Raw genomic sequence first — 55,711 nt, forward strand, 5'->3', positions numbered from 1 at the left:
GATGCCGACTCGTATGGGGATCCCCCGCTCAACTGCCTTGATGATGTTGCTCCGGGTGTGCCGGTGCGTCGGCCGCCTGGTGAGAGCGTTGTGTTCCTCGGCCTGGTCCGAGTAGTACGAGGTAGCCAGATTGGAGGCGGGGTGAGAGAAAATCTCCCACATCTCGCTTGTGACGTGTACCAGGTTGGTGAACGTCTCGACCAGCATTCCGGAGCTCAGGGCCCGACGGGTCAGGAACGCGTAGTCCGGGTGTGTCGTCGGTTCACCGCCGAAGAACTGCACCTTGGTAGTGCCGGCTGCGGCAGCCTGGTCGATGATTCCCATCCACTGCTCACGGGTCATGCTGCCGTGATCGCCATCTGGGCCACTGCCGTTGAAACAGTGGGTACAAGACAGCTGACACTTGCGAGTGAGGTCGAGAGACAGGAATTCAATTCCAGACGCCTCTTTGGGTGTTGCTTCCAGCAGTTGAGCAGTCATCAGTTGCTCTCCTTTGGCTGTCCCACCCCGGTTGGGCAGGAAGTTGAGGCCCCACCCCTCCACTGAGATCTACCGGGATCGATCAGAGGAAGGGCGGGGCGTTGCCCCGCCTGCACCAGTACCTGAAGCCGATCAACATCAGGCCTAGGGGCGGGGGCTCTAGTTCCTGCCCCCCGCTCCTCTGGGGAGAGCTTGACCGGGCCCTGGGGGATCCGGCGGGGGCAGGAAGCTCTTGTGCCTGTCAGGCGCTGAAGGCCTCCACGGGACGACATCCCTGCATGGGGCCAGTCATGATGTGTCTCAGGGGGACATGAGGGCGGTAGAGGAAGAGTTCCGGGGCGCCTGCGTGATGCCTAGGGTGTCTCGCCACGTGGACGATCCGGCGCCAATGGTCCTCCAGCAGGACCCAGTTTTCGGCTCTCACCTTGTCTGGGTATATCTCCGTGATCTCTCCAGAGACCTTCGTCACCCCTGGGGGGAGGGTCTTCCCCATCCAGGTTTCGCGACCATCGCCACGGATCAGGCACACCTGATTCCCGTCCTCGCTTACTGCCAGGTACCGCCCTCCCGAGGGCAGTGTGACCAGGTCCCCGACATTCATCGTCTTTACCTTTCCGAATCCGCACTGCCGCAATGAAGAGGATGAGGAGCCCGGGGGCTGCGGTGAGGAGGATCAACAGGCGCACGGTCATACGCCCTTGGCCTCCGGGGGCTGGCACCGAATGCACCAGGAGGGGCACTTGGGTGGATGGCTCCCTGGGGGCCAGTAGATGACTCCGGGACTCCGCTGCACTCCGCCCGCCTTGGTGACCCAGTCGCCGGCTGCGGGCTTCCTCAGGTCGATCACGTTCTCTCCCCCTCATGGGGGTGGTTGAGAATCTCGCGGTTGCACTCGTAGGCCCCGCGTTCGTCGGCCTCTTGCGCAGCAGCTTCCCGTTGGTCCGCCAGGGCGCTACAGACTCCGCAGTCAGGCCAGGGTTCCGGGCTGTGCTGCTCGACCGGCAGGGAGTCGGCAACTTCACCGACGAGCAGCAGGCCCCCGTGGGCTTGCTGTTCCTTCGCCAGGAACCGAAGGTCTGCCAGTGCCTTGCTGCCCATGCGCCTGTCCCTCTCCGTAGTGCTTCCGCTACCGGGGAGGTTCAGCGTGGACCATAGATGGGAACCCTTCAACTAATCAGATTCGAAGGAAGAGTTGGGCCCGACATGGTGAACCGCAAGGAGCTGGACCCGGAAGGATCGCCGCAGGCGGCCTACGGTGCACGTATCCGCCGCCTCCGCGAAGATCGCGGGTGGAGCCAAGACGAGCTAGCCGAACGTTCGGCATATTCCAGCCAGCATATTTCGGCTGTCGAAACTGGACGCAAACCGCCAACTCTGCGTTTCTCCGAACGGATTGACGTGGCCTTAGGTGTCACCGGTACAACCGACTCGTTCGAGCGCGAATGGCAGGACATTCGACACAGCAGCCTGCTTGAGGGCTTCCCCGAGTACGTTGCCTACGAGGCGCAAGCTGTTGAGATACGGCTCTTTGAGACTGGCGTTGTCCCTGGCCTCCTTCAGACTCCCGAGTACGCTCGGGTGCTGGCTGACAGCGCCATGCGACGGGGCGCGATCGCCCCAGACCAGGCAGACAAGCGGGTTTCATTCCTGGTGGAACGACAAGCCGCACTCGTGCGGGCGCATCCCCCCACCATGCTGGTGGTGATGGATGAAAGCTGCTTGCGTCGAAGGGTCGGTGGACCTGCGGTCATGCGAGCCCAGTTGGACCGGCTGTCGGAGTTCGCTAGCCTTCCGACCACTGTGCTTCAGGTTGCCCCGTTCGACATGGGGGAGCGTCGTCCGTTCAACCTCCCGATGAACCTACTGACGCTACCGACCCTCTCTGTACTTGCGTACGCGGAATCTCAGATGCGGGGACACCTTGAGCGGGAAACCTCTGCCGTCCTAGCCCTGTTGGCGGCATACCATCAACTACAAGCTGAATCGCTGTCCCAAGCAGAGTCGATGGCGATGATCCAAGAGGTACGAAAGGGCACCCCGTGACGACCACGACCGAGTCCCCCCGCTGGCTCAAGTCCTCATACAGCGACAACGGTGGCAACTGCGTCGAGGTTGCTGCCAACCTTGCTGTCTCGGGCTTGGTCCCCGTTCGTGACAGCAAGACTCCTGACGGGCCGATCCTGGCCCCCTCCTGCGCCTCTTGGGTGGCGTTCGTAGGAGCAGTGCAAGCAGACAGCCTCTAGGACGGCTGAGGCCCCCCTGAAGACGCGAGGAAGCCCCCTGGACGCCGATCCAGGGGGCTTCTGCTGTTCTTCAGACCTGTTTCCGCTGGTCAGATGCCTACCGTCAGAGTGAACGGATAACCCACGCTGGAGAACGCTCCCGAAGGGCCCCATGCCGAAGGGCATGAAGATGCCCAAGGGCCGCTGACCCTCCTCCCCCGTTCCTTCGACGCAGAGAAGGCCCCGGAACCGACTGGTTCCGGGGCCTTCTTGCTGTCCGCTCCGTGCTGTCCTGGCTGTGGTACGCCGCCGTGCTGTCCTGCCGTGGTACGCCGCCGTGCTGTCCCGCCCGGCCGCCGGTACGCCGCCGGGCTACATCCGCACCTGTACGGCGCGGGCCAGCCGGTCGTGCAGGCCGCGCCCGTCGCGGTCCCAGATCAGCGCCGGGATCGCCAGGCAGAGCAGCACACTGCGCACCACGACCCACCCGAGGCCGAGCCGGCCGCCCCGCTCGGAGACGACCCGCACGCCGAACAGGCGCTTGCCCGGGGTGCAGCCGATGGTGCCGACGGTGAGGATGCTCAGCACCAGGAAGATGCCCAGCGCCCAGTTGCCCGCCGCCTGCGAGTCGCCGCGCGCGAAGAGCCCGTACGCGATGAGCAGGCACAGCCCCCAGTCGACGAAGAGTGCGCCGAAGCGGCGGCCCAGCGGGGCGACCGAACCCGGTCCCTCCGGGGGCAGACCGAGGCGCTTGCCCCGGTGTCCGAAGTCGGCGCCCATCTCCTCGGCGGCCGCGCGCGGCCCGGAGAGCCACGATCCGATTGCTTGCCTGTTGTCCACCCGTCCAAGGTACTGCGACCCCTTTCGTAACGGTCCGGGCGGGGGCGCATCCGCAGCGCGGACGCAAGCGGAACGACATCCTCCGACAAGTCCGGCATCACCGACTGGTTAACTTGGGCGAAACAAATGGGTCATGCTGGAGAAATCCCGTCTGCCTATGGTCGACGCCAGCGTGTGCCACCGCACTGGCCCGCATGAAGACCCGCAGAGATAGCGGCAACCCCGCCCGGCCCCGGGCGGGAGTAGGAGGAGCTGGATGTTCGGGAACGCCGACGAAGCCAAGAAGTTCATCGCGGACAACGACGTCAAGTTCGTGGACGTCAGGTTCTGCGACCTGCCGGGCGTGATGCAGCACTTCACGATCCCCGCGGCGGCCTTCGACCCGGACGAGGAGCTCGCGTTCGACGGTTCGTCGATCCGCGGCTTCCAGGCCATCCACGAGTCCGACATGGCGCTGCGCGCCGACCTGTCGACCGCGCGGATCGACCCCTTCCGCCGCGACAAGACGCTGAACATCAACTTCTTCATCCACGACCCGATCACGGGCGAGCAGTACAGCCGTGACCCGCGCAACATCGCCAAGAAGGCCGAGGCCTACCTCGCCTCCACCGGCTTCGCGGACACCGCGTACTTCGGCCCCGAGGCGGAGTTCTACGTCTTCGACAACGTCCGTTTCCAGACGTCGGCGAACGAGAGCTTCTACCACATCGACTCCGAGGCCGGCGCCTGGAACACCGGTTCCACCGAGAACAACCGCGGCTACAAGGTCAAGTACAAGGGCGGCTACTTCCCGACCCCGCCGGTCGACCACTTCGCCGACCTGCGTGCCGAGATCTCCCTGGAGCTGGACAAGAACGGCCTCCAGGTCGAGCGTCAGCACCACGAGGTGGGCACGGCCGGCCAGGCCGAGATCAACTACAAGTTCAACACGCTGCTCGCCGCCGCGGACGACCTGATGCTCTTCAAGTACGTCGTGAAGAACGTCGCCTGGCGCAACGGCAAGACCGCGACCTTCATGCCCAAGCCGATCTTCGGTGACAACGGCTCCGGCATGCACGTCCACCAGTCGCTGTGGCAGAACGGCATCCCGCTCTTCTACGACGAGCAGGGTTACGCCGGTCTCTCGGACATGGCCCGCTACTACATCGGCGGCATCCTCAAGCACGCCCCGTCGCTGCTGGCCTTCACCAACCCGACGGTGAACTCCTACCACCGCCTGGTCCCCGGCTTCGAGGCCCCGGTCAACATGGTGTACTCGCAGCGCAACCGCTCCGCCGCGATGCGCATCCCGATCACCGGCTCGAACCCGAAGGCCAAGCGCGTCGAGTTCCGCGCCCCGGACCCGTCCTCCAACCCGTACCTGGCGTTCTCGGCCCTCCTGATGGCCGGCCTGGACGGCGTCAAGAACAAGATCGAGCCGCCGGAGCCGATCGACAAGGACCTCTACGAGCTGGCTCCCGAGGAGCACGCCAACGTCCAGCAGGTCCCGACCTCGCTGCCGGCCGTCCTGGAAGCCCTTGAGGCCGACCACGAGTACCTTCTCGCCGGCGGTGTCTTCACCCCCGACCTGATCGAGACGTGGATCGACTACAAGCGCACCCAGGAGATCGCCCCGATCCAGCTGCGCCCGCACCCGCACGAGTTCGAGCTGTACTTTGATCTGTAAAGATCAACAGGGCTTCTAGCTCCGCGTTTATGCTGCGGACCCCTCGCCAGTCCGCGAGGGGTCCGCAGCTTTTTTGATCTTGCCCTTCATGGCGGAGCCGATGACGGCTCTCGTCGTCTCCTCGGTGTCCGGCCAGAGGTGACCGTATGTGTCCAACGTCGTCTTCGCGGACGCGTGCCGGAGGCGGTGCTGCACCACCTTCACGTCCGCCCCCTCGCTGATGAGCAACGAGGCGTAGTAGTGCCGCAGATCATGGAAGCGAAAGCCCTCGGGCAGACCGGGGATGACCTTCCTCGCGGCTCGTATCTGCCGCTCGATGGCCCACGTACTTACCCGGTCGCCGCCCTCATGAGCAAAGACCGTGCCCGGCTGCCCCTCCGCCGGTCGCGGCAGCACCGCCAGCAGCTCGTCGGGGATGGGCACGGCGGTACGGCTCATCTCCGTCTTCAGTGGCTCCGCCGGGTACTGCACGGCAGGCCGGATCTCCTTCTCGGCAAAGGCAATGTCCGCTCGGCGCAGGCCGCAGACCTCCCCCACCCGTAGACCCGCGAAGGCGCCGAGGAGTACGGCCAGGCGGTAACGCTCGTCGAATGCCTCGTACAGCTGCCACACCTGCTCAGTCGTGGCGACGTAGGGCCGCGGCTTGCCCGCGCTAGCAGCGTTCTTGCGATTGCAGGGATTCGACGTGACGATCTTGTCCTCAATCGCGTCAGCCATGACCTGCGAGAGGCGATTTCGTAGGGCCTTGATGTACGACTGCTGCAAGCCTTCCTTCTTGAGTCTGGCTAGCCACGCCTTTACCGCACTCGGCTGGATCGACGCGATAGGGAGCGGGCCGAATTCCTTGCGGATGCGTCCAAGGTGCACCTTGGCTTGGCGCACCGTCGAGGCTCTGTTCACGGCGTAGCCCTCGATCCACTTGTCGCACCACTCGTCGACCGTGATCTTCCGCGACTTCGGGTCGACGTACTGGCCGGTGACCAGACTCGCCGTCTCCTCGTCGAGCCACCTCTGCGCGTCGACCTTCCGCGTGAAGTGGCGAGCATGCTCACGGCCGGCGGCGTCACGGTATCGAGCCCGCCATTTCCCGTTAGGCCTCTTCTTGATGCTGGCCACTCACTCCCCCTGCGAATCCCGTAGTCGGTCTGCGATCTCGGTGCACTCGCGCACCTGAGCATCCACCTGATCGATCAGATCAGAATGAGCCCGAGACGCTTCTTCAAGTTCCCTGTCGATGTGCTGCCTGGTCCGCTGCAACTCCAAGACGCGCTGGTTAGACGCATCAAGGAGCCCCCTTAGTTCGTTGAGACGGATCGTCGCGGTGGCCATTTCGAAGTCGTCGATCGGAACAGTCATAAGGTCGCTAACCGTCACACCGAAGATGCTCGCCAGCCCCTGCACTTCATTTACGCGGATGGGGCGGTCAGCTGCTTCGGTCTTGGCCACGGTCGTTTGCCGCCACTGATAGCCCTTGGTGGCCATGCGGGTCGCTAGCTCTTGCTGGGACCAGCCGCGGGTCACGCGCAGGCTTTTCACGCGTCGGCCTACTACCTGTTCAGCGCTGCCGATGGCTTCTGCCAGGGACTGCGGAGCGCCTTCCGTTGACTGCGTTTGATCCTTCATGGGGATAGACGTTAGTGCTTGGTGGGGTTGACCACAACAGCACCATGCTGCAATCCTGCGGGGGATAGCGCTCAATCCCCACGGAGGATCAAGCGATGCATAAACACACCCTGCCCAGCGGTGATTCGCCGCAGTACCTCACGACGGCTGAAGTGGCCGAACGGTACCGAACGGCTCCTAGCACTGTCCGCTACTGGCGCCACGTCGGGTACATCCCGGGCGGCTTCAAGCGTGGGCGGCGAGTCCTGTACGACCCCGCCGCGCTCGACCGCTGGGACGCGGAGCAGACCGGAGGCGCCGCAGCATGACCCAGAACACGACGAATCCCGAGCAGCTGGTATCTGCTCGGGATTCGGAAGACCTCACGGCGGGCGGGTCTGTACCCACCTTGCCACAAGGAGACCCGCCCCGAGCAGTAGGGCGACTCGACACCTACCGATCGCGCTCCGCGAAGTGGCACCGACAGGTCAAGGTCGACCGGTGCCCCGGATGCGGACACCCGCACCTGCACCGGGCACCCCTCCCGCTCGTCCGGTCCGTCCTCAAGAACGCGCCCTGCGGCACCGTGTACGTCGTCGTACTGCGCGTACCGGCGGTGGTCGCATGACCATGCTCGACTCGGCGCTGTTCCTGACCTCCCGTGGATTCGAGCTGTTCCCGGCCGACCACCCGGGCAACGAGAAGTGCGTCGGCGTCGGCCGCGGACATGAACCGGAGACGTGCACCGACCGGGGCAAGCACCCCGCCGTCGCCTTCACCCGGAACCACTCGACCGACCCCGCCAAACTGCAGCGTTGGTTCGACGGGCCGTTGCGGAACATCGGAATCGCGGTCGGAGCCTGCCGTCCTCGACTCCGACCGGCACGGTGCCGTAGAGGATGCCGCCGCTGCTCTCGGCCACGTCTGGGCGACGACCATGCGCGTCCTGACGGCCAAGGGCTACCACGACTATCTGTGGGCGCCGGCGTCGCTCAAGCTGGGTAACGGCCTCGGACAGCTGCGAGGCAAGTTCGACGGCGACGTCCGGGCGGGCAACGCCTACGTGATCGCCCCCGGCTCGGTGCACGCCACCGGGGCCCTGTACGAACTCGTCGACCAGGACCAGCCGCCCGCCTCCGCCCCCGCCTGGCTCCTCAACGCTCTGACGGGTGCTGTTCCCCGTCCGCGCCCTCAGAACGTCGAGCGTGCACAGACTGGTCGGGGGAAGAACCTGGTCGGCCTGGTGCGGTTCGTCTTGGAATCCCAGTCGGGAGAGCGCAACAGCCGTTTGTTCTGGGCGTCTTGCCGGGCCTTCGAGGCGGGTACGGCCGCTGACTCCAACGTCGCCTCCGCCCTCCTCGACGCCGCCGTGCACACCGGACTGTCTGACGCGGAAGCCCGCCAGACGATCACGTCTGCCTACCGATCGAGGGCCGTCCGATGACCGACGAAACCACCGCCGACCAGGCGCGCAAGATCCTGGAACAGAACGGCATCGAAGAACCCGAGGGCAAGGGCCGCGGCCCTTCTCAGGCATCCCAGCTCGTCGCCCTGGCACGCGAGAAGTACGAGCTGTTCATGTCCGAGGACGGACGCCCCTACGGCGTGAAGACGGGGGGTGCGAACACCGTCTACGCCCTGCGCGGCAAGGCCGGTCTGCGCTCCCATCTGGCCCGGATGTACACCGACGCGCACGGCGGTTCCGTGCCCTCTCAGTCCGCCCTCGCGGATGCCATGACGGTCCTGGAAGGTGTCGCCGCCGATGCTGAACCGCGGCAGCTGCACATCCGGGTTGCGCGGCACGAGGAGCGCATCGTCGTCGACCTGGCGACCCCCGAGGGGCGGTGTGTGTCCATCGGCCCGGACGGCTGGTGCAGGGAGCCAACGGCCCCAGTCCTCTTCCGGCGCTCGGGGGCGATGAAGCCACTGCCCGAACCGATCAGTGACGGCGACGGTCTTGCCAAGCTGCAAGACCTCGTGAACACCGACGACGAGGGCTTTCACCTGCTGGTCGCGTGGCTGATCGCCTGCTTCATCCCGGACCTGCCCCACCCCATCCTGACGTTCCGGGGTGAGCAGGGCACGGGCAAGTCCTACGCGGCGAAGATGGTCATCGGGCTTATCGACCCCTCCGGGGCGCCCAAGCGGACAGCCCCGCGCGACATCAAGGCATGGGCGACACAGGCGTTCAACTCCTGGGCGCTATGCCTCGACAACGTCTCGATCATCGCCGATTGGCTGTCTGACGCACTGTGCCGTGCCGTGACCGGTGACGGCATCGTCGACCGCGCCCTGTACACCGACGACGACGTCGTTGTGCTGGAGTTCCGGCGCGTGCTCGCAATGACGACGATCGACGCCGGCGCGCTCGCCGGGGACCTGGCCGAACGCCTGGTGACGATCGAACTGCACACCATCCCCGACGCCAAGCGGCGCGAGGAGAGCGAGATGGACGCGGCCTACGCGGACGCGCACGCGTCCATCCTGGCCTCACTGTTCGACCTGCTCGCCAAGGTACTTAAAGCGCTGCCGGACGTCGTTCTGACCGAGCGCCCGCGCATGGCGGACTTCGCCCGCGTGCTCGCCGCGGTCGACCAGGTGCAGGGCTGGAAGACGATGGAGTCCTACAAGGCCAGCGCCCGCGATGCGGTGGCCGACGTCCTCGACGGAGAGCCGTTCGCGCAAGCCGTTGTCGCGCTCGTCGACCGGGCCGGGGCCGAAGGGCTGACGCTCACGACACAGCAGATCCTCGACCAGGTCGACACCCCGGACAAGCTGCCGAAGAAGTGGCCGAAGGACTCCACGCGCGCGGGCGGCCAGTTGAAGCGGCTCGCCCCCGCCCTGCGGACGATCGGCATCGAGGTCGACGACTCCCAGCGGGGCCCTGCACCGAAGCGTCAGCGGCTGTACAAGCTGAACGCCACAGCAGAGAGAAGGTCCGCCACAGCGTCCACAGCGTCCACCCCCGACGAAAACCGGGGTCTGACCAGCGGAAACGGGGTGGACGCTGGCATGGACGCTGTAGCGTCCACCCCCACCCCCGGCATGGACGCTGTGGACGCTGGCATGGACGCTGCACTCTTCGCAGCGTCCACCCCGCAGAGCACCCCTGAACTGCAACGACACGGCGGCATGGACGCTGGGGACGCTATGGACGCTGTAGTGCACCCCCTCTCTGCTCCCGTGACCGCACGGCCGCAGACCCCGTGCAGCAGCTGCGGCCGGAACCAGTGGAACGCCGAAGGGTCCCCGCTGTGCGGCCGGTGCAGGGAGGTCGCGTGAACGTCGACGACATCGTCCGCGAACGGATATCCGCAGCGCGCCGCCGCATCGAGCAGCGCAAGCAGCTGCGCGCCCAGCTCGTCGAGCGGCGCCGTCACGGCCTGGCCGCCCGGTACCGGGCCAAGCTCACACGGCAGGCCGGACGGCCCGGTGAACCCGTACAGCCAGCCGAGAGCCCTACGGCCCCGGTCGGACAAGACCCCGGACGAGAGGGGACGCCCCCCGAGCGAAAGCCCGTAATCCCCAGACCCGTAACCGGGTACAGCGTCAGCACTTTCCCGGTGCTGGCACCCCCCGGGGTGCGGGAGTCACCCCCCACCCGACCAGCTACTCAGGAGACAACGTGACTACTTCCCCCTTCACCACCGTCATCGAAGCCCAGGTCCCCCCGGTGGCCACGGCCGGCGCCGATGACGACACCGTCACCGCCCAAGCCCCCTACGCGGCCACCGTGACCCGCGTCGAGTACGTCCCCGAGACGGCGATCACCGGGGCCGACACCAACACCCGAACCCTCTCCCTCGTCAACAAGGGCCAGGCGGGAAGCGGCAGCACGACCGTCGCGATGCTCGCTCTGACGAACGGGGTGACCGCCGCCGCGAACAACGAGAAGACCATCCCCCTCTCGGGCACACCCGCGAACCTCGTACTCGCCGCAGGCGACACCTTGCAGTGGCGATCCGTCCACATCGGGAACGGCATCACCGACCCCGGTGGGCTTGTCCGCATCCACCTCAACCGCACCTACGCCTGAAGGAGACGACCATGCCCAGCGCCCTCAGCAACATGATGAACGAGCTCATGCGCGACCAGCACCGGCCCACCACACCACCCTCCGGGCAAGGCAAAGCCGACGAGATCCGCAGCTACTACAAGCAGGGCCTGCAGCAGCTGCGCGGCACCCGCAACATGCACCCCGAAGCCCGACGCGTCGAGATCGCCAGGCTGTACGCCACCACTCAGGCCGCACTCAAGAAGGTCCAGCAGGACCAACTCAAGGCCGACCGCGAGACGTTCGCCAAGCTCGACCGCCAGCTGTGGGGATACGACGACGTGCGCGCCAACGCCTACAGCAGCGCCGAGCGCGCAGCCGTAGACGGCACCGTGCGCGACGCGCAGGACAGGGCGGCCAAGCTGAAGAAGCCCGACGAGGCAGCACGCGCCCTCTCTGCCGCCGAACAGGGCGGTGACAAGGTGCTCGTCCGTGCCATCGCCAAGCGTGCCCACGACATGAGCTGGGACCACATCGTCGACGGCTACCTGAGCACGCGGCCCACCGAAGCTGAGCGCTACCAGCAGGCAGGCGAGATCTATGCCAGGCAGCACACACCCAACGGTGTCATGGCCCACCAGTTCAGTGGTGCGCTGAGCAAGCCTGACGAGCTTCACGACCTGAGCGACGACGACGTACACGCGATGGTCAACCCGACCGACGACGCAGCCTGACGGCTCACAGATCCGGCGTCAACGTCACCCGTCGCGGGCCATGGTCCGGCCGACCGAAGACGGGAGCCATGGGCGGGGAGCGAGTCCAGACCTCGCAGCGATCCGCCCAGCGCCGACCAGCCCGAGCCGAGCCCACCAGCGGCCGGCTCGGGCTGGAGCACCACCCCCCCCCGGGTGGGGGCGGACCCGTGGGCGGGCGCCCGGGAGACCGTCCGGGGGGCAGAGCGAGCGCACGGCCAATCGAACGATCTCCGCGTAGCGATCAAGAGAGGTGAAGCCATGGCCATACCGGGCCGAAAGCCGAAGCCGTACATGACGGCCGTGCGCGAGGGGACGTTCCGCGCCGACCGCAACAAGGAAGGGGTCCGCTTCCCGCCCGTCGATCCGGTCGAGCCCCGGTGGGCGGACATCCTGCCCGGCCCCGACCCCGAGGTGGCGCGCGCGAGGAAGACGGCCGCCGAGTTGTGGGGGCGCCTGGTCCCGGTGCTGACGTACTCCGCCGGCCTCGTCGACACCCAGCGGGAGACGGTCACGGACTACTGCGTCACGTGGGCGTGGATCACGATGGGCAACCGTGCGTTGGCCCGTGAAGGTGTGGTCATCGAGGGCGACCGCGGGAAGGTCCGCAACCCCTGGTGCACGGTCCTTTCCCAACAGCGGCAGCACTTCCGGTCGCTGACAGGCGAGTTGGGTCTGACGCCGGCCTCGGCGCAGCGGATCGCAGCCCCGCAGCCGGACGACGATGATGACGACATATTCGACTGAGCGCACGCCAGGGCTTCAGGGGCGCTATCCGCCAGCGCGCAGCGCGAATGCCTGCAGAGTCTCTTGTGCGGATCGGGCAGGGTTGCCTTCATCGTGTTCCTGCGCCAGGTCCGTGTAGGCCGCGCAGAAGGCACCCAGAAGACGGCCGAGTTGCGGCGCTTGAGCGTCCACTGTCGCTTGCACGACCTCAGCGGGAGTCGCATCCGAGGCGACCGTAACGCTGGTGTCGTCCAGCCCCGCGATCAACGAGGCCAACTGAGTCTCAAGGCTGTCGCCTTCTAGGTCTGCGGTCAGGCAGGTGGTCAGAATCCCGATGACGCGTTGCTGCATTTCCTTCTCGTCCATGCCCTGCATCCTTTCGCCTGAAGGGACCGTGCGCTGGAAAACCCTCAGAACACGGCCGAAGCCCCCGACCGTCGGCATGGTCGGGGGCTTTGGTGTGCCCGCCCCCGGTAACGCCGGGGTACGAGGGCGGGCACGTCCCCGGGGCCGCCCGTCGAGGGCCACCTGTGGGGCGACTTCGGGGAGCTCACCGCCGCCGTGCGCGGCCTCTGGGTGCGGCCTGTGACACAAGGCACTTCTCGTGCCAGTACACCGTTGTGGCCGCGGCCGACCCAGCGTCGACGTCGTACTGCCGGTACAACTCGCCGTCGAGGATGGGCTGCTGGCACTTGCTGCACCACTTCACGACGTCGACCACTCCTTGCACTTAGTGCACGCCCACGCTTCACAGTCGAGGACGTGCGCCCCCGATTGGCCGCGGGCATATCCGACGTGATGGGCGCCGGCCTCTTCAGTCAGCGTCCGCTGACACCACACGCACGACCACGCCTTGTACTGACTGTGGGTCAGCCTGCTCACGGGTGGGATGGGCCTCCCGGTCGTGACAGCGTCCGCGTCGGCCTTCGAATGCATAAGGCACGCTCGGGGGAACCAGCGGCCATGCCCGTCGGGCCGGTCTCGAACCCCGAGGTCGGCGGCGGTCCGCGCGGTGAGGGCGACCCCGCACAGGATGCAGTCCGCGCCGCGCACCTGCCGGTCAGACAGGGCTCCGAAGACCCTCAGATGGTCCCTATGCAACGGTGGTCTGTACGTTTTGGTGGCCATGGCCAGGACGGTAGGAGCCGCAATTGCAGGGCCGCGCGACGATTGCGCGGGATTGCGAGAGGGCGTGTTCCAGTTGCGGCGCGTTCCTCACGCGTGATCGAGAGAACCCCGCGCTCGCCCGATCAGGTGCTGTGCTGCGGCACCGTAGACGGCCGATTCGGCGAGCCATTCCCACGCCCGCTCGTACAACGCGATCGTCTCCGTGTCCTCAAGCCACATCTCGTTGCCGATCGTCTCGACGATGACGAGGCGCTGATCGTAGATCCAGAATCCGTGTGCGGGGGTGCGGCGGAGATCGGCGTGCAGGGGGATGATGCCGAGTTCCACGGTGTCCAGCCCAACGAGGCTGAGGAGCCGGTCGAGTTGGCCGGCGTGGACGTCTCGGGGGCAGATGCGCATATGGAGTGCGCTCTCCCAGACGAGGAAGCGGAAGAGGCGCCCCGGCTCGTACAGGGCCTCCTGGCGGCGGATGCGGGCGCGGACGGCGGCTTCGGTGTCGTTGGTGACCTGCCGGAAGGAAGCGTTCGCCTGGAAGACGTGCCGGGCGTAGTCGGCGGTCTGGAACAAGCCGGGGATGCGGGCGATCTCAAGCCCGCGGATCGTCTGGGTGGCGGCGGTCTCGGCGATGGCGAGTTCCTGACGGGCCCGGTGTCCGCCGGCCAGCTGACGCCGCCACGAACGGTATTGGGTCTCCATGCCAGTGAGTCGGCCCTTGAGTTCGCCCGCGCATCCGGGGTTGCCGACCGCTGCGGCCCACGCGGTCAGATCAGCGACGGTGGGGGTCTGCTTGCCGTTCTCCAGCCGGGACACCTTGGAGCGCTGCCAGCCGAGACGTTCGGCCACGCCCTTCCCGTCAAGGCCGGCCTCGGTGCGCAGCTCACGCAGCCGCGCACCGAGGGCGACCCGGGAGGACTGAAAATCGGTACTCACATGCTGGAACGTACCCGTGCCTGGAACTCCGCGGTACGGGTGGCGTGGTGCCATGCGGCGTCCCGGACCTGGCAGGCGGCCAGCACTTCGGCAGGGTCGCGGCTGACGATCACGCCAAGGGTGGTGTCGCTCTCGTCGAAGACGAACCGCATCAGCGTTGTCGAGTCGAACAGCCAGAAATCCCAGTCGGGCAAGCCGAGTTGTTCGGCCGTGGCCCGGGGCAGATTGCGGATGTCTTCCCCAGCGGCCACGTTCCCGAGTCCGGACGCGAGGAGGAACCGCTGTCCCTGGGTGGGCGGGTCGTCGACGAGGCGGACCCGCTCGAACCGCTTGCCCTGCCCGGTCTGCTCGCGGACATTCGCCCGCCAGGTGTTGTCTGCGTCGTCCGTGATGTCCTCCCCGGTGAGGAACCGGGCCCACTTCTCGCTCTTGCGGTCGGAGGCGTACCCGCGGCGGGTCTCCAGCCGCCAGGCCGTGTGCTTGAACTCCCGGAACAGGTGCGAGACGGAGGCGAACGGCACAACCTCACCGGCCGGCGCACTGGGCGAGAACCGGGTGAGGAGTTCCCGCGGGACGAGGACGAACGTCTCGGACTCCTTCACGTCGCGCAGCTTCGCCAGGTGCTCGGGGTCGGTGACCCTGTCGCCCTGGACGAGGATGTCGCCCGTCTCTTCGACCTCGTACAGGGTGGGGCAGTCGCCATCGTCGGACGTCGTGCCTATGAACCTGAGGGGCATTACCGGCTCCGTTCTCGCTGTCGAGGAGTCCTCAGCATGCGGTGGATTGAACGCGGGTGAAGGTCGATTGCGAGGGATTGCGGCGGACGCAGAACGGCGGCCAGTTGCCCGCAACGGTCATCGCCAGCCAGCACGAAAGCCCCACCCCCATGCTTCGGGGACGGGGCTTTCGCGTGGGGTCGGAGGGGTGCCGTAGCCCCCTCTAGGAGGGTCTACACCGCAGGCCAGGGGCCTCTACCGGGGGGATCTACGTCCGTAGAGGGACCCCGCTAGGACAGGGGTACCGATCCGGTACCCCTCTCGGGCCTATTCGGTGGGCGAGGTAGAGGGAGGGGCCTCTACCGTCCGTGCGGCCAACAGCAGTTCCTCCGGTACGGCGGCCTCAAGGTCGGCCCGCCGGTACCCGGCCAGGTTCTTGCCCTTGATGTTGATCTGCTTCGTGGTGCGCTTCACGCCGGCCGCGTCGAGTTCGGCACCGAGCTTGTCGAAGTCCCAGTCGCCGTAGCGGTCCTCGTCGAGGTTGACCAGGCGGGCGAGGAGGTCGACGGAGTGGATCCGGTCGGAGTGCCGCATCACGTCGAGGGCGTCGGACAGAACAGGCGGAATGACGACTCCCGCCGCACCGGCCGCCGCGGTGACGTCACCGGCGGCGTCACCGCTGATCTGCTTGACCGCCTCGCGCAGCTTCCTGCCCTTGAGGCACAGCGAGTTGAACTCTGCGGTGGTCAGCAGATCGTTCTTGACGGTGGCGTGCGAGGCGGGCCCGGTGACCAGGACAGTCACACCCTTGTGGTCCTCGGACAGCAGGGAGGCGTCCGCGCCCATGGCTGCCTTGCCCGACCCCAGGACCATGTCCGAGCTCGTCTTGTCGGTGACCTGGGTGCAGCACCGAATGGTGATGATCTCCCGCAGCTTCGTGGGCACGCTCTTGGCGTCGGGCCGCTGGGAGGCGTAGTTGCTGATGAACCCGGCAGCCGGCCCGCGGCGGGCGATGCGCGCCAGGTCGTCGACGATCTGCTCCCGCACCTTGTCGTCGACCGCGAGGAACGCCTCTTGCAGCTCGTCGATGGTCACGAAGATGAACGGCAGCCGGTACTTCTCGACGATCGCCGGAGTCAGCTTGCCCTCCGGGCAGATGGACGTGGGCAGACCGCGCAGCAGGGCGAAGCGCCGTTCCATCTCGGCGAGGAGTTCGGCAAGGAACGCCTTGAAGGCTTCGATCGCGTCGTCTTCCGCGCCGAGGACGAGCCGGTGGGCGACGTGCCGCATGCCCATCCAGTCCTGGCCGCCCTTGAAGTCGGCGACGTAGTGCCGCACCCACGGGTCGAGGAGACCGGCCGCCGTCATCAGGCGCTGGGTGAACGTCTTGCCGCGCCGGGGCAGCCCGCCGAAGAACATCGACTGCCAGATGACCGGAACGGTGATCCGGTTGCCGCGCGCGTCCTGCCCGAACGGCACCGCATCCCAGATGGAGAACCGGTCCATCGTCGCGAGCGGCGACGGGATGGGGTCCGACAGGTACGGGTCATCGTCGGCCACCCACATCGACACCCGCCCCGCATTGCCGCCCTTGGACGCCCGGACGCGGGACATGATGACCTGAATCTCATCCACCCCGAGTTCCTGCGCGATGACCTCCCTTTTCGCCAGCACGTCGGAGGCGGTCTTGCCGCCGCCGCGGGGCATGTCGAAGATGACCGCCCATCCGCGCCCGTCACGGACCGGGCCCATCGTGCAGACCACCTTGGGTCCGTCGTCGTCGCCCTTGCCCGCCTTCAGGAGGCCGGCGGCCCGCAACGCGTCGTTGAGCTGCTGCGCCGACATGTCCACCTTCAGCGGCGGCGCCCCCTGGTCGAGGAGATGGGTCTCCTTCCCTCGCCCCAGGTAGGCGAGCGGGGCAACGACGGCCGCGGACATGCCTGCCTGCACCACCGGGTCGGCGAGCATCAGACCGGTTGCTGCGGCGGCGACACCGACAGCTGCCGCACCGAACCGCCACCGCCGGGACTCGGTACGGGCAGCGTGCGCGGCCTGCAGACGCACGGCCAGCTCGACATCCTCGGGCCTGGCCTTGCACTGCGCGCGCAACGCCTTCACGGCCGCCGTGTGGTCCTGCGCGGACAGGGTGGGCCACAGCCCGAGCGTGGCCCGGTAGAACCCGCGGGCGGCCAACAGGACTGTCTTCACGAGGTACTTGGGGACCCGGATGCTGTGGAAGCGGGCATGCCACCAGGTAAGGCGGGCGAACGCCTTCACCGTGCCGACGATGGACTTCGTGGACCTGGCCCACACCGGGAGGACGGGCATGTCCGGGACGGCCAGCCAGTCGGCCAGGGGGTTGTCCGGGCGGTCGACGGCTTCGGTCACCTTGCGGGTGTCCGCAGGGTGATCCGGCTCGGGTGCAGGCTGCACCGGCACCTTCAACAGATCGATCTTGATGCTGGGATGCCCGTTGACCGGGCCCGCCAGGGTCTCCGTCATGATGGTCTCTCTCCTGGATTTCGTTTCGGATTTCGTTACGCCGGGAGCACGGGGCGGCCGGTCATCCTTGGTCGGGTACGGCCGCCCCGTGGCACAGCTACTTGCTCTTCTCGGCCCGCTTGCGGGCGCCGTCGAGGATCCGGTCGACCTTGCGCTGAAGGTCGGCCTGGTGGACGTCGGGACCGGCAATCTCCCGCTTGCACATGCGGGCGATGTAGTACGCGACCCTGGCCTTCTCGCCGGCCGTCAGGGGCGGGTCAGCCGATGCCTGGTAACTCACGCAGTACTCCTTCAGATCTTGCGGAGTTCATGGGCGTGGCACAGGACGGGGGCGATCAGCCAGCTGATGCGGTCGACGGTCCAGCGGCCGTTCGTGAGCGGGCCGGGCGGGACCTCGTCGAGAATCCGGCCGGTCTTCCCGGCGGCCCGGGGGTCGTCCTCGCAAGAGGTGATCAGGACCTTGTCGCCCGCCCGCAGGTGCCCGCTACTTGGCATCGGTGGTCACCGCCTTGCCGGTCTCGGTGATCGCGGCGGCGACGGCCAACTGCGCCCACACGGCCGCCTGCTCCACGTACACGCCCGGCAGATCTGAACGGTGGCGACTGGTCAGCAGGTCTTCGGCTTTGGCGCGGTATTCCTCACTGGTCACGGTGTTCTCCCTCGGGTACAGGTCCGGTCTGTCCGGCCCCACCGCACCCCCGCAGGCGTATCAATCTGAGACACCTGACGGAGGACGGAGGGACCGTCAGTCACGGCCCTTCTGGATGTCCTGCCAGACCGACCGCAGGACGAGGAGGCAGACGGTCAGGGCAACCGCGGAGATAGCCACCGCCACGGCGGACAGGGCCAGGGCGACCATGAACACCGAGCCGCCGACACCGACCGCCAGCCACTTGCCTGCACTGCCCGACGACTTCGGGGCGGGCGCCTGGTGCTGGCAGGTCGGCGGCTGCACAGCCCTGGCCGCCTCCATGGCGGCGAGCATCATGGCGAACTGCTCCGACTGGCGTGCAGCTGCGACCGCTTCGGCGGAAGCCTTGCTGATGTCGTCGCTCATGACCGCACCCCCTCCAGTCGATGGGCCTCAAGGTCCACGCGGATCGCTTCCTGTACCTGCTTCGCGCGTACCTGGCCGACCCCGAGCCGTTCCTTGATGGCACGGATCGACGGGACCTCACCGGTCAGTAGGTCGTCTTTGAAATGCTGTACAGCCAAGGCAGCGCCGTACTCGGTCAAGGGGCCGGGCTCGTTCTCGGGTACGCGTACCTCACCCTCCTGCGGCATGTACTCCGCGTGTACCTCGTGGGGGCGGGACTCGCGCGCGGCGGACACGGGAACCGGTTCCGTCGACTCCTCCGACGGAACCCCCGCGGCGACGATTGGCAGCAGGCGTACCCCGGCGGGTGCAGCCTCAGGTACGGCGGGTACGGCCGCCTCGATGGCCGGGTGCGCGGGTACGGGCGGGGTGTCCACGACGGCGGGCACCCTCTCGACGGTGCTCTCCGACAGAGGTCCCCGCGGGACCTCAGTGGTGATCTTCGCGGCGCCGGGTACATGGTCCGCCGTCCGCTGCAGGCCGTGTACCCGCCACAGCACCAACGGGGCGATGGCCGACACGGCAACCACCAGCCACGGCGAGACGACGAGCGCCCCGCCGTCGACGAGGTGGGCCGCAGCGTTCGTAGCGACCATGAGCAGCACCGGCCAGAACACCTCACGGCCCGTCTTCATGGCACGGATCGCATAGGAGTCGATTGCGATCGGCAGGCCGGCCGCGACGATCTGGTTGTACCCGGACGACACCGCGAGGGACCACTCACCGTGGGCGGTAATCCCGATGCAGGCGAGCATGGCCGCCCACCCGAGAACGTCGTTCCGTTCCTCCGTCATCGGCCTACCTCCGGAAGTGCCTCACGCACGGCACGGTGCGCGAGAAGGTTCACGCCGTGCCGGTCGCCGAGACGGTTCGCCGAGATCAGTTCCGCGAGGATCACCGGCAGGTACAAGCAGGGCCGGGGCGAGCGGGACGCCGCACGAATGGCGGCGTCCTCGGTCGGCCGGCGCACCAGGGCGGTACTCACCGGATCACCCCGTTCGACTTGTCGACCAGGGCGGCCAGCTGCGGCATGACGTCCATCGCGAACCGCCACACCGACTCCGCCACGAACCGCAGACCCGACCCGTCGAACTCGTGCCACTCGCCATCCACGTACACGGCCGCCATCGTCCGGCGCTCCGACGGGGAGAACGGGCGCTGCACCAACGCCATCGCCAACGCGGTCACGTCGCCGTGACAGGCGGTCGGAACCCACGCCCGGAACTCGTCGCCCTGGTGCTCGATGTCCTCCCGGTACGCCTCCGACGCGTGCTTCCCCCGGCACCAGGACGGTTCCGGGATCGTCACCGGGCCGTGGTCGACCGTGTGCACCGTGACGGTGCGGACGGCGCTCACTTGCGGCCCATGTACTCGGCGCGCACGGCGACGAGCTGGGCGTGCGCAACCTTCAGCGACTCGACCCGCTCCGCAAGGGTGCGGATGACCGTCGCCAGACCGTCGGGGTCCAGGTTCTCGACCCAGTGGTCGTCGATGAACTCGATGTCCACGTGCGGCAGGCGCTCGCTCAGCTTCCGGTCCCACGGCCGCACGTTCAACGTGATGCCAAGCACCCGGAACTCCTCGGGCTTGCCGTCGGTGTTGATCGGCAGCCACATCTCCGGGCCGGCCGCCTGGCACCAGATGTCCTGACGGAACGTGGGCGAGGCAACGTCCGACGCATGGTTGAGGGTGCAGCCCACCATGCAGGTGAACGTCATCTGCTCGTCGGTGTCGCGGTCGGTGAACGTCCACGTCCTCGGGGCGGCCGGCGGCGCCATCGGCAGCGGCGCCCCCTGCCGACCGGAGGCGACGAGCTGGGCGACGAGCGGGAACTGTGCGTCGACCGAGCGGCGTACAGCCTGCTCCTCGTCGGACGGCTTGACCGGGTTGGATACGGTGTTGCTCATGGTTCGACTCCCTGGTTCAGAGGGGTTCGGGCCTAGGCCTCGTTCCGGTGTTCCACCACCGGGCGGGGCCGTCCTCATACCTGAGGTGGCGATGCCCACCGTAGGGAACATCGTGTTCCATTGTCAATGGCTACCTACCTAGCAGTTGTAGTGCCATCTAGGTAACGTGATGTTCCATGAATGCGAATGGAACACTATGTGTCATGGATAAGCGATCACTGGGGCAGCTGGCCGACCGATTCAGGGCATCGGAAGCCCGGACCGAGATCCTGAGGCAAGAGCTAGCCGCAGCGATTCGACAGGCAAACGCCGACGGAGTGCCACAGAAGGACGTGTGCGAGGCGACCGGCTACACGCGTCAGCAGGTCCGCCGGATCGTCAAGGCGGCTACGGACGGCGACGAGTGACCAGTCCGCACACAGTCCGCAGCACCATCAATCACACCCGTCAGCACTCGACGCGTACCAACGTAAGAAACGCCAGGTCAGCGCAATGCACCCTCTCCATCACAGGTGGGAGAGAGGATGTCTAAGTTCGAGCTGTACTTCGACCTCTAGGCCGGACCCGCTCGTCGTCCGGAGCCCCGTCACCGCCCTTGTGGGCGGTGGCGGGGCTCCGTCGTGCGGTGGTCCCGGTGTCACGCCGTCGGGCCCCGCGCCCCCGAGAAGTGCCGGGCTCCGGGGGCCGCCATCGCCACGGCCGGGGCCAGGAAGCAGAGGGCGGCGCAGGCGGCGAGGACCGGGGTGGGGCCGAAGGTGGTGATCGCGGGGGCGATCAGGGCGAGGCCGAGGGGGGCCAGGCCGTAGGAGAGCAGGAAGTCGAGGGAGGAGACGCGGGCGAGTTTGTCGGGGGCGACCTCGCGCTGGGTGGCGGTGAACCAGGGGACGTTGAAGAGCTCGATGCCGATGCCGGCCAGGACGTACGCCGCGATGATCACGGCGGGGTGCACGGGCAGCATCAGGGCGAGCGGCGCGAGTCCGTAACAGGCAAGGCCGATGAGGGCGGTGCGGCCCTGGAGGCGGGGGCGCCAGCGGGCCATGAGCAGCGCGCCGCCGAGGGCGCCGAGGGTGTACGCGGTCATGGCGGCGGCCAGTACCCACTCGGTGCCGTACCGGTCGCGGCTGATCAGCGGGAGGGCGACGCCGGTCGCGGAGTAGCCGGTGGCGATGACGGTGGTGAGGGCGCCCAGCCCGGCCAGGAACCAGGGGTGGCGGCGGGCCTCGCGCAGCCCTTCGGCGAACTCGGCGCGCAGGGAGGACCGTTGGGGGGTCGGCTCCGGACGGTGGGTGCCCGTTCGGAAGCCCCGGTGGGTGCCCTTGCCCGGGAGCAGTGCGGCGGCCAGCCAGAGCAGGCCGATGCCCAGGAGCAGGGTCGCGGTGTCGAGGACGACGGCGAGCAGGGCGGTCAGGGCGGGGCCGGTGAGGGTGGTGACGCGTACGGCCAGGGTGGTCGCGGCGTTGGCCTGCTGGCGTTGTGAGGGCGCGACGATTTCGGCCGTGAGGGCCTGGAACGCGGGGCGGCAGGCGCCCTGCCCGGCTCCGGCCAGCGCCGCCGCGAACGCCATCAGCGAAAGTGAGCGCCCGAGTCCGAGGGCCAGCAGGGGTGCGGCGGCCGCAGCGGCGAGACCGGCCACCAGGACGACGCCGCGCCGCGAGTGGCGGTCGGCGAGGACGCCGCCGACCGCCACGGCTATCAGGAATCCGACGGTACGGGTGGCCAGCAGCAGCCCGAGGGCGGGTGCGGTGAGGGTGCGGTCCAGGACCGCGAGGCCGAGGACGAAGGGCAGGGCCCACGTCGCCAGACCGGACGCGGTGGTGCCGGTCCAGAGCCGCAGAAAGCCCGGGTCCCGCAGGACAGGGCGGGCGGGGGTGGCTTTCGTTGTCGGGTCGTCCATGGGGTTGTCTGCGGCTTCGTCGGGGTGAGCGGTCGTCACGGGGTGTGAACTCCAGAGGTTTCTTCGCCTCCCACATTGCTTGCACCGCAAGCGAGTTGGAGGGAGCGGCCGGGTCTCGGACAGGCGGGCAAGGCACCGGGGGGCTAGCTTATTGAAAATGATTACCGTTACAGTAGCGCTCGTTCCGGCCCACGTCAGCACCTGAACGCGGCCCGAATTTCCTGCTTCCATTTCCCCGGGAGGACACATGTCCCGTTCTGTCCGGGTCGGCGCCGTCGCGCTGGCCCTCTCGTTCACCGTCGTCGGCTGTGCCGAGGGCCCGGAGAAGGCGCGGCCCGCCGCAGCGCCGGGAAAGGCCGGGGGCGCGGGGGTGGAAATCAGGAGTTGCGGGCGGCAGTTGTCGTTCCCGCAGCCCCCCCAGCGCGCCGTCACACTCGATCAGTCCGCGACGGAGGTGCTGCTGGAGCTGGGGCTTCAGGAGCGGATGGCGGGCACGTCCAACCTCAAGACGAAGATCGCGCCGGAGTACCGCCAGGCGTACACGAAGGTTCCGGTGCTCAGCCCGAAGCTGCTCGGTGGCGAGCAACTGCGCGCCGCCGCACCGGACCTGGTGGTCGCCGGGTTCAACGACCACTTCACCAAGGACCGCACCGGCACCAGGGAGGAGCTGGCGGAACTCGGGCTGCCGTCGTACCTGAGCGCGGTGGACTGCCCGAAGCAGAACGCGGCGGGCAAGTCCCCCTTCGATCTCCTGCTGGACGACTACCGGAGTCTCGGCAAGGTCTTCGGTGTCGAGGAGCGGGCGGCCAGGCTGGTGAGCGAGCAGCGGGCCACGCTCGACAGGGCGGCGAAGGAGGCGGCCGGGGTACGGGGCGCTCCGCGCGTGGTGTGGGTGTACTCGGTGGCCGGGGACGCCCCGTATGTCGCCGGAAGAACCGCGATGGCCAGCGAGATGAGCCGGATCGTCGGGGCGAAGAACGTCTTCGACGACCTGGACGAGGACTGGCCCTCGGTCAGCTGGGAGGAGATCGCCGAGCGGAAGCCGGACTTCGTCGTGGTCGGCGACCTCTCCGAGCGCGGCAAGCCGGGCGACAGCGCCGCCGACAAGCTGGCGGCGATACGCGGCAACCCGGTGATGGCCCAGCTGGAGGCGGTCGCCGAGAACCGTTTCGTCACCATCCCGGGCACGGAGATGGACCCGTCGGTGCGGACCGTGAACGCACTGCCCAGGCTCACCGACGGGATGAAGGACCTCGGCTATGCCAAGCGTTAGCGGGGCCGTCGAGGCTGATGGGGTGAGAGTTGCTGAGGGGGTGAGTGGGGCTGGAAAGGTGAGTGGGGCGGAAGAGGCGGCCCTGCTGGATCCCTCCGTGCCGCTGAGGCCCGTGGCCGGCCCGGACGGCACGGTGCCGGTGCCCGTCCGTCGACGTTCCGCCCGCACCGTCGGGCTGTTCCTCGCCGTCTGTGCGGTGCTGTTGGTGTCGGTCGTCGTGTCGGTGCGGATCGGGTCCACGCCCGTCGGCTACGGCGATGTGGTGCGCAGCGTCGCCTCGCGGCTGGGGATCGGGGTGGGCGGGGCGCCGGTGCCCAGACTGCTGGACTCGCTGGTCTGGGAGTTGCGGGTGCCTCGGGTGCTGCTGGCCGCGCTGGTCGGGGCGGCGCTCTCGGTGTGCGGGGCGGTGTTGCAGGCCGTGACCCGTAACGCGCTCGCCGATCCGTATCTGCTGGGGGTGTCCTCCGGGGCGTCGACCGGGGCGGTGGTGGTGGTCGTGCTCGGGTTCGGGGCGCAGACGCTCGGGGTGACCGGTGGGGCCTTCGTGGGGGCGCTGCTGTCGTTCGGGCTGCTGATGCTGCTGCTCAGGCGCAGTGGGCTGGACTCGGTGCGAATCGTGCTGACGGGGGTGGTGGTGGCGCAGCTGTTCACCGCGCTGACCTCGCTGGTGCTGATGGCGTCCGGTGACGCCGATGTGATCCGGGCGATCACCCAGTGGCTGCTGGGGTCGATGGCTTCGGCGCGGTGGGACGCGGTGCTGGTGTGTGCGGTGGTGGCGGCCGTCGGGTTCGCGGCGGTGTGGGTGAACTCCGCGGCGCTGGACGGGTTTTCGTTCGGTGCGGACACGGCGGCCTCGCTCGGTGTCGATGTGCGCGGGACGCGGTGGGTGCTGCTGGTGGTGACGTCGTTGATGGCGGCGGTCGCAGTGGCGGCGGTCGGGGCGATCGGCTTCGTGGGACTGATCGTGCCGCACGGGGTGCGGTTCCTTGTGGGGCCGCTGCACCGGGTGCTGCTGCCGTTCTCGGCAGTGGCGGGGGCGGTGTTCCTGGTGTGGACGGATGCCCTGGCCCGGGTGGCGTTCGCACCGCAGGAGGTGCCGGTGGGGGTGTTCACGGCACTGCTCGGGGTGCCGCTGTTCCTGCTGGTGCTGCGCAGGAGGGGGGAGCTGTGAGGATCGCGGCCGAGGGGCTGACCTGGTCGGTGGGCGGCAAGGAGGTGGTGCGCGGGGTGTCGCTGGCGGTCGCGCCGGGCGAGACGGTCGGTCTGGTCGGGCCCAACGGCTCGGGGAAGTCTTCCCTGCTGCGGTGTCTGGCAGGGCTGCGGACACCGGACCGGGGTGCGGTGTCGTACGACGGTGAGGACGTACGGGGGTGGAGCGCGCGGCGCCTGGCGCGGCGGGTCGCCTTCGTGGAGCAGGCCGTCGGCCTGGAGAGCGAACTGCGGGTCGCGGAGGTCGTCGGGCTGGGCCGGACCCCGTTCCGCAGCCGGTGGGGCGCGGCGAGCGCCACCGACCGTGCGGTGGTGGCCGCCGCCCTGGCGCGGGTGGGACTCACCGAGCTGGCCGGCCGGGAGTGGAAGGCGCTTTCCGGTGGCGAGCGGCAGCGCGCCCACATCGGGCGGGCCCTGGCCCAGCGGCCGCAGGCCCTCCTCCTCGACGAACCCACCAACCACCTCGATGTGAAGCATCAGTTGGAGCTGATGGAGCTGCTCGGCGAGAGGGGCCGGACGGTGCTGGTGGCGCTGCACGATCTGTCGCTGGCCGCCAGGTACTGCGACCGGCTGCTGCTGATGCGGGGCGGGTGCCTGGTCGCGGCCGGAACGCCCGCCGAGGTACTGACGGCGCCGCTGCTCGCGGAGGTCTTCGAGGTGGACGCCGAGATCGGCGTCGATCCGCTCGGCCGCTTCGCGGTCGCCTACCGGGGTGCCGTCGCTGGAAATTCCGTAACGAGACAGGACGAGAGGGAGAGGACAGCAGCATGGACGTGAGCACGATCAGGGGAAACGGGACGACGGACGGGCTCCTGGCGGAGGTACTGGCCGCTCAGCACGGGCCGCTGCCCGAGGAGTTGACCGCGACCAGCGTGTTCTGGGCGCATCACGGGACCCGGCTGGCGGGCGGCACCACCACCTACCTCAATCAGTACGTGCTGATACGGGTCGGCTCGGCCTTCGGGGCCTGCGCCTTCGAGGCCGGGGAGCTGGACGCGGGGGTGTGCGGGGCACTGTCGGGCAGTTCGCTGGGAGCACTGCTGCGCGACCCGGCGAGGCCGGTGCGGGTGGCGGCGCTGGACGCGTATCTGGCGGCGGTGCGCCCGCACCGGGAGGCGGACGCGGAGGCGGTGACCCTGCCGGCCGGGCCGCCGGAGGTGCGGGCGGTGGCCAGGGACGCGGCGATCGCGGGGCTGCTCGACCTGCCCGAGGGGGCCGGGGTCGCGTTGATCGGGGTGGTGAATCCACTGGTGGCGGCGATCCGGGAACGCGGCGGGGTGCCGCTGCTGTGCGACCTCAACCTCCGTACGACGCAGTGGGGCGACCCGGTCAGCACCGATATGAACGAGGTGCTGGAGGCGGCGGACGCGGTGGTAGCCACCGGGATGACGCTGAGCAACGGGTCCTTCGACACGATCCTGGCGCGCTGCCGCGAGCGGGGCGTGCCACTGGTGGTGTACGCGCAGACCGGCAGTGCGGTGGCGCGGGCGTTCCTGGGGGCGGGGGTGAGCGCGGTGTCGGCGGAGCCGTTCCCGTTCTCGCAGTTCAGCGCGGATCCGACCGTGCTGTACCGGTATCGGGCCGCTGCGGTGGCGGGTGCCGCGTGAGGGCCGCCGCCGTCGCTTCCTCCTGCGGGTCCTCGGGTTCCTCCCGTACGCCCGTGGACTCTTCCCGTACGCCCGAGGGCTCCGCCCACACGCCCCCGGGCCCGCGCATCGGCGCCGGGCACGCGGCCTGCCATCACGGCGAGATCCTCCAGGGTGTCTTCCGGGACGCCACCGGGCGGGCCTGCGCGGGGCTGGTGACGCTGCCGGTGTACGACGGGCCCGGCAGCCGGGCGGTCTTCGTGCCGCGTCCCGGGGGTGCGCCAGGGGTGGTGACGGTGTGCCCGGCCGACCGGACGAAGGCGCGGCGGGCGGCGGAGCTGGCGGTCGAGGAGTGTGCGCGAAGGACTCATGTCCCGCTGAGCGGCGGAGAGTTGACGCTGGGCGGGAATCTTCCCGTCGGGCTGGGGATGGGCTCCTCCAGCAGTGACGTGCTCGCCGCACTGCGGGCGGTCGCGGATGCCTTTGGGGTGCACCTGAGTCCCGGGACCCTCGCCTCTCTCGCGGTACTGGCCGAGGGGGCGTCCGATCCGCTGATGCTGGACGGGCGGCCGGTGCTGTTCGCCCAGCGGGAGGGGCGGGTGCTGGAGGTGTTCGGCGGGGCGCTGCCGCCGGTGGTCGTGGTCGGCTGCACCCTGGGCGGCGGCAGGCCGGTGGACACCTTGGCGCTGGCGGACTCGGCGCCGGCGGGCGCCGACCGCACCACCGGCGCCGAACTCGGTGAGTACGCCCGGCTGCGCGGCCTGTTGCGGCGGGCGGTGCGGGAGGCCGATCCCGTACTGCTCGGTCAGGTGGCCACCGGGAGCGCCCGGCTCGGCCAACGACGTCTGCCGCAACCGGAGTTCTCCGCACTGGTGGAGGTGGCCGGGCGGGTCGGCGCCGTCGGTGTGCAGGTCGCGCACAGCGGCAATGTGGCCGGACTGCTCCTCGACCCGGCGGGCGGCGGACTGCCGCGCCGGGTGCGGAGTTGCGTACGTGCCCTGGAGGCGCTGGGCCTTCCGGCCGGCCGGGTCTTCACCACCTACGGGCCCACCGCTCCCCCGGCGGCACCACCGTCCGGCGCGGGACGCGCGCTCCGCTCCCGTAACGAACCCTTCCCCTGCCCTGTCACCTCCCCTCAGCGAGGAGCTCTTCCATGGATACGCACATAGCGGACTCGATCGGCCGTCCCGATCTGGTGCGGCTCGACGACGGGCTGCTCTGTCTGCGCTTCGAGACGATGAAGGTGGTCTCCGCGCTGGCCGCCGTACGCCACCTGCTCGACACCGGGGCGGTGCGGCGCGGGGACACCCTGGTGGACAGCTCCAGCGGCATCTACGCCTATGCGCTGGCGCTGGCCTGTCACAGGTACCGGATGCGCTGTGTGATCGTCGGGTCGACCACCGTGGACCGTACGCTCCGGACCCAACTGGCGGTACTGGGCGCCAGGTTGGAGCAGATGGACCCCTGCGACGACCTCAAGCTCGATCAGAGCCGGCGGGTGGCCAGGGTCGGCGAGATCCTGGCCGCGCACCCCGGGTACCACTGGATGCGGCAGTACCACGACGACATCCACTACCTCGGCTACCGCGCGGTCGCCGACCTCGTCCGGCGCGAGACGGATGTGTCGCGGCTGACGTTGGTGGGCGGGGTGGGGTCGGGGGCGTCCACGGGGGCGCTGGCCAGGTATCTGCGGGACAGAGCGCCGCATTCCGGGGCGGGCCGCGGGGTGGAGCTGGTCGGTGTGCAGCCGTACGGCAGTGTCACCTTCGGCAGTGAGCGGGTCGCCGATCCGGAGATCATCATCGCCGGGATCGGCAGCTCCATCCCGTTCGCGAACGTGGACCACACGGGGTACGACACCGTGCACTGGATGTCCTTCGGCACGGCCCTGTCGGGCAGCGTCGACCTGCTGCGGCGGCACGCGGTGTTCGCCGGGCTCTCCACCGGGGCCGGATATCTCGCCGCGCGCTGGGAACGGGAGCTCGCGCAGGACCGGACCGTGCTGTTCCTGGCGGCCGACACCGGGCACCGGTACGCGGATTCGGTCTTCGCACGGCACGAGGAGGCCACGGCGGTCGGCGACCTGAAACCGACGGACGTGGCGTCGACGGACGAGCTGGCACTGCCGTGGTCACGGATGCGGTGGGGGCGGCAGGCGGCGCACGCGGCGGCCGTGGCCTGAGCCGGAGGGGCATGCCAAGGGGCGAGAAGGGCGGCGGAAGGGGGGGGGGGGGGGGGGGGGGGGGGGGGGGGGGGGGGGGGGGGGGGGGGGGGGGCGGGCCCGGCCGCCCCCCCCCCCGCCCCCCCCCCCCCCACCCCCCCCCCCCCCCCCCCCCCCCCCCCCCCGCTGCACCCGCTCAGCACCGCACCTTCGGGCCCCTCAGCCCATCTCGTCCCGGATCAGCTCGCGGACCAGTCGGCACGTCGTGTTGGACGGCGGGTGGATGCCCACCCGCTCGGCCGTGTCGCGGATCTTGCGGTTGGTCGCCTTCTCGGGGACGTACACCCCGGTGTCCATCAGGGCTATCGCCAGGCGCATGGCCTTGAGACGGCGGTTGTGGGAGATGTACCACTCACGCGGCCGGCCGGCCGGGAGGGGCTTCTTGCGGAGGGGCTTGCGGTCGGCCCCCGTCGGCCTGCTCGACTTCCTGGGCTTTCCGGGCAGGGCATTGGTCATGAGTACGGCAGCGGCCACGGGCATCCTCCTGATGCGGTCGACAACCCTCTCGAACTACCTCCATTTTACTGCCCACCACTGACAATCGCCGCTGGCCAGACGGCATTTGGGGCGGGCTGGGAGGCGGTGTGGGAGGTGGGCCGGGAGGTGGCGCGAGGGGCGGGGTGGGAGGTGTGGCGCGAGGTACCCCCGGATACCGTTGGGGCATGGAGATCTGGATCAACCCCGCGTGTTCGAAGTGCCGTTCCGCAGTGCGACTGCTCGACGCGGAGGGGGCCGAGTACACGGTGCGGCGCTACCTCGACGACGTACCCGACGAGGAGGAGATCCGGGCGGTGCTCGGGCGGCTGGGCCTGGAGCCGTGGGACGTCACCCGCACCGGGGAGGCCGAGGCGAAGGAGCTGGGGCTGAAGGAGTGGGCGCGGGACGCGGATGCGCGGGAGCGGTGGATCTCGGCGCTCGCCGCGCATCCGAAACTGATCCAGCGGCCGATCATCACGGCGGACGACGGTACGGCGGTGGTGGGACGCACCGAGGAGGCGGTGCGGGACGCGCTGGGGCGCTGATCGGATCGGGGGCGCCGGCCGGCTGGGGGCGCTGATCCGCCACTTACGGAGTGCCCAGGAACTCCCTTACATGCAGGGCCAGTTCGGCCGGTTGGGCGAACGGCATGCTGTGGTGCGTCGCCTGCGGGAGTACGGCGATCCGGGGCGCCGGGAGGAGTGCGGCGGCGCGCGCGGCGACCTTCGCGGAGTCGTGGCTGCGGCTGCGGCCGGCCATGACGACGAGGGTGCGGGGGCGCAGGGTGCGCAGCTCCGCGGGGACGGGGCTCGGTGCGGTGACGGGCGGCTTGCCCTTGAACTCCGCGTTGGCCAGCTGGAGTTGGAGCCAGGCCGGGTCGAGCGGAACGCCCTGGGTCTCCCAGGTGAGGAACGTGGTGATCCGGTCGGCCCGGGGGCGCAGCAGCATGGGCAGGGCACGGGCCAGGTACCCCTTGGAGAGGCCCGCGAAGCACTGGGTGGGGTCGAGCAGGATCAGGTGACTCAGGCGGTCCGGGGCGCGCAGGGCGTACTGGAGGGCGGTCCAGGCGCCGTAGGAGTGGCCTGCCAGGACGGCGGGGCGGTCGGGGCGGGCGCCGACGGCGTCGAGGAGTGCGTCCAGCCAGATCCGCTGGTCGTCGAGGGTGCGCAGCGGACGGTCCGGGTCCGGCACGCTCATCCCGGACTCGCCGACCGGGTCGATGGCGTGCACCCGGTGGGTGCGGGCGAGGTCGGCCACATTGGCGTACCAACTCCCGGAGGTGGCGCCGCCGCCGGGGAGCAGGAGGAGGGGCGGGGCATCGGCCGGGCCGCAACTGTTGAGGCGGGTGGGGCCGAAGGGGGTGGGGATGGTGCTGGGCTCGGCGGTGAATCCTGCGGGCCAGGTGGCGAGGAGGGCGTCGTAGGCGGCGAGGAAGGCGGGCGGGGGGACGGTGGTGGCGGCGTCGGTCATGCGGTCCGCTCCTTCGGGGCTGCCGACGGGGCCTCGTCCGCCGGAGCTGCGGACGGGGCGTTGCCGGCCCTGGCCGCAGACAGGGCGGTGTCGGCCTCCGCCAGGATTTCCGTGACGCGCAGGCCGAAGCGGGCGTCGCAGGGGTGCGGGGTGCCGGTGCGTACGGCTTCCAGGAGGGCGTCGATCGCCGTACCGAAGGAGTCGACGCCCGCACCCCACTGGCTGGGCAGCGAGTGCACACCGGCCGCGCCGCGCAGTTCGATGCCGACACCGGAGGCCTCCGGCGGGGCGGTCAGGCTGAGGGTGGCGGTGCTGGAGGCGCCGGAGGTGTGGCGCAGGGCGAGGTGCACGGTGTCGCCGGGGCCGTCCGCAGCCGTCAGTGCGGTGACGTCGCCGAACACGGGGAGGAGCACGGAGAGGGCGTGCGGGCCCACGTCCCACAGGGCGCCCTTCTCGCCGCGCCACGGGGAGGCCGAGTACGGGCTGCCCGTACCGGGGGCGAAGACCGACCCCAGCCAGTCGGCGCGGCCGGTGAACCAGCCCTTGGTGGCGGCCTGTTCGTCGATCCAGCCGGTGGTGCCGGCGGCGAAGCGCAGGGTGAAGAACACCACGGACGCCACCCCGGCGGCATCCGCCGCGTCCGCGACCCGGCGGGCACCCTCGGGGGTCGTCGCCACGGGCTTGTCCAGCAGGAGATGGCGGCCGGCCTGCGCGGCGCGGACGGCGAGCGGGGCCTGGATGTCCGGGGGCAGCGCGATCGCGACGGCGTCGCAGTCGGCGAGGAGGGCGTCCACGTCGTCGTATGCGGTGGTGCCGTGCGCCTCGGCGAGGGCGGCGGCGGCCTCGGGACGCCGGCCCCACACGCCGACGAAGTCGACACCGGGGTGGGCGGCGAGGGCGGGGGCATGGGTGCGGTCGGCCCAGGGGCCGGTACCCAGAAGGGCGATGCGGGTGGAGGAGGAGGTGGAGGTCATACGGGTCAGTCTGCCCGGTGCGGGGGCAGGGGGCGTGGGTGCCGCCCGGGTGAGTGGGTGCGACGCACGTCACGTGACCCGTGGGGGCAGGTAACACGGGGTTCACATACGGGCAACGGCCGGGAAATCGCCGGTTGCCAGGCTGCCGACCATCACCGCAGCAGCACGGGGCGCCGTACACCCCGCCACCGCCGCACCGATGGCACCGCACCCCGCAGCCGCGCAACCCGTAGAGGATGGCACCCCGTGACGTTCAAGGCCGAGTACATCTGGATCGACGGCACCGAGCCGACCGCCAAGCTCCGCTCGAAGACCAAGATCCTCGGCGACGGCGCCGCACTGCCGGTCTGGGGCTTCGACGGATCCAGCACCAACCAGGCCCAGGGCCACGCCTCCGACCTCGTACTGAACCCGGTGTTCTCCTGCCCGGACCCGATCCGCGGCGGCGACGACATCCTCGTCATGTGCGAGGTGCTGAACATCGACATGACGCCGCACTCCTCCAACACCCGCGCCGAACTGCGCCCGCTGGCCGAGCAGTTCGCCGGCCAGGAGCCGATCTTCGGCATCGAGCAGGAGTACACCTTCTTCGAGGGCGAGCGCCCGCTCGGCTTCCCGGTGGGCGGCTTCCCGGCCGCGCAGGGCGGCTACTACTGCGGTGTCGGCGCGGACGAGATCTTCGGCCGCGAGATCGTCGAGAAGCACCTCGACCACTGTCTGACCGCCGGTCTCGGCATCTCCGGCATCAACGCCGAGGTCATGCCGGGACAGTGGGAGTTCCAGGTGGGCCCGCTGGCCCCGCTGGAGGTCTCCGACCAGCTGTGGATCGCCCGCTGGCTGCTCTACCGCACCGCCGAGGACTTCGGCGTCTCCGCGACGCTGGACCCCAAGCCGGTGAAGGGCGACTGGAACGGTGCGGGCGCGCACACCAACTTCTCCACCAAGGCGATGCGCGAGGGGTACGACGCGATCATCACCGCCTGCGAGTCGCTGGGCGAGGGCTCCCGCCCGATGGACCACGTCAAGAACTACGGCGCGGGCATCGACGACCGCCTCACCGGTCTGCACGAGACCGCCCCGTGGAACGAGTACAGCTACGGCGTCTCCGACCGCGGCGCCTCGGTCCGCATCCCCTGGCAGGTCGGCAAGGACAAGAAGGGCTACATCGAGGACCGTCGCCCCAACGCCAACGTCGACCCGTACGTCGTCACCCGGCTGATGGTCGAGACCTGCTGCACCGCGCTGGAGAAGGCCGGACAGGTCTGAGGGCAGTAGCCCGGCCGTCAGTCGGTCACCGGGGCGGGGGGGGGGGGGGGGGGGGGGGGGGGGGGGCGGGGCGGGGGGGGGCGGGCGGGCGGGGGGGGGCGGGGGGCGCGCCCCCCCCCCCCCCGCCCGCGCCCCGCCCCCGCCCCCCCGCCCCCCCCCCCCCCCCCCCCCCCCCCCCCCCCCCCCCCCCCCCCCCCCCGGTGGTGGTCCGTACACGGGGAGACCGGGCTGACGCCGCTGGACCGGCGCGGGCGGCTCACGGAGTGAGGAAGCGGTCCCGCGCACGGGGCGCACGGGGGCGCACAGCCGCACGGGCCTCCTCCCTGACCCGTACGTCTGGTCTAATAGGCCCATGACCGGCTTCCAGAACTCCACCGCTACGGGTCGCTTCGACCTGGAGCCGTTCTGGCCTTCCCGTCAGCATCACGACTTCGACCGGGTCTGTTGTCGCGCGACGAACGCGCGGACCCTCTAAAGCCGTTCTCCCGGACTCCCGCCGATCCCCCCTCGGATCGGCCGGTCCCCGTGACGAGACGGTCTTCGGTCCTCGCGCATTCCGCAGGAAGCAGTACGCCGCCATGTGGCTCTCCGTGGCGGCTTCCTCCGCGCGAAAGCTGACCCGCCATGACGAACGCCCGTAACGTCCGCCCCCGCACCTTCCCCGCCTCCTCGGCCGCGACCGCCGCCCAGCGACGGGCAGTTCACGAACCACTGCGTCCCGGGGCCCACCGGCTGCGGGCCGTCGACCGCGACGAGGTCCTGCCGCTGCCCGCCCCGGCGGCGCTGCGTCCGGCGTACGACGTCGCCGACTACCTGCCGCCGGGCGCCACTTGGCTGCCCGCCCCGCAGCACACGCTGCCCGCGCTGCCGGGCCGGCCGCCGATGGTGGGCTACCTGGTGCTCGTACCGGCGGACCAGCAGCAGGCCGCCCCGCAGCACACTCCCCAGCACGCCCCGCAGCCCGTGCTCGTGCCCGAGGGGCTGCCTGACGGGGCCGAGGGGCTTGAGGGGGCCGGGGCATCCGCGCAGGCACCCGCCGAGACCCCGCAGGGGCCGGTGCGGATCGACTCCTCGCGGCGGATCGTCGAGGTCGAAGGGCGGGCGCTGGACCTGACGTATCTGGAGTTCGAACTGCTCGCGCACCTGGTCGCGCACCCCCACCGGGTGCACACCCGCGACCAGCTGGTGACCACGGTCTGGGGTTACGGGCACGTCGGCGACGGCCGCACCGTCGATGTGCACATCGCCAGGCTGCGCCGCAAGCTCGGGGCGGACCACCGGCACAGCATCCGCACGGTGCGCAGGGTCGGGTACAAGTACACCCCCTGACCCGGGGCGCCGCCGGGGTGCGGGGCTCCCGCGGGGGCGGTGGTGCCAGGTACACCTCCGCTTCGGGTGCGGGGCCCCGTGCTCCGGCCGCACCCGCCGGGTGAGACTGTGCGTGGGCCCGGTGCACGGGCCACGGACGGAGAGGGACCACCCACCATGAACGCCACGCGGATACGCGCCTCGCTCCAGGCGGGAGTACGTGGACTCGGGCTGTCGATCATCTCGGTCGTGGTCTCCTGTTTCCTGTTCTCCCTCACCCTCGTCTCGCTGGTGCTGGTCGTGATCGGGCTGGGCGTTTTCACCACTCCGCACCTCCTGGGCCTGGTCCGGCGGTGGGCCGATCGCCGGCGGCTGCTGGCCGGGACCTGGTCCGACGTACGGATAGCCGTGCCCTACCGGCCGCTGCCGGCGGACGTGCGCGGGGGGATCACCGGGCAGGTGGAGCGGACCACGCTGATGCTGAAGGACCCGGCGACCTGGCGGGACGTGCAGTGGCTGTTCGTGGACATGACGGCGGGGATGCTCACCGCGCTGCTCCCGGCGCTGTTCCTCTTCTACCCGGTGGAGGGCGTGGCGGTGGCGGCCGGGCTGTGGCGGGCCCTCGCCGACGGCGGTGGCACCTACTGGTACACCTTCGTCCCGGTCAGCGGCCCGGGAACCGCCCTGCTGGTGCTTCCTGTCGCCGCCGTCATCCTCTTCTTCGGGCTGCGCTACAACCCGGTCCTCCTCGGGCTGCACTTCCGCCTCGCCAAGTACTTCCTCGCCCCCACCGCCGAGGCCACCCTCGCCCAGCGCGTGGAGAAGCTGACAGAGACCCGGCACGACGCCCTGGACACCTCAGCCGCCGAGCTCCGTCGCATCGAGCGTGACCTGCACGACGGGGCGCAGGCCCGGCTGGTCGCCATGGGAATGAACCTCGGGACCATCGAGGCGCTCGTCGAGAAGGACCCCGCGCAGGCGAAGAAACTCCTGGCGATGGCCCGTGAGTCGTCCGCCGAGGCGCTGACCGAACTGCGTGACCTGGTGCGCGGCATCCACCCGCCGGTGCTGGCCGAGCGCGGTCTCGGCGACGCGGTGCGGGCCCTCGCGCTGCGGCTGCCGGTCGCCACCGAGGTGGAGGTGGACCTGCCGGGCCGGGCCGAGGCGCCGGTGGAGTCGGCGGCGTACTTCGCGGTGAGCGAGGTACTGACGAACGCGGTCAAGCACGCCCGGGCCGACCGGATCTGGGTCGACATCCACCACGCCGAGAAGATGATCCGCATCTCGGTCACCGACAACGGCCGGGGCGGGGCCACCGTCGGCGGAGGCTCCGGGCTGAGCGGGGTCGAACGGCGACTCGGTACATTCGACGGTGTTCTGGCCGTCAGCAGTCCCGCAGGCGGTCCCACCATGGTGACCATGGAGATTCCTTGCGCGTCCTTCTAGCCGAAGACCTCTTTCTGCTCCGCGACGGCCTGGTCAGGATGCTCGAAGCGTTCGACTTCGAGGTCCTGGCCGCTGTCGAGACCGGGCCCGAACTCACCAAGGCCTTCGCGGAGTTGGAGCCGGACGTCGCCGTCGTCGACGTCCGGCTCCCGCCGTCGCACACCGACGAGGGGTTGCAGTGCGCGCTGGCCGCCCGCCGCGCCAGACCCGGCCTGCCCGTGCTCGTACTGTCGCAGCACGTCGAGCAGCTGTACGCGCGGGAGCTGCTCGCGGACGGCAACGGCGGCATCGGGTACCTCCTGAAGGACCGGGTGTTCGACGCGGAGCAGTTCATCGACGCGGTACGGCGGGTGGCGGGCGGCGGCACCGCGATGGACCCGCAGGTCATCCAGCAGCTGCTGTCGCGCCGGGCGCAGGACAAGCCGATAGGCCAGCTCACCCCGCGCGAGAAGGAGGTGATGGAGCTGATGGCCCAGGGGCGCTCCAACGCCGCCATCGCCGCCCAGCTCTTCGTCACCGAGCGGGCGGTGGCCAAGCACACCTCCAACATCTTCGCCAAGCTGGACCTGCCGGTCTCCGACGACGACAACCGGCGGGTCCTCGCGGTGCTGGCCTATCTGGACCGGTGAGGACTGTTCGGCCGATCTTGTCCGGGGTGTGACCTCCCCCTCGTTTTCCGGTTCGCCGAGTCGAGTCCCCTGACGGGGGCAGAAGCGTCGCGTCGTGGCTTTCCGCTGTCCGGCCCTGCTCCGGGAGGACCGGACCGCGGAAGCCACGACAATCGGCCAACGCGTGCATAACCTGTGTGCGTCGCGGCGAATGTGGCCGGAACCGGTGTGCAGAGAGAGGGACCCCCTACGTGCGTGAGCGGTGGATGCCGGCCCCGGTGGCCGTGGCCGGGGCACTGGCGCTGATGGTGCTGACCACCGGGTGCGGCGGCCCGGTGGCCTCCGCGCCGAGGCTGGAGCCCGGGGTGTCGCCGACCCCGCAGAAGACCGCGGCGGTGCTGGACTACCCGCCGTTCATCGGGGTGCTGACCGAGGGCGACGATCACTGGTGTTCGGCCAGCGTCGTGGACAGCCCGAAGGGGAACATCGTCGCCACCGCCGCGCACTGCGTGCACCAGCCGGAGGGGCAGCCGAGGCGCGACACCTCCTTCGCCCCCGGCTTCTCCGGTGAGGGCAAGGGCAAGCAGCCGTACGGCGCCTGGCGGGTCAAGTCGGTCCAGGTCGACGAGCGGTGGCAGGAGCAGGAGGACGACCCCTACGACTTCGCCTTCCTGACGCTGGAGCCCGACGCCGAGGGCCGCAACGTCCAGGACGTGGTGGGGGCCGCCGGACTCGACTGGGCGTCCGGCCCCTCGCGGCAGGTCACCGTGGTCGGCTACCCGGAACCGGATCACAACCCGGACAACCGCCCGGTCACCTGCACCACCGACAGCGAGCCGGACCCGGAGCTGCCCGGCATGATGCAGATGCGGTGCGCGGGGTTCTGGAACGGGACCAGCGGCAGCCCCTGGCTCACCGGCTACCGGGGTCCCGACCGGCCGGGGAAGATGATCGGCGTGCTGAGCGGCGGCGACACCGACTCCGAGTCGACGGCCGCGCTCTTCGGGGCCCCGGCCCGGGCGCTTTATCAGCGGGCGCTGAAGGCATGAGAGTGAATTCCGGAATTCCTCGGTAAGTTGGTGGCTTCCCACGAAATCGTGGGGCCGATGGGGTGCGGTTGAACGCGCCGCTCTTCCGGTCCGTATGGGACTTCGCCCGGAAGAAAGCGAAGGATCCCCATGGGACACAAGCGTTCGAAATTGGCGAACAGGACGATCGCCGCCACCGCCGCACTGGTTCTCGGCGGGGGCGGGATGGTCGCACTGAATGTGCATGCCTCGGCCTCCGAGGAACCGTCCGCATTACCGGCGACCGGACCGCGTATGGCCACCATCGACTGTCCCGACGCGTCGAATTCCCTCCCGGAGATTCCGCGGGGCGCGCGGCAGGACGTCGACCGCGAACTGGCGGCGATGGACAGTCAGATCACCGAGGCGTACCGGAAGTTCGCGGAGTCGAAGGAACGGGGCGGGGATCAGGCGGCGCAGGCGGCGGTCCTCGGCCCGCTGAAGGACGAGCGGGCCGGCTCCCTCGGCCGGATCGGCGACGCCGTGGAACAGCAGCCCGAGGCGGACCGTCCACAGGGCCTCGACTCGCTGGCACCGTGCACGATGCGGGCGGAGGAGGGCGGGGTGCAGGGCGGCGGTCAGCGGAGTGACGCCGGGAACAGCGGCCAGGGCGGCGGGGAGGACGGCCAGGGCGATGACCAGGGCGCGGGCCAGGGCGGCACCGAGCCAGACACCCCGGCAGGAAACGGCCCCGAGCGGTCCGACTTCGTCGACATCCGCTCCGTACGTCCCAACGTCACCCAGGTCCGCAACCGCCGGACCGCCTCGCGCGGCACCTTCACCACAGCCTGCGGGCGGAACGAAAACGGCAAATTCAATCCGGACAATGTCATCGTCGCGCCGGGTGTGAGCAATGGCGCCCACCATATGCACGATTACGTCGGCAATCAGGCCACCGATGCCTTCTCCAGCGACGACGTCCTCGCTTCGGGCCGGACGACCTGCCGCAATCCCGGTGACAAGTCGACGTACTACTGGCCGGTCCTGCGCCTCCAGAACGGAAAGGACGAGGCGGATTCCGGTGCGGACGGCGGCGGAAAGGACGGGAACACCGGCGAGATCCAGACCCCGTCCCAGGTCACCCTCAATTTCGTGGGGAATCCGACCGGCCGGGTCGTCGCCATGCCGCGCTTTCTGCGGATCATCACCGGGGACGCGAAAGCGTTCACCAACGGCACCGCGAACGCCAACGCATCCTGGAGCTGCACCGGTTTCGAGAACCGGCAGCTGAAGGAGAAGTACCCGATCTGCCCTCGCGGCAGCCAGGTCGTGCGGACCTTCAAGTTCCAGAGCTGCTGGGACGGGTCGAACGCCGACAGTGCCAACCACCGCACCCATGTCGCCTTCGCCCGCGCCAACGGGTCCTGCGACACCGGCTTCCGGCCGATCCCGCAGCTGGTCCAGCGGATCGTGTACGCGGTGCCGCCGGGCCCCGGGTTCGCGGTCGACTCCTTCCCCGAGCAGCTGCACAAGCCGGTCACCGACCACGGTGACTTCATCAACGTCTTCGACGAGAAGCTGATGCGGCGGATGGTGAGCTGCCTCAACGGCGGGCAGCGCTGCAAGTGAGCCGGGTGGCCGGCCGGCCACCCCCGAGACCTGCGCGGTCAGCTCGCGTGGTGCTCCGTGTGAACCGCCCCTCCCGTGGGCCGCTCCCCACTCCCCGAGTGGCCCACGGCGGTTTCCACGGTCCCGCCGAGCCGGCCGCGCAGCGCCGTGAGGACGCCCTGCTCGCCGACGGCGACCCACTTGCGGCCCACCAGGTAGCTGCCGCCGTAGTCGTTCGCGGCGTCCAGCCACTCCTGGCGGCCCCGGTCGGTGGCGAAGGTGGCCAGCACGTAAGTGCCGAGGTCCGTACGGCAGTCGGCCTGGCGCAGTTCGGCCGCCTCGGTGCCGATACGGGGCTCGCAACCCGCCTTCACCGCCAGCTCCTCCAGGGTTCCGGAAGCCTCCGGCGGGACGGTCGGGGCCCCGCATCCGGCCACCCCGATCAGGAGCACCGCTCCCGCCACCCGCCGGGCTGCCGCTGTCGTGAAGGCTGCTGCCACTCGTACGCGCATCCGGCCATCCTGACGCGCGGGGAGCGGCCCGGGTGGCCGTTGGGCCGTAACGGCGTTATCTGACACATCCGTTACGTCCCATGCGCGATCATGCCCCCATGCGCTTCCCGGACCTTCCCGTGCTCGCCCCCGCCTATGTCGGCGGCGTCCAGCTCGGCGCCCATGCCGCCCGCCGTCATCTGCCCGGCGAGGAGCGCGAGGAGTTCCTGCGCGCCTGCTCCACCAATGTCGAGCAGCTGGAGGCGGGGCGCTGGAGCACCCTGCTGACCAGTGCGGTGGTGGTGGAGGAGCCGATGCCGCTGGAGTACGCGCTGCTGCTGCTCGCGGTGCTGGGGTACGCGGAGTACGCGTACGGGGCGTGGTGGGCGGCCGGGGTCTTCCTGCTGGGGCATGCGGGGGCGACCCTGCTGGTGTACGGCGGGCTGCGGACGACGGGGGCCGATGCGGATACGCGCTCCGCGGTGGATGTGGGCACGAGCTACGGCTTCAACGCGGTGCTCGGCGCGCTGACGGCGGCCCTCCCCCGGGGGCCGCTGCGGATGGGCGTCCGGGCCGGGCTGCTGGTGCTGGCGGCCCGCCCCCTCCTGAACAAGCCCCGGCCGACCTTCACGGACGTGGGGCACTTCGCCGCGCTGGCGCTGGGTGTGGGGGCGGGCGGCGTGCTGACGCGGCGGGGGTAGCGACGGCTCGGAAACGGGACGTCGGAGGTACGGGGCCGGGGCGGGCCGGGGCCGGTGTGCCGCGTACCGTGGAAGCGCCCCCGACCAGCACCGCAGCCCGCAGGAGTACCGCCCCATGACCGCACTCGCGTCCACCACCGTCGCCAATCTCCGTGACCTCGGAGGCATCCCGCTGGCCGGGGGCAGGAAGGTCCGCGGCGGGCTGGTCCTGCGGGCCGGACAGCTGGACCGGATGGACCCGGAGACCGACCCCGCCATCGCCGCACTGGGCCTGGCGACCCTGGTGGACTTCCGCAGCGCGGCCGAGCGGGCCGACTATCCGGACCGGGTGCCGGCAGGGGCCCGGCTCGTCGTCGCGGACGCCCTCGCCGACACCATCGCTTCGACGGTCTCCCGCGGCGACTTTGACGACAAACCCGCCGCCGCCCAGCTCAAGAACATCCTGTCCGACCCCGCACTCGCCGAGGAGCACCTGGGCGGGGGCAGGGCGCAGGCGCTGTTCGCGGAGACCTACCGGGCGCTGGTGTCGTCCGGGTCGGCGGTCGCGGCGTACCGCACCTTCCTGACCGAGCTGGCCGCCGAGGACGCGGGCCCGCTGCTCTTCCACTGCACGGCGGGCAAGGACCGCACCGGCTGGGCGGCGACCGTCGTGCTGACCCTGCTGGGGGCGGACGCCAAGACCGTGGAGGCCGAGTACCTGGCGGTGAACCCGGCGGTGCGCGCCGCCTTCGAGCCGATGATCGAGGGGTTCGTGGCGAAGGGCGGCGACCCGGAGATCGCGCAGGCGGTCATCGGCGTCGTACCGGAGTACCTGGCGACGGCACTCGCCGAGGTGGACGAGAAGTTCGGCTCGATGGAGGCGTACGTGCGCGACGGCCTCGGCGTTCCGGACGAGGCGGTGGCCCGCATCCGGGCCCGTCTGACCGAGGGCTAGCCGAGCGGCTTCTCCAGCAGGGTGACCGCGTAGGAGGGGGCTCCCCGGGGGGCCTCCTTCGCCTTGTTCTCGCCGGCGAAGCGGTAGTCGGCCGCCTCGTAGTATGTCCGCAGGCGGGGGTTGTGCGCGACGCAGTCCAGGCGGGCGAGGGTGCGGCCGAGGGCGGCGATACGGGTCTCGGCGGCGGCCGGCATCGCGCGCCCGGTTCCCGCCGGGGCGTGCGCGCGGTCGGTCATCAGCCGGTGGATGTAGCCGGCGGTCGGGGGCTGCGGCCCCCAGGCGCCCTCGTCCTCCCACCAGAGCTCGAAGGCCCCCACCACGGCCCCCTCGTGCACCGCCAGCCACACCTCGCCCTCGTGCATCCGTCCGCGGAAGTGGTCGGCGTCCTTCTGGCCGGGCTTCCACTGGTCGATTCCGTGGTCGGTCATCCACCGCGCCGCCGCGTCGTGGAGGCGTACGAGGTTCGGGAGGTCAGAGACGTCGGCGGGGCGGAAGGTGAGGGGAGCAGTCGGGTCCTTCATGCCCAGTACGGTAACTGCCGCGTGGACGGGGCCTCCTGGGGGAACCCGGTCGGTATGGACCGCACCGACGCGCGCAAGGACGAAGGCCGGGACCTGGACGACCTCGACGAGCCCCGGCACACCACCACCCGCCCCGCCCCGGCAGAGCGCCCGCCCCGCCGCCGGGTCTCCCTCTGGATCAAGGTTCCCGGTCTGCTGCTCGCCCTGATCGCCCTGCTGCTGCTCGCCGCCCGGCTCTTCCTGATCCCGGGCCTCGGTGACCTCTTCGGCAGCGAGACCAAGGACCGCAGCGGGCCCGCCGTACTCAAGTCCCTTCAGGACATGAGCAGTTACGAGGCGGCGTCGGGCAACTTCCAGGTGGTGGTGGACCTGGAGAAGGACGCCAAGCTGCTTCCCGACAGCATCAAGGGCACCCGCACCCTCTACGTCGGCGCGGGCACCGTCGGCGCGAGCGTCGCCATGGGCGGGCTGGCCAAGGGCGATGTGACCGTGAACGAGGAGCGGACCGCCGCCACCATCCGCCTCCCGCACGCCACCCTGGGCAAGCCCGCCCTCGACCCGGACCGCTCCTACGCGGTGTCCAAACAGCGCGGACTGCTGGACCGCCTCGGCGACTTCTTCTCCGACAACCCGAACGACGAACAGGCCGTCCACAAACTGGCCGCCCGGCACATCGGCGACGCCGCCAAGGAGAGCGGCCTCACCGCCCGCGCCGAGAAGAACACCACCAGCATGCTCCAGGGCCTGCTGCGCTCCCTGGGCTTCAAGGACGTGACGGTGACCTACAAGTGACCAGGTGACCTACAAGTGACCGGATGACCTGCGAGTGACCAGGTGCCGTGCACGTGACCAGGTGATCTGCACGCGGGCCCGGCCGGCCGGGGGCCTCACTCGGAGGCCCCCCGCTGGCCCGGTACCACCGGCAGCATCGGGGCGAGCAGGGTCAGCCGCTCCACCAGTTCGCCGAACGGCCCGTCGGCCGGTTCGTCGGCCAGTATCCGCAGGACGATCCCGGCCATCTCCGCGTCGTACGCCGCACTGACCGCCATCAGTGCGGCGAAGTCGTGAACCAGCTGCAACTCCAGTTCGCCGCGCGGGATTTCACGTCCGTCGAGCCAGATCAGCGCGGTCGACTCGGCGAGTGAGACCCAGGAGCGGACGACCAGGGCGAGGCGGGCGGAGGGTTCGCCGACGCCCAGGTGGTCGAGGATCTGCTCGTACGCCGCCTGGCGCACCTCGTCGATCATGGCGTTGGCGGTGGAGGAACCGACCGCGGGGCCGCCGCGCATCAGCGCGGAGAAGCCGGGGCCGTGTTCGTCGACGAAGCCGAAGAAGCGGCCCATCACGCGCAGCAGCCGGGCGCCGAGCGGGCCGTCGTGCGGCTCGTTGAAGCGTCCGGCGAGCTCGTCGGCCGCCCGCTTCAGCGCCGCCTCGTACAGGCTCTGCTTGCCGGGGAAGTAGTGGTAGACCAGCGGGCGCGAGATGCCCGCAGCGGCGGCTATCTCGTCGATGGAGACCTCATCGGGAGAGCGATGGCTGAACAACTCCAGTGCCACGCCGATCAGTTGCTGCCTACGCTCTTCGACGCCCATCCTGCGGCGTACCCCGGTCGTCATCGCACCAGGGTAACCGCCCGGCCTGCGAAGAGGACCCCTGGGGCCCGGTCCGGATCTTCCCCGGGCCCCTCCCCCGGCTCGCACTAGAGGTCGAGAACCAGGCGCTCCCCGGCGGCCCGTGAGACACAGATCAACAGGGAGTCGCCGCGTTCGGAATCGGTCAGCAGCTCGTCCCGGTGGTCGATCTCGCCCTCGATCACCCGTTGCTGGCAGGTGCCGCAGAAGCCCTGCTCACAGGAGTAGGAGACGTTTTTCACCAGGGGTTTGACGGCTGCCAGGATCGTCGAGTCGGCGGCCACCGTGACGGTGGTACCGCTCTTGCGCAGCTCCACCTCGAACGCTCCGGAGCCACCGGCGCCCGCTCCCGGCGCGAACCTCTCGACGTGCAACGAACAGTGATCCGGCAGCGATCCCTCCACCGCCCCCAGCAAGCCCTCGGGGCCGCAGCAGTACACGGCCGCCCCCTGCGGCACATCCGCCCACCAGCGCGCCAGGTCGGGCAGCCCGTCCTCGTCCTCGGCCACCACACTCACCCGCTCCGGCCCGCCCAGCTTCTCCACCTCGTCGAGGAACGGCATCGTCGCCCGGCTGCGCCCCCCGTACAAGAGCTTCCAGTCCGCGCCCGCGGCCTGTGCCGCCCGCAGCATCGGCAGAACCGGAGTGATCCCGATGCCGCCCGCCACGAAGACGTAACTCTCCGACTCGACCAGCGGGAACCGGTTGCGCGGCCCGCGCACCTCGATCTCGGAGCCCTCGTGGATCTGCTCGTGGACCTCGACCGAGCCGCCCCGGCCGTCCGTGATGATCCGGGTGGCGACGGTGTACGAGGCCCGGTCGGCGGGGTCGCCGCAGAGCGAGTACTGGCGGACCAGACCCGAGGGCAGGACCAGGTCGAGGTGGGCGCCGGGCTGCCACTCGGGCAGGTCACCGGCGTCCATCGCTTCGAGGTGCAGCAGTACGACGCCCTCGGCCGGCCGGTCGCGTCCGCTGACCAGCATGCGGATTCCGGCCGGGCGGGTGCCGGTGCGTTCCCCGGTGCCCGATATGGGGTCCTCCAGGGCGGGCATCGGCCACAGCGGGGAGCGGTCGATCCGCTTGCGCAGGGCGCGCCGGGTCACCAGGGCGACGGCGGCGAGCGAGGCGGTGAGGGCGAGGGTGCGGGGCAGGGTGGCGCGGGACATGGTTCAGGAACCTCCGGTGGTGCGGGCCTCGGCGGCCCGCGCGGCGGGGGAATGCGCGAGATAGGCGACGGCCTGGGCGGTGCTGCCCTCCTGGGAGGGGTGGTAACTGCGGCTGAGGTAGCGGGGGATGGACTTCGCCATGGCGCCGGGCGACGGCAGTACGCCCTGGCGTCCGCTCCGTACGAAGTCGGTGAGCGTGGCCTTGCCCTCCTCGCCCTTCAGGGTGGGGTCGTTGGCCATGAAGAAGCGGGAGCCGCGCTGCCACATGAAGACCAGGGCGGTGAACGCGGTCGCCCAGGTGCGGGCCCTGCGCCGGTAGCTGCCGTCGACGTGCTGGAACAGCTCGAAGGCCACCGAGCGGTGTTCGACCTCCTCGGCGCCGTGCCAGCGCAACAGGTCGAGCATGGTCGGATCGGCGCCGCGCCGGTCCAGCTCATCGGCGTTGAGCACCCAGTCACCGAGGAAGGCGGTGTAGTGCTCGATGGCCGCGATGATCGCGATCCGCTCCAGCAGCCACCACTTCCGCGCCCTGCCGGGCGGCAGTGTGCGGTCGCCGAGCAGCTTCTCGAAGAGCCAGTCGACCTGTGCGGTGTACGGGGTGGGGTCCAGGCCCTGCGCCCGCAGGTGCGGCAGGACGTCGTCGTGGGCCTGCGAGTGCATGGCCTCCTGGCCGATGAAGCCGATGACGTCCGCGCGGAGCCTGTCGTCGGTGATCAGGGGGAGGGCCTGCTTGTAGACGTGCACGAACCAGCGCTCGCCTGCGGGGAGCAGGAGGTGCAGCACATTGATGGTGTGGGTGGCGAAGGGGTTGCCGGGAAGCCAGTGGAGCGGGGTGTCCTTCCAGTCGAAGGACACCTGGCGGGGCTTGAGCGGCGTCCACTCCGACGCGACGGGGGCCGGGCCCTGCTGCGTATTAGACATGGCGTCAATGTACTGAGGAGTACGACCTTGGGAACAGGCCTTTGCACCAGGAGATTTGAGAGACCCGGGCGGAGGGACACGCGCCGGGACACGGGCTGAGACACCTGGGCTCCGAGGGGCCGCACTCCGCGCGCGGCCCCGGGCGTGGGCCGTCAGTGCAGCGCTTCGGCCTTGGCCCCGCCCTCCAGCCTGCCGGTGAGGACGGCCCGGGTGGCGTCCTTCGCCGGTACGGCGAGCAGGCGGGAGTCCGAGGTGGTGTTGACTCCCCCGCTCACGGCCAGCGACGAGAAGCTCCCGTCCCCGGCGGCGAGCAGGTACGACGCGCCCGCCTTGGACTTCCACAGCACCCCGGCCAGCACCTTGGGGTCCTTGGGACCGCAGGCCGCCGAGTCCTCCGCCTTGGCGGCGACGGCACCGGTGGCGCTCTTGGTGGTGCTCGGCGGCTGGAACTGGGCGAACACCCGGCTGCCGCCGCCCCGCCAGGTCTCGGCGCGGGTGCACAGCCACTGCGCCGTACCGTTTCCTTCGGGCAGTTGCTGGGAGGCGTACGACCAGGAGTTGACGTTGCGGACGCCGTGCGAGCGCAACGTGGGCAGCAGGCACGCGGTGCGTGCCCAAGCCGTCCGGTCCGCCTCGCTCTTGAGGTCGGCGGGGGCGCCGGGGGCGCCGGCGGTGAGCCGGGCCGGGAGAAGTTCGCCGAGGTCGGTGAGGGTGCGGGTGCCGGTGGAGTCCCGTACCTCCATGGCGTCCCAGCCGGTGCAGGCGCGGGCCATCGAGGAGGCGGCGACCGGCCCGGTCACCCCGTCGGGGTCGCGGGGCAGGGCGCGGGGTGCGGAGTCGGGGTCGAGGAGGTCCCGGACGGCGATCCGGTCGGCCCAGGGGGCGGTGAGGTAGCGGACGTGGGTGTCGGTGCGGGCGAGCACCACGGCGTTGGCGGAGGCCTCCAAGGCGCCGTCGACGCGGGCGAAGTCCAGGACCGCCCCGTCGCTGCCGTCGGCGGGTTCCGCGTACCGGACCAGGCGCAGCCCGTCGTAGAGGACGGCCACCCTCGCGCCCTCGATCTTTCCCGCGTACAGGAGTTGCGGCGGGCCCATCGCGGGGCCGGTGGCGGTGCCGGGGGTGGCGGAGACGCCGGCGATGCCGCCGGGGCGGGCCCAGGCGGCGAGTGCCCGGCGCAGCAGTTCGGAGTCGTCGGCGAGGGCGCCGCGCACCGGCCAGACGGAGAAGTCGGTGCGGTCGGAGGACTTCCAGGCGGCGGCCGGGGCGATGGTCAGCCTGGCGGGGTCCAGGGCGTGTTCGGCGGCGAGGTTCTGCGCGTACAGCGGCCCCGATCCGCTGTCGGCGCTGCCGCCGAGCACGACGGCGCCGACCGCCAGGGCGGCGAGTGCGGCCGCTCCGGCACGGGTGTAGTGGCGGCGGCGCATCAGGTCGGTGGGTCGGGCCTGGAGCGAGCACGGGTCGAACTCGGCGGACTCCAGGAGCGGGGAGGGCTCGACGGTCGCGGCCTCGGCGAGCGCGGCCCCCGGGTCGAGTACCCCCGACGCGGTCAGGACCCTGCGTACCTCCGCATCCTCCAGGCGCTCCAGGCCGCGCAGAACGTAGGCGGCGCGGCCCGCGCCGGAGAGGGCGGCCAGGCGCTGGTCCAGGGCGAGTTCGTCGGCGCCGCCGGACTTGGGGAAGAGCCGCACCCCCCACACCTGCGGGAGCAGTGGCGGGAGCTGGGCCCGCTTGGGCCAGGCCCTGCGGAGCAGCGGCGGCTCGGCTTCGAGGGCCCGGCGCAGCACCTGCTGGCGTACGAAGGCGTGGCCCCGGTCGCGTGCGGAGGGCCCGGCACTTTCGGGGGACGCGGGCCCGGCGCTCTCGGGTGCGCAGGGCCCGGCGCTCTCGCGGGACGGTGTGTCCTCGGCACGGCGGGGCAGCGGCATTCCGGCGACGGCCTCGTGGGTGCGTCCGGTGCGGCCGCGCGGCAGGGAGCGCTGCACCAGTGAATGGGCGGTCAGGACCCGGCGGTTGCGTCCCAGGTGCGGGGGCAGCACCAGGTAGGCGAGGCGGACGAGACGCGGGTAGTGCTCAACGAGCGCAGCCTCGGCCTGACTGACGCCCACCGCGACGGTGGGCGTCGGGGGCGTGGCGGCGGGGGGTGCTTCGGGGGCGGATCCGGTGTCGTGGGAGGGCTTGCGGGGGCGGCTGATGACATCCTGTGGGCGTCGCACATTACGCAGAACGAGCGATTCATCCGATGGTCACCCACCACTTCGGGCCGCCTCGTTCAGCCGGTGCCCTCGGCCGGCGCGATGTGGGGACGGGACCTCAGGAGTGCGTGCATCAGGGCGGATTCCTGGTCGGCGACGCCCTCGGCGAAGGCCCGCTCGTAGGCCGGGTCACCGAGCGCGGCCCGCATCCGGCGCTCGCACTCCTCGCGCACCGGGCCCAACTCCGGTGTGCCGCGCTGCGGATGGCCGACGGCCGCCCAGTGGGACTGCCCCGTGCCGTACACCCTGGCGGCCTGCTCGGCGTCGCCCTGAGCGGCGAGCGCGGCGGCCAGGACGTCGAGGCCCAGCGCGGTGCCGTAGCTGTCGCCCAGCCGGTACTTGGCGTCGATCATGGCGCGGGCGTGGGCCGCTGACTTCTCCGGCCGGCCCTGGCGCAGCGCGATCAGCGAGAGCTGGTACTCGGCGTAGCCCCGGGTCCAGCTCTCGCCCTGCTCGGCGCAGATCCGGCGCAGTTCGGTGGCGGCGGTCTCCGCGTCCTCCAGCCGCCCCATGGAGGTGAGGGCGAAGGTCCGCACCAGGCGGCAGCGGAGCTGGGAGGCGGAGGAGAAGGGTTCGCCGGGGCGGGCGGCGAGGGAGCGTTCGGCGACGGTGTGGGCGGCGCGCGGGCGGCCCATCATCAGATAGGTGACGCCCAGCAGGTAGGCGGCGGCCAGCATGTCCTCGGGGTTCTTGGCCTGCCAGGCGGCGACCGCGCACTGTTCGCCGAGGGCGCGGGCGCTCTCGTGGTCGCCCTGGAGGGTACTGGTGAAGCCGAGCGCCCACAGTGCGCGGGAGCGGTGCGGGCCCGGCACGCTGTGGGCGTCCAGGGCCCGGAACAGGTAGCGGCGGGCCTCGTGCAGGCGTCCGCCGTACGCCCAGAAGAAGCCGATCCGCCCGGCCATCTCCAGGGCCTGCCCGGGGGACCCCTCCAGCAGGTGGTCGAGGGCGGCGCAGAGGTCGGCGTGCGCACCGGCGACCCGCAGGTGCCAGGTGGTCTGCTCGGGTCCGAGCCAGCCCTCGTCGGCGCGGCGGGCGAGGTGGGCGTAGGCGGCGGCGTGCCGTTCGGCGGTGGCCTCGCGCTCGCCCAGTTCGCCGAGCCACATCGCGCCGTACTCGCGCAGGGTGTCGAGCATGCGGTACGTCCCTGCCTCCACCTCCCGTCCCACGCGTCCCACCACTCCGCGCACCACGGACTTGCGGGCCAGTCCGTGCAGGGTGCGGGCCACGCCGGGGCCGTCGAGCGGTCCTCCGGCGCAGATCTCGCGGGCCTCGGCCTCCGCGAAGTCGCCCCGGAACACCGAGAGGCGCGCCCAGAGCAGTCGTTCCAGCGGGGTGCAGAGTTCGTGGCTCCAGCCGATGGCGGTGCGCATCGCGCGGTGGCGCTGGGGCCAGGTGCCGTCCTGGGCGAGGACGTCGAGACGGGAGACGGTGCGGGAGGTCAGGCGGTGGGCGACTTCTTGGACGGTGCGGGTGGTTCGGGCGGCCTGGGCGGCCTGGGCGGTCTGGGTGGTCTGGGTGGGGGTGGTGCCGGTGGGGGTGGTGCTCAGTTGGGCGCAGGCGAGTTCCACGGCGAGGGGGATGCCTTCGAGGCGTGTACAGATGGTGTTGACGGCCTCGGTGGCGGAGGGGTCGTCGAGTTCGATGCCGGGCGCGGCGTGGCGTGCGCGCTCCCTGAAGAGCGCGGTGGCTCCTCGCAGGGGCAGCGGGGGTACGTCGAAGAGGAACTCACCCCGCGCACCGAGGGGCTGGCGACTGGTCACCAGGACCGTCAACTCCGGTACGGCGGTGAGGAGTTCGCCGACCATATGGGCGCTGGGGGCGGCGAGGCGCTCGCAGGAGTCGAGCACTATCAGCAGCCGTTTGTGCTGGAGCCATTCGCACAGGGCCTCGGCGGGCATCCGCACGGAGTGGTCGGCGAGGTCAACGGCGTCGGAGACGGTGGCGACGAGTAACTGGTCGTCGTGGAGGGGGGCGATGTCGGCCCACCAGACGCCGTCGGGGTAGCGGAGGCGTGCGTTCCGGGCGGCGCGCAGCGCGAGACGGCTCTTGCCGACGCCGCCGGGGCCGGTGAGGGTGACCAGACGGTGCGCGGTCAGGGCTTCGTCGACTCGGGCCAGTTCGGCCTGGCGGCCGATGAAGCTGGTCGTCTCCTCGGGGATGTTTCCCAACACGGGGTCATTCTGGACTACTTGGGGGCGGGGTGGGGCGGGGGCGGGCCGGGTTCCTTTCGGTGGGCGGTCCTGGGTGCGGGTTGCCTGCGGCGCGAATCCCCTGCCCGCCCTTCCACCGTTCCCCGGGGCTCCGCCCCGGACCCCGGGTTCGGGGGCGCCGGGGCGGAGTTCCTCGTGCCGCTAGGGGGTTGTGAAGACGGCGACGGTGCGGGCGGGGACGGTGAAGGTGGCGGTGGTGGGGGTGTAGGTGGATTCCTTCGTGGTCGCATCGGAGCCGGCCGACTGGAGGGGGTGCAGGGCGTAGGCGGTGCCGGTGAGGGCGGGGACGGTCTGGCGCTGGGTGGACGGGGTGGCGTTGAAGACGATGAGCAGTTTGCCGGCGCGCATGGTGACGACGCCCGGGGTCTCGTCCTTGCCCGAGAGGGGGAAGGAGACCTTGGACCGGACGTCGGCCGCGGTGGTCAGCCCGAGGTCGGGTTCCGCCGTGCGGATCTTCAGGAGGTCCTGGTAGGCGGCGGAGGTCGCGTCGATCTCGGCGCAGCCGACCTTGAGGGCGGGGTTGGTCAGCAGGGGCTTGCCGTAGGGCCACTTGGGCCTGTTGTCGGCGGCAGGGGGCAGCCCGCGGCCGAACCCGTTGCCGTCACGGCAGTCCCAGTGGATCTCGTTGAACCAGTCGCCGCTGTCGTAGGAGTTGCGGTCGAGGGACTTGGAGCGGAGCAGGTCGGTGCCGGCCTGGGAGAGGGCGGGACCCTGGGAGAGGGCGGCGGTCGCCATGGAGAGGACCTGCATCCGGGCCCGGTCGCCCGGCGTCGTACGCGCCGGGAGCTTGAACGCCAGTGCGTCGAAGAGTGACTCGTTGTCGTGTGCGTCCGCGTAGGCGAGCGCGTCCCCGGGCGCCGCCGCGTACCCCGCCGGTGCGCCGTTGTAGTCGACCTCGGAGCCCTTGACCTGGCGGCCGGAGCTGTCGGTGAAGGAGTAGGAGGCGAGGTTGCCGGTCAGGCCGACCTTGAGGAGGTCCTGGTAGTGCAGGAGGCGGGCCTTCTGTTCGGCCGGGGTGCCGTTGGCCGCCGAGCCGTTGGGGTCGGTGAACAGTCCGCTGCCGAAGCCCTGGACGCCCGGGTCCTCGTCGAAGGGGCCGCCGCCGCGCACCGCGTCGCGGGAGCGGTCGGAGAAGGTGGCGATGCCGGTTCCGGCCATGTTCTTCTGGGTGGCCTGCTCGAAGCGGGCGTCGTCCGCGATCTCGCCGAAGTTCCAGCCCTCGCCGTACAGGATGATCGACTTGCCGTCGACGCCGTCCTTGGGGACGGTGAGCGCGTCCAGCGCCTTGCGGACGGCGAGGATGTTGGCCTTGGGGTGGTGGCCCATGAGGTCGAAGCGGAACCCGTCGACCTTGTACTCCTTCGCCCAGGTGACGAGCGAGTCGACGACGAGCTTGCCCATCATGGCGTTCTCGGGTGCGGTGTTGGCGCAGCAGGTGGAGGTGGCGACGGAGCCGTCGGCCATCAGCCGCTGGTAGTAGCCGGGCACGATGCGGTCCAGGACGGACTTGTCGCTCTGGCCGGCGGCGACGGTGTGGTTGTAGACGACGTCCATCACGGTGCGCAGTCCGGCGCCGTTGATGCCCTGCACCATCTGCCGGAACTCGACCGTCCGTCGCGTCCCGTCCGGATCACTGGCGTACGAGCCCTCCGGCACGGTGTAGTGCAGCGGGTCGTATCCCCAGTTGAAGGCGTCCTTGGCGGCCACCGCGGAGACACAGGCCTGCTGCTCCTGCGAGTCGGGGGCCATCGACTTCAGGTCGCAGGCCGGACTGGACTGGGCGGACTTCTTCTCGGGGATGGTGCCGATGTCGAAGACGGGGAGGAGATGGACGTAGGAGCTGCCGGCGGCGGCCAGTGAGCGCAGGTGCTGCGAGCCCTTGGAGCTTCTCTCGGTGAAGGCCAGGTACTCCCCCGGGTGCTTGGACGTGCGGTCGGCGATGGAGAAGTCCCGTACGTGGAGTTCCTGGATCCGGGCGTTGTGCAGCGGTGTCGCGGCGGGCTTCTTCAGCGCGCCCCATCCCTTGGGGGCGAGCTTCGGGTCGGCCAGGTCGACGACCAGGCTGTGGGTGGAGTCGGCGGTGAGGGCGGTCGAGTACGGATCGGTGACCTTGTTGGTCACCACCTTCCGGACGCTGGGCGCCCATACCTCGACGCCGTACCGGTACCGCTTCCCACTCCAGCCGCGCTCCCCCTGCACCGACCAGACCCCACTGCCCCCGTCGCGCCGCATCGGCACGATCCGCCCGTCCAGCTCCAGCGAGACCTTCCTGGCGGTCGGCGCCCAGAGGGAGAGGGTGGGCCGGCCGGACCGGAAGACCGGACCGAGGTCAGCCCCGGTGGCCTTAGCACCGTAGGTCGCGTCGAGCACCCCCGGCAGCTGTACGCCGGTCGCCGCCAGCAGCGCACCGTTCGCGGCGCGCTGCGTCGCGACGATCTGCCCGCGCAGCGAGTCGTCGATCCGGTCACGGTCGCGTGCGTCGACACGGAACGCCGGATAGTCCTTGAGGTGCGGGTACTTGGCCTTCTGGGCGTCGCTCAGGGTGCCCGGGTCGAGCCGCAGCCACCTGCCCTCGTCGCTCAGCGCGCCGTCGACGATCTCGATGCCTCCGTCGCGGGCGTACACCAGCTGCTGGCTGGTCGCCTCGCTCGCCTTCACCTTCCAGACGACGGTGTCCCGGTCGATCCACTGCGCCTCGGCCTTGGAGAGGTCGAGCGTGCCCGCTCCCCCGGCTTGCGGCAGTACGTACTTGGGCTGTCCGGCGAGCGCCCACACCTCGTGCCCGTAGGTGACGAGGTCCAGGGACTGATCGTTCGGCTGATCCTTCTCGTCGCCCTTGTGCAGGATGTAGGAGAGGGAGGTGGCCCCGGCGGCGAGCGGCACCTCGTAGGTGACCCCGAACGCGTCCCTCTTCACCGGCTGGAGCGGTTTGGCCCAGTCGGTGGGGTCCTTGGCGCCGGTCCAGGTGTGCATCCCCCAGCCGTCGTAGTCGCCGTCGGCGCGCTGGTAGTGCACCAGCGCCCTGGTCCTGTCCTGCGGCGGGTACGTCCCTTCCGGGGCCTTGGTGAGCTGGCCGTCCTTGCCCTGCTCGACCCACACCTCCCCGGTGGCGCCCAGGTCGATCGTGCGGGCGGGGCCGTCGGCGGTCCCGTCCTTCTCGACGGTGTACGGGAAGGAGGTGGCCCCCTCGGCGAGCTTCACCCAGGCGAAGGCACCGTAGGCGTCACGGCCGGTGAACCGACCCGTTCCGGCAGCCGACTTGAGCTGCCAGCCGTCGTAGTCGCCGTCGGCACGCCGGTAGTGGACGACCGCATAGGTGCGGTCGCCCGCGCGGGGCTTCTCGGGCGCTGGGGCCTGGCCCGCCGTCGTACCGGCGAGTGCACCGGCCGTGCGCCCGGCACTGTCCACCACAACTGCCTTGTACCGCAGGGGGGTTCCGGCCGCCACCTTCGCGTCCACATGCTGGGTGACCTTGTACGGGGCGTGGTCGGCGGAACCGAGGGTGCGCCAGGGGCCGTTGCCGGTCTGGGAGGCGAAGACCACCCGGTTGAGCCCGCCGCCGGTCACGGCGGCCTCGATCTCCACGGTGCCGGTGGCGCCGGCGGCCGGGGCCGTGAGAGTGAGGGCGGGCTCGGCGGCGGGGGCGCCCAGCGGCTTCTCCGCCTGGAGTACGACGCTGGAGAGCGCGGGCACGGTGACCTTCACCTTGCCGCCGCTGCCGGCCACCGCCGCCGAACCGCCGTACAGCGTGCGGAAGGCGGCGGAGGCGACGGGAATCTCGACGGTCCGCGCCTGGGCCCCGCTGTTAGCGGCCACCACGTACTCGACCTTGCGCTTGGCGTCCGTACGGGAGAAGGCGTACACGTTCCCGTCGCTCAGCAGCTCCTGCTGGATACCGTCGCGCAGGGCGGGGTGGTCCTTGGTGAGCTTGGAGAGGGCGGCGATGGAGCGGTAGAGGGGGTGGGTGGTGTCGTAGGCGTCGCTCGCGTGGGTGCGGTCGGTGCCGAGCTGGTCGTCGTCGAGGTAGTCGGCGGTCTCCGAGGCGAAGAGGGTCTGGCGGGAGTCCTTGTCGCCGCCGGCGCCGGTGAAGCCCTGCTCGTCGCCGTAGTAGATCACCGGATTGCCGCGGCCGAAGAACATCAGCTCATTGGCCAGCCGGGCCCGTTGGACGAGTTCGGGATCGCCCGCCCGGGGGTTGTCCTGCTTGAGGAAGGTGCCGATGCGGCCCATGTCGTGGTTGCCGGTGAAGCTCACCTGCTCGTACGCGTTGGCCTTGTCGGTGGTGTAGCGGTAGTCCGCCCCGAAGACCTTGGCGAGCTTGTCGGCGCCGCCGCTCTGCGAGGCGTATCCGCGCAGCGCGTCCTGGAGCGGGAAGTCGAGGGTGGCGTCCAGCCGGCCCCGGGTGACGTACGGGGCGGTGGTGGCCGGGTTCGAGTCGTAGATCTCGCCGAACATGAAGAAGTCGTCGCGGCCGCGCTTCTTGGCGTACGCGTCCAGGGCCGTCGCCCACTGGGTCCAGAAGTCGAGGTCGACGTGCTTGACGGTGTCGATGCGGAATCCGTCGATGTCGAAGTCGCGGACCCATTTCTGATAGATCTCCGCCATGCCCCGCACGACCTCGGGGCGCTCGGTCCACAGGTCGTCGAGTCCGGAGAAGTCGCCGTACTCGGCGCTCTCGCCCGCGAAGGTCGAATCGCCCCGGTTGTGGTACATGGTGGGGTCGTTGAGCCAGGACGGAACCTTGCGCTCCCCGGCGCGCGGGGCCGGTGTGTACGGGAAGCCGTCCCGGTCGATGCGCCTGGGGAGCGGCTTGGTCCGGTCGTCGAAGGGGCGCCCCTCCTGGTCGAGGTTCGGATACGCGCCCTTGGGGCGGTAACCGTACTTCTTCTCCGCGTGGTCGATGGTGTCCGCGGTGTGGTTGGTGATGACGTCGAAGAAGACCTTCATGCCCTTGGCGTGGGCCTTGTCGATCAGGGTCTCCAGGTCGGCGTTGGTGCCGAAGTGGGGGTCGACCTGGGTGAAGTCGGTGATCCAGTAGCCGTGGTAGCCGGCCGAGGCGTCCTGGCCCGCCCCCTGCACCGGCTTGTTCTTGAAGATCGGCGCCATCCAGATGGCGGTGGTGCCGAGCCCCTTGATGTAGTCGAGCTTCTGCGTCAGCCCCTTGAGGTCACCGCCCTGGTAGAAGCCCTTGTCGGTGGGGTCGTAGCCGTGCTCCAGCCGTGAACCGGTCAGAGCGCCCCGGTCGTTGGCCTTGTCCCCGTTGGCGAACCGGTCCGGGAGGACGAAGTAGAACTGGTCCCGGGTGAGGTCGTGCCGGGCGGGTTCGGCAGCCAGCTCGGCGTCGGAGGGGGGCGCGGGCGGCTTCGGCTGCGGCGGGGCGGCGAAGGCGGGGGCGGCCGGTGCGAGCGTGGCGCACAGGGCCGCGCTCACCACACCGACGACCGCTCTTCGCAGGGCGGCGACTCGGGGGCGGGGTATCACGGGCGGGGTCTCCTCGACGGTGAGGGCTGAATTGTGGGACGGACCTACGTACGGGCTTACGGGCTTACGGGCATACGGGCTTACGGGCGGAAGGTGTCGCCGGTGAGGGTGACGCGTCCGGTGGCCGGGACGGTGGCGGTGCGGTTGGGGCCGGACTCCCAGGTGACGTTCCCCGCAGCGTCCTTGCGGACGTACTTGTAGGCGAAGGTGGTCCCGGCGGGCAGGGTCACCTCGCCCTTCCACACGGGGTAGGCGGCGGGGTCGAGCTTGGGGGCGGCGGCCGGGTTCCAGTTGCCGAGGGCGCCCTGGTCGCCGACGACATGGATGTTCTGGCCGGGGACCGTGGTGGCGGTGACCCCGAAGGAGGCGCCGGAGCCGGTGGTTTCGGTGCCCTTGCAGGTGCGGGCGCCGGAGTGCAGGGCGACGGCGGTTCCGGCGGCGACGGTCGCCGTGAACTGGCCGCTCCCGTTGACGGTCACCGCGCGGCCGCTCTGC

57 protein-coding genes (2 of these 57 running past the window's edge) are annotated in these 55,711 nt (G+C 70.4%); 27 read left to right on the plus strand and 30 right to left on the minus strand.

Going from position 1 to position 55,711, the window contains the following annotated elements; genetic code table 11:
* Both ACIA73_RS09080 and ACIA73_RS09085 read right to left on the minus strand, forming a co-directional pair.
* Positions 1–480 carry the 5' portion of a radical SAM protein gene (locus tag ACIA73_RS09080; protein WP_399437683.1) on the minus strand. The gene continues 393 nt to the left of window position 1, outside the view, so 480 of the gene's 873 nt are visible here — the first part of the coding sequence; it begins with the start codon at positions 478–480; its stop codon lies beyond the left edge, outside the window.
* Between the two features lie 843 nt (positions 481–1,323).
* Positions 1,324–1,578 (minus strand): hypothetical protein, encoded by a 255-nt coding sequence (locus ACIA73_RS09085; RefSeq protein ID WP_399437684.1) that lies wholly within the window; start codon positions 1,576–1,578, stop codon positions 1,324–1,326.
* Between the two features lie 105 nt (positions 1,579–1,683).
* Between ACIA73_RS09085 and ACIA73_RS09090 the strand changes: the two genes are divergently transcribed.
* Both ACIA73_RS09090 and ACIA73_RS09095 read left to right on the plus strand, forming a co-directional pair.
* On the plus strand, positions 1,684–2,523 hold the full coding sequence (locus ACIA73_RS09090) for a helix-turn-helix domain-containing protein (RefSeq protein WP_399437685.1): 840 nt from the start codon (positions 1,684–1,686) through the stop codon (positions 2,521–2,523).
* A complete protein-coding gene (locus ACIA73_RS09095) occupies positions 2,520–2,723 on the plus strand; it encodes a DUF397 domain-containing protein (protein WP_399437686.1) in 204 nt (67 codons plus the stop codon). The genes ACIA73_RS09090 and ACIA73_RS09095 overlap by 4 nt, the downstream gene beginning before the upstream one ends.
* A 351-nt stretch (positions 2,724–3,074) precedes the next feature.
* Here the strand turns inward: ACIA73_RS09095 and ACIA73_RS09100 are convergent, their stop codons facing one another.
* Positions 3,075–3,542, minus strand: coding sequence for an RDD family protein (locus ACIA73_RS09100; RefSeq protein WP_399437687.1), 468 nt, complete (start codon positions 3,540–3,542; stop codon positions 3,075–3,077).
* A 256-nt stretch (positions 3,543–3,798) separates the two neighbouring features.
* On the opposite strand from ACIA73_RS09100, the gene glnA reads away from it, so the two are divergent.
* Positions 3,799–5,208 (plus strand): type I glutamate--ammonia ligase, encoded by a 1,410-nt coding sequence (glnA, locus tag ACIA73_RS09105; protein ID WP_399437688.1) that lies wholly within the window; start codon positions 3,799–3,801, stop codon positions 5,206–5,208.
* 27 nt (positions 5,209–5,235) lie between these two features.
* Here glnA and xerC read toward each other — a convergent pair whose 3' ends face one another.
* On the minus strand, positions 5,236–6,324 hold the full coding sequence (gene xerC, locus ACIA73_RS09110) for a tyrosine recombinase XerC (protein WP_399437689.1): 1,089 nt from the start codon (positions 6,322–6,324) through the stop codon (positions 5,236–5,238).
* Positions 6,325–6,831: a helix-turn-helix domain-containing protein gene (locus ACIA73_RS09115; RefSeq protein WP_399437690.1), complete on the minus strand. Its 507-nt coding sequence runs from the start codon at positions 6,829–6,831 to the stop codon at positions 6,325–6,327.
* A gap of 95 nt (positions 6,832–6,926) precedes the next feature.
* On the opposite strand from ACIA73_RS09115, the gene ACIA73_RS09120 reads away from it, so the two are divergent.
* From ACIA73_RS09120 to ACIA73_RS09145, 6 genes are all read left to right on the plus strand, one after another.
* Positions 6,927–7,139 carry a helix-turn-helix domain-containing protein gene (locus ACIA73_RS09120; protein ID WP_399437691.1) on the plus strand — a complete coding sequence of 71 codons (213 nt, stop codon included), beginning with the start codon at positions 6,927–6,929 and terminating at the stop codon, positions 7,137–7,139.
* Between the two features lie 398 nt (positions 7,140–7,537).
* Positions 7,538–8,254, plus strand: coding sequence for a bifunctional DNA primase/polymerase (locus ACIA73_RS09125; RefSeq protein WP_399437692.1), 717 nt, complete (start codon positions 7,538–7,540; stop codon positions 8,252–8,254).
* Positions 8,251–10,092, plus strand: a complete 1,842-nt coding sequence (locus ACIA73_RS09130) for an ATP-binding protein (RefSeq protein WP_399437694.1) — start codon at positions 8,251–8,253, stop codon at positions 10,090–10,092. Before ACIA73_RS09125 ends, ACIA73_RS09130 begins: the two co-directional genes overlap by 4 nt.
* Positions 10,093–10,435: 343 nt before the next feature.
* Positions 10,436–10,846 carry a hypothetical protein gene (locus tag ACIA73_RS09135; protein ID WP_399437695.1) on the plus strand — a complete coding sequence of 137 codons (411 nt, stop codon included), beginning with the start codon at positions 10,436–10,438 and terminating at the stop codon, positions 10,844–10,846.
* Positions 10,847–10,857: 11 nt separating this feature from the next.
* The gene (locus ACIA73_RS09140) at positions 10,858–11,538 is read left to right on the plus strand and encodes a hypothetical protein (RefSeq protein ID WP_399437696.1); all 681 of its coding nucleotides are present in this window, start codon (positions 10,858–10,860) and stop codon (positions 11,536–11,538) included.
* Between the two features lie 279 nt (positions 11,539–11,817).
* Positions 11,818–12,303: a phage terminase small subunit P27 family gene (locus ACIA73_RS09145; RefSeq protein WP_399437697.1), complete on the plus strand. Its 486-nt coding sequence runs from the start codon at positions 11,818–11,820 to the stop codon at positions 12,301–12,303.
* 24 nt (positions 12,304–12,327) lie between these two features.
* Here the strand turns inward: ACIA73_RS09145 and ACIA73_RS09150 are convergent, their stop codons facing one another.
* The 12 genes from ACIA73_RS09150 to ACIA73_RS09205 all read right to left on the minus strand — a co-directional run bounded on the left by ACIA73_RS09150 (position 12,328) and on the right by ACIA73_RS09205 (position 20,561).
* A complete protein-coding gene (locus tag ACIA73_RS09150; RefSeq protein WP_399437698.1) occupies positions 12,328–12,648 on the minus strand; it encodes a hypothetical protein in 321 nt (106 codons plus the stop codon).
* Positions 12,649–13,497: 849 nt separating this feature from the next.
* The gene (locus tag ACIA73_RS09155) at positions 13,498–14,340 is read right to left on the minus strand and encodes a helix-turn-helix domain-containing protein (RefSeq protein ID WP_399437699.1); all 843 of its coding nucleotides are present in this window, start codon (positions 14,338–14,340) and stop codon (positions 13,498–13,500) included.
* The gene (locus tag ACIA73_RS09160) at positions 14,337–15,077 is read right to left on the minus strand and encodes a DUF6879 family protein (protein WP_399437700.1); all 741 of its coding nucleotides are present in this window, start codon (positions 15,075–15,077) and stop codon (positions 14,337–14,339) included. Before ACIA73_RS09160 ends, ACIA73_RS09155 begins: the two co-directional genes overlap by 4 nt.
* A gap of 306 nt (positions 15,078–15,383) precedes the next feature.
* Positions 15,384–17,558, minus strand: a complete 2,175-nt coding sequence (locus tag ACIA73_RS09165) for a cell division protein FtsK (RefSeq protein WP_399437701.1) — start codon at positions 17,556–17,558, stop codon at positions 15,384–15,386.
* Positions 17,559–17,655: 97 nt separating this feature from the next.
* Entirely contained in the window at positions 17,656–17,838 is a 183-nt protein-coding gene (locus ACIA73_RS09170; protein WP_399437702.1) for a DUF6257 family protein, read from the minus strand.
* An 11-nt stretch (positions 17,839–17,849) separates the two neighbouring features.
* Positions 17,850–18,053 carry a hypothetical protein gene (locus tag ACIA73_RS09175; protein ID WP_399437703.1) on the minus strand — a complete coding sequence of 68 codons (204 nt, stop codon included), beginning with the start codon at positions 18,051–18,053 and terminating at the stop codon, positions 17,850–17,852.
* Positions 18,043–18,207 (minus strand): hypothetical protein, encoded by a 165-nt coding sequence (locus ACIA73_RS09180; protein WP_399437704.1) that lies wholly within the window; start codon positions 18,205–18,207, stop codon positions 18,043–18,045. Before ACIA73_RS09180 ends, ACIA73_RS09175 begins: the two co-directional genes overlap by 11 nt.
* Before the next feature lie 96 nt (positions 18,208–18,303).
* Positions 18,304–18,615 (minus strand): hypothetical protein, encoded by a 312-nt coding sequence (locus ACIA73_RS09185; RefSeq protein ID WP_399437705.1) that lies wholly within the window; start codon positions 18,613–18,615, stop codon positions 18,304–18,306.
* Positions 18,612–19,448 (minus strand): hypothetical protein, encoded by an 837-nt coding sequence (locus ACIA73_RS09190; RefSeq protein ID WP_399437706.1) that lies wholly within the window; start codon positions 19,446–19,448, stop codon positions 18,612–18,614. Before ACIA73_RS09190 ends, ACIA73_RS09185 begins: the two co-directional genes overlap by 4 nt.
* A complete protein-coding gene (locus tag ACIA73_RS09195) occupies positions 19,445–19,639 on the minus strand; it encodes a hypothetical protein (RefSeq protein WP_399437707.1) in 195 nt (64 codons plus the stop codon). Before ACIA73_RS09195 ends, ACIA73_RS09190 begins: the two co-directional genes overlap by 4 nt.
* The gene (locus ACIA73_RS09200) at positions 19,636–20,010 is read right to left on the minus strand and encodes a DUF6907 domain-containing protein (RefSeq protein ID WP_399437708.1); all 375 of its coding nucleotides are present in this window, start codon (positions 20,008–20,010) and stop codon (positions 19,636–19,638) included. The genes ACIA73_RS09195 and ACIA73_RS09200 overlap by 4 nt, the downstream gene beginning before the upstream one ends.
* Positions 20,007–20,561: a DUF6907 domain-containing protein gene (locus tag ACIA73_RS09205; protein ID WP_399437709.1), complete on the minus strand. Its 555-nt coding sequence runs from the start codon at positions 20,559–20,561 to the stop codon at positions 20,007–20,009. The genes ACIA73_RS09200 and ACIA73_RS09205 overlap by 4 nt, the downstream gene beginning before the upstream one ends.
* A 203-nt stretch (positions 20,562–20,764) precedes the next feature.
* On the opposite strand from ACIA73_RS09205, the gene ACIA73_RS09210 reads away from it, so the two are divergent.
* Positions 20,765–20,968 carry a helix-turn-helix domain-containing protein gene (locus ACIA73_RS09210; RefSeq protein WP_399437710.1) on the plus strand — a complete coding sequence of 68 codons (204 nt, stop codon included), beginning with the start codon at positions 20,765–20,767 and terminating at the stop codon, positions 20,966–20,968.
* Positions 20,969–21,198: 230 nt separating this feature from the next.
* Here the strand turns inward: ACIA73_RS09210 and ACIA73_RS09215 are convergent, their stop codons facing one another.
* Positions 21,199–22,455, minus strand: a complete 1,257-nt coding sequence (locus tag ACIA73_RS09215; protein ID WP_399438036.1) for an MFS transporter — start codon at positions 22,453–22,455, stop codon at positions 21,199–21,201.
* Positions 22,456–22,702: 247 nt separating this feature from the next.
* Here ACIA73_RS09215 and ACIA73_RS09220 point away from each other — a divergent pair, with 247 nt between their 5' ends.
* The 6 genes from ACIA73_RS09220 to ACIA73_RS09245 are packed head-to-tail and all read left to right on the plus strand — an operon-like array spanning position 22,703 to position 28,705.
* On the plus strand, positions 22,703–23,728 hold the full coding sequence (locus ACIA73_RS09220; RefSeq protein WP_399437711.1) for an ABC transporter substrate-binding protein: 1,026 nt from the start codon (positions 22,703–22,705) through the stop codon (positions 23,726–23,728).
* Between the two features lie 58 nt (positions 23,729–23,786).
* Entirely contained in the window at positions 23,787–24,899 is a 1,113-nt protein-coding gene (locus ACIA73_RS09225; RefSeq protein ID WP_399437712.1) for a FecCD family ABC transporter permease, read from the plus strand.
* Entirely contained in the window at positions 24,896–25,714 is an 819-nt protein-coding gene (locus ACIA73_RS09230; RefSeq protein WP_399437713.1) for an ABC transporter ATP-binding protein, read from the plus strand. Before ACIA73_RS09225 ends, ACIA73_RS09230 begins: the two co-directional genes overlap by 4 nt.
* Entirely contained in the window at positions 25,705–26,544 is an 840-nt protein-coding gene (locus ACIA73_RS09235) for a Rossmann-like domain-containing protein (protein ID WP_399437714.1), read from the plus strand. The genes ACIA73_RS09230 and ACIA73_RS09235 overlap by 10 nt, the downstream gene beginning before the upstream one ends.
* A 53-nt stretch (positions 26,545–26,597) precedes the next feature.
* The gene (locus ACIA73_RS09240) at positions 26,598–27,692 is read left to right on the plus strand and encodes a GHMP kinase (RefSeq protein ID WP_399437715.1); all 1,095 of its coding nucleotides are present in this window, start codon (positions 26,598–26,600) and stop codon (positions 27,690–27,692) included.
* Positions 27,677–28,705: a pyridoxal-phosphate dependent enzyme gene (locus ACIA73_RS09245; protein ID WP_399437716.1), complete on the plus strand. Its 1,029-nt coding sequence runs from the start codon at positions 27,677–27,679 to the stop codon at positions 28,703–28,705. The genes ACIA73_RS09240 and ACIA73_RS09245 overlap by 16 nt, the downstream gene beginning before the upstream one ends.
* Positions 28,706–28,903: 198 nt before the next feature.
* Here the strand turns inward: ACIA73_RS09245 and ACIA73_RS09250 are convergent, their stop codons facing one another.
* Complete coding sequence (locus ACIA73_RS09250) at positions 28,904–29,224, minus strand: hypothetical protein (protein WP_399437717.1); 321 nt, start codon at positions 29,222–29,224, stop codon at positions 28,904–28,906.
* 182 nt (positions 29,225–29,406) lie between these two features.
* Here ACIA73_RS09250 and ACIA73_RS09255 point away from each other — a divergent pair, with 182 nt between their 5' ends.
* Complete coding sequence (locus tag ACIA73_RS09255) at positions 29,407–29,766, plus strand: arsenate reductase family protein (RefSeq protein WP_399437718.1); 360 nt, start codon at positions 29,407–29,409, stop codon at positions 29,764–29,766.
* 43 nt (positions 29,767–29,809) lie between these two features.
* Here ACIA73_RS09255 and ACIA73_RS09260 read toward each other — a convergent pair whose 3' ends face one another.
* Positions 29,810–30,691 carry an alpha/beta fold hydrolase gene (locus tag ACIA73_RS09260; protein ID WP_399437719.1) on the minus strand — a complete coding sequence of 294 codons (882 nt, stop codon included), beginning with the start codon at positions 30,689–30,691 and terminating at the stop codon, positions 29,810–29,812.
* Positions 30,688–31,665 carry a Gfo/Idh/MocA family protein gene (locus ACIA73_RS09265; protein ID WP_399437720.1) on the minus strand — a complete coding sequence of 326 codons (978 nt, stop codon included), beginning with the start codon at positions 31,663–31,665 and terminating at the stop codon, positions 30,688–30,690. Before ACIA73_RS09265 ends, ACIA73_RS09260 begins: the two co-directional genes overlap by 4 nt.
* A 246-nt stretch (positions 31,666–31,911) precedes the next feature.
* Between ACIA73_RS09265 and glnII the strand changes: the two genes are divergently transcribed.
* From glnII to ACIA73_RS09300, 7 genes are all read left to right on the plus strand, one after another.
* Positions 31,912–32,931 (plus strand): glutamine synthetase, encoded by a 1,020-nt coding sequence (glnII, locus tag ACIA73_RS09270; protein ID WP_399437721.1) that lies wholly within the window; start codon positions 31,912–31,914, stop codon positions 32,929–32,931.
* A gap of 352 nt (positions 32,932–33,283) precedes the next feature.
* Positions 33,284–33,406 carry a hypothetical protein gene (locus ACIA73_RS09275; RefSeq protein ID WP_399437722.1) on the plus strand — a complete coding sequence of 41 codons (123 nt, stop codon included), beginning with the start codon at positions 33,284–33,286 and terminating at the stop codon, positions 33,404–33,406.
* Positions 33,407–33,555: 149 nt separating this feature from the next.
* Positions 33,556–34,260, plus strand: coding sequence for a winged helix-turn-helix domain-containing protein (locus ACIA73_RS09280; protein ID WP_399437723.1), 705 nt, complete (start codon positions 33,556–33,558; stop codon positions 34,258–34,260).
* A gap of 156 nt (positions 34,261–34,416) precedes the next feature.
* On the plus strand, positions 34,417–35,685 hold the full coding sequence (locus tag ACIA73_RS09285; protein WP_399437724.1) for a sensor histidine kinase: 1,269 nt from the start codon (positions 34,417–34,419) through the stop codon (positions 35,683–35,685).
* Positions 35,670–36,314 carry a LuxR C-terminal-related transcriptional regulator gene (locus ACIA73_RS09290; protein WP_399437725.1) on the plus strand — a complete coding sequence of 215 codons (645 nt, stop codon included), beginning with the start codon at positions 35,670–35,672 and terminating at the stop codon, positions 36,312–36,314. Before ACIA73_RS09285 ends, ACIA73_RS09290 begins: the two co-directional genes overlap by 16 nt.
* A 230-nt stretch (positions 36,315–36,544) precedes the next feature.
* On the plus strand, positions 36,545–37,342 hold the full coding sequence (locus ACIA73_RS09295; RefSeq protein ID WP_399437726.1) for a trypsin-like serine peptidase: 798 nt from the start codon (positions 36,545–36,547) through the stop codon (positions 37,340–37,342).
* A gap of 129 nt (positions 37,343–37,471) precedes the next feature.
* Positions 37,472–38,929 carry a DUF1996 domain-containing protein gene (locus ACIA73_RS09300; RefSeq protein ID WP_399437727.1) on the plus strand — a complete coding sequence of 486 codons (1,458 nt, stop codon included), beginning with the start codon at positions 37,472–37,474 and terminating at the stop codon, positions 38,927–38,929.
* Between the two features lie 38 nt (positions 38,930–38,967).
* Here ACIA73_RS09300 and ACIA73_RS09305 read toward each other — a convergent pair whose 3' ends face one another.
* The gene (locus tag ACIA73_RS09305) at positions 38,968–39,420 is read right to left on the minus strand and encodes a hypothetical protein (protein WP_399437728.1); all 453 of its coding nucleotides are present in this window, start codon (positions 39,418–39,420) and stop codon (positions 38,968–38,970) included.
* 98 nt (positions 39,421–39,518) lie between these two features.
* Between ACIA73_RS09305 and ACIA73_RS09310 the strand changes: the two genes are divergently transcribed.
* Both ACIA73_RS09310 and ACIA73_RS09315 read left to right on the plus strand, forming a co-directional pair.
* A complete protein-coding gene (locus tag ACIA73_RS09310) occupies positions 39,519–40,100 on the plus strand; it encodes a rhomboid-like protein (protein ID WP_399437729.1) in 582 nt (193 codons plus the stop codon).
* A gap of 115 nt (positions 40,101–40,215) precedes the next feature.
* Entirely contained in the window at positions 40,216–41,034 is an 819-nt protein-coding gene (locus tag ACIA73_RS09315; protein WP_399437730.1) for a tyrosine-protein phosphatase, read from the plus strand.
* Here the strand turns inward: ACIA73_RS09315 and ACIA73_RS09320 are convergent.
* Complete coding sequence (locus ACIA73_RS09320; RefSeq protein ID WP_399437731.1) at positions 41,031–41,555, minus strand: GNAT family N-acetyltransferase; 525 nt, start codon at positions 41,553–41,555, stop codon at positions 41,031–41,033. The two genes, ACIA73_RS09315 and ACIA73_RS09320, sit on opposite strands and share 4 nt — an antisense overlap.
* A 54-nt stretch (positions 41,556–41,609) precedes the next feature.
* On the opposite strand from ACIA73_RS09320, the gene ACIA73_RS09325 reads away from it, so the two are divergent.
* A complete protein-coding gene (locus ACIA73_RS09325; RefSeq protein WP_399437732.1) occupies positions 41,610–42,347 on the plus strand; it encodes a DUF4230 domain-containing protein in 738 nt (245 codons plus the stop codon).
* A 95-nt stretch (positions 42,348–42,442) separates the two neighbouring features.
* Here ACIA73_RS09325 and ACIA73_RS09330 read toward each other — a convergent pair whose 3' ends face one another.
* The 7 genes from ACIA73_RS09330 to ACIA73_RS09360 all read right to left on the minus strand — a co-directional run.
* The gene (locus ACIA73_RS09330; RefSeq protein WP_399437733.1) at positions 42,443–43,171 is read right to left on the minus strand and encodes a TetR/AcrR family transcriptional regulator; all 729 of its coding nucleotides are present in this window, start codon (positions 43,169–43,171) and stop codon (positions 42,443–42,445) included.
* 83 nt (positions 43,172–43,254) lie between these two features.
* Entirely contained in the window at positions 43,255–44,352 is a 1,098-nt protein-coding gene (locus ACIA73_RS09335; RefSeq protein WP_399437734.1) for a PDR/VanB family oxidoreductase, read from the minus strand.
* A 3-nt stretch (positions 44,353–44,355) separates the two neighbouring features.
* A complete protein-coding gene (locus tag ACIA73_RS09340) occupies positions 44,356–45,273 on the minus strand; it encodes a metal-dependent hydrolase (RefSeq protein WP_399437735.1) in 918 nt (305 codons plus the stop codon).
* A 152-nt stretch (positions 45,274–45,425) separates the two neighbouring features.
* Positions 45,426–47,486: a hypothetical protein gene (locus tag ACIA73_RS09345; RefSeq protein WP_399437736.1), complete on the minus strand. Its 2,061-nt coding sequence runs from the start codon at positions 47,484–47,486 to the stop codon at positions 45,426–45,428.
* 56 nt (positions 47,487–47,542) lie between these two features.
* The gene (locus ACIA73_RS09350) at positions 47,543–49,696 is read right to left on the minus strand and encodes an ATP-binding protein (protein WP_399437737.1); all 2,154 of its coding nucleotides are present in this window, start codon (positions 49,694–49,696) and stop codon (positions 47,543–47,545) included.
* Positions 49,697–49,876: 180 nt separating this feature from the next.
* On the minus strand, positions 49,877–55,216 hold the full coding sequence (gene pulA, locus ACIA73_RS09355) for a pullulanase-type alpha-1,6-glucosidase (RefSeq protein ID WP_399437738.1): 5,340 nt from the start codon (positions 55,214–55,216) through the stop codon (positions 49,877–49,879).
* A gap of 80 nt (positions 55,217–55,296) precedes the next feature.
* Positions 55,297–55,711, minus strand: partial view of a carbohydrate-binding module family 20 domain-containing protein gene (locus ACIA73_RS09360; RefSeq protein ID WP_399438037.1) — the final stretch only. It continues 1,337 nt past the right edge of the window; 415 of the gene's 1,752 nt are visible here — the last part of the coding sequence; its start codon lies beyond the right edge, outside the window — the gene reads right to left on this strand; its stop codon occupies positions 55,297–55,299.

Origin of the sequence: Streptomyces sp. NPDC051561 (genome assembly GCF_044454195.1) — a bacterium.
In the GTDB taxonomy this organism is placed as follows: domain Bacteria; phylum Actinomycetota; class Actinomycetes; order Streptomycetales; family Streptomycetaceae; genus Streptomyces.

Bases quoted from the DNA above. Each gene is read 5' to 3' on its own strand.
- ACIA73_RS09085 (WP_399437684.1), bottom strand. From the start codon at position 1,578: ATGGGCAGCAAGGCACTGGCAGACCTTCGGTTCCTGGCGAAGGAACAG.
- ACIA73_RS09090 (WP_399437685.1), top strand. From the start codon at position 1,684: ATGGTGAACCGCAAGGAGCTGGACCCGGAAGGATCGCCGCAGGCGGCC.
- glnA (WP_399437688.1), top strand. From the start codon at position 3,799: ATGTTCGGGAACGCCGACGAAGCCAAGAAGTTCATCGCGGACAACGAC.
- ACIA73_RS09115 (WP_399437690.1), bottom strand. From the start codon at position 6,831: ATGAAGGATCAAACGCAGTCAACGGAAGGCGCTCCGCAGTCCCTGGCA.
- ACIA73_RS09120 (WP_399437691.1), top strand. From the start codon at position 6,927: ATGCATAAACACACCCTGCCCAGCGGTGATTCGCCGCAGTACCTCACG.
- ACIA73_RS09125 (WP_399437692.1), top strand. From the start codon at position 7,538: ATGAACCGGAGACGTGCACCGACCGGGGCAAGCACCCCGCCGTCGCCT.
- ACIA73_RS09130 (WP_399437694.1), top strand. From the start codon at position 8,251: ATGACCGACGAAACCACCGCCGACCAGGCGCGCAAGATCCTGGAACAG.
- ACIA73_RS09140 (WP_399437696.1), top strand. From the start codon at position 10,858: ATGCCCAGCGCCCTCAGCAACATGATGAACGAGCTCATGCGCGACCAG.
- ACIA73_RS09145 (WP_399437697.1), top strand. From the start codon at position 11,818: ATGGCCATACCGGGCCGAAAGCCGAAGCCGTACATGACGGCCGTGCGC.
- ACIA73_RS09150 (WP_399437698.1), bottom strand. From the start codon at position 12,648: ATGGACGAGAAGGAAATGCAGCAACGCGTCATCGGGATTCTGACCACC.
- ACIA73_RS09160 (WP_399437700.1), bottom strand. From the start codon at position 15,077: ATGCCCCTCAGGTTCATAGGCACGACGTCCGACGATGGCGACTGCCCC.
- ACIA73_RS09165 (WP_399437701.1), bottom strand. From the start codon at position 17,558: ATGACGGAGACCCTGGCGGGCCCGGTCAACGGGCATCCCAGCATCAAG.
- ACIA73_RS09175 (WP_399437703.1), bottom strand. From the start codon at position 18,053: ATGCCAAGTAGCGGGCACCTGCGGGCGGGCGACAAGGTCCTGATCACC.
- ACIA73_RS09185 (WP_399437705.1), bottom strand. From the start codon at position 18,615: ATGAGCGACGACATCAGCAAGGCTTCCGCCGAAGCGGTCGCAGCTGCA.
- ACIA73_RS09190 (WP_399437706.1), bottom strand. From the start codon at position 19,448: ATGACGGAGGAACGGAACGACGTTCTCGGGTGGGCGGCCATGCTCGCC.
- ACIA73_RS09205 (WP_399437709.1), bottom strand. From the start codon at position 20,561: ATGAGCAACACCGTATCCAACCCGGTCAAGCCGTCCGACGAGGAGCAG.
- ACIA73_RS09210 (WP_399437710.1), top strand. From the start codon at position 20,765: ATGGATAAGCGATCACTGGGGCAGCTGGCCGACCGATTCAGGGCATCG.
- ACIA73_RS09215 (WP_399438036.1), bottom strand. From the start codon at position 22,455: ATGGACGACCCGACAACGAAAGCCACCCCCGCCCGCCCTGTCCTGCGG.
- ACIA73_RS09220 (WP_399437711.1), top strand. From the start codon at position 22,703: ATGTCCCGTTCTGTCCGGGTCGGCGCCGTCGCGCTGGCCCTCTCGTTC.
- ACIA73_RS09235 (WP_399437714.1), top strand. From the start codon at position 25,705: ATGGACGTGAGCACGATCAGGGGAAACGGGACGACGGACGGGCTCCTG.
- ACIA73_RS09245 (WP_399437716.1), top strand. From the start codon at position 27,677: ATGGATACGCACATAGCGGACTCGATCGGCCGTCCCGATCTGGTGCGG.
- ACIA73_RS09250 (WP_399437717.1), bottom strand. From the start codon at position 29,224: ATGCCCGTGGCCGCTGCCGTACTCATGACCAATGCCCTGCCCGGAAAG.
- ACIA73_RS09255 (WP_399437718.1), top strand. From the start codon at position 29,407: ATGGAGATCTGGATCAACCCCGCGTGTTCGAAGTGCCGTTCCGCAGTG.
- ACIA73_RS09260 (WP_399437719.1), bottom strand. From the start codon at position 30,691: ATGACCGACGCCGCCACCACCGTCCCCCCGCCCGCCTTCCTCGCCGCC.
- ACIA73_RS09265 (WP_399437720.1), bottom strand. From the start codon at position 31,665: ATGACCTCCACCTCCTCCTCCACCCGCATCGCCCTTCTGGGTACCGGC.
- ACIA73_RS09275 (WP_399437722.1), top strand. From the start codon at position 33,284: ATGACCGGCTTCCAGAACTCCACCGCTACGGGTCGCTTCGACCTGGAG.
- ACIA73_RS09280 (WP_399437723.1), top strand. From the start codon at position 33,556: ATGACGAACGCCCGTAACGTCCGCCCCCGCACCTTCCCCGCCTCCTCG.
- ACIA73_RS09285 (WP_399437724.1), top strand. From the start codon at position 34,417: ATGAACGCCACGCGGATACGCGCCTCGCTCCAGGCGGGAGTACGTGGA.
- ACIA73_RS09300 (WP_399437727.1), top strand. From the start codon at position 37,472: ATGGGACACAAGCGTTCGAAATTGGCGAACAGGACGATCGCCGCCACC.
- ACIA73_RS09305 (WP_399437728.1), bottom strand. From the start codon at position 39,420: ATGCGCGTACGAGTGGCAGCAGCCTTCACGACAGCGGCAGCCCGGCGG.
- ACIA73_RS09310 (WP_399437729.1), top strand. From the start codon at position 39,519: ATGCGCTTCCCGGACCTTCCCGTGCTCGCCCCCGCCTATGTCGGCGGC.
- ACIA73_RS09315 (WP_399437730.1), top strand. From the start codon at position 40,216: ATGACCGCACTCGCGTCCACCACCGTCGCCAATCTCCGTGACCTCGGA.
- ACIA73_RS09320 (WP_399437731.1), bottom strand. From the start codon at position 41,555: ATGAAGGACCCGACTGCTCCCCTCACCTTCCGCCCCGCCGACGTCTCT.
- ACIA73_RS09325 (WP_399437732.1), top strand. From the start codon at position 41,610: ATGGACCGCACCGACGCGCGCAAGGACGAAGGCCGGGACCTGGACGAC.
- ACIA73_RS09330 (WP_399437733.1), bottom strand. From the start codon at position 43,171: ATGACGACCGGGGTACGCCGCAGGATGGGCGTCGAAGAGCGTAGGCAG.
- ACIA73_RS09335 (WP_399437734.1), bottom strand. From the start codon at position 44,352: ATGTCCCGCGCCACCCTGCCCCGCACCCTCGCCCTCACCGCCTCGCTC.
- ACIA73_RS09340 (WP_399437735.1), bottom strand. From the start codon at position 45,273: ATGTCTAATACGCAGCAGGGCCCGGCCCCCGTCGCGTCGGAGTGGACG.